The sequence below is a fragment of the Variovorax sp. FW301-JW7 genome (assembly GCF_058788795.1).
The window spans coordinates 276,733-330,508 of record NZ_JBYTBC010000006.1 but is presented as its reverse complement, the minus strand read 5'-3'; the positions used below and the strand labels follow the sequence as shown (position 1 = coordinate 330,508).

General features: G+C 67.9%; 55 protein-coding genes, 3 tRNA genes and 1 pseudogene (2 of these 59 running past the window's edge). 30 read left to right on the top strand and 29 right to left on the bottom strand.

Annotated features, from left to right (window positions below; all coding sequences use genetic code 11):
• The 8 genes in view from AC3WQM_RS18945 to AC3WQM_RS18910 are tightly spaced (at most 53 nt apart) and all read left to right on the top strand, a layout consistent with a single transcriptional unit that may run on beyond the window.
• A protein-coding gene (locus tag AC3WQM_RS18945) for a branched-chain amino acid ABC transporter permease (protein WP_492680835.1) crosses the window boundary here: on the top strand, positions 1–901 show its 3' portion. The gene continues 155 nt to the left of window position 1, outside the view; only the last 901 of its 1,056 coding nucleotides appear in the window; its start codon lies beyond the left edge, outside the window; it ends in the stop codon at positions 899–901.
• Positions 898–2,685 (top strand): branched-chain amino acid ABC transporter ATP-binding protein/permease, encoded by a 1,788-nt coding sequence (locus AC3WQM_RS18940; RefSeq protein WP_492680833.1) that lies wholly within the window; start codon positions 898–900, stop codon positions 2,683–2,685. The genes AC3WQM_RS18945 and AC3WQM_RS18940 overlap by 4 nt, the downstream gene beginning before the upstream one ends.
• Entirely contained in the window at positions 2,682–3,413 is a 732-nt protein-coding gene (locus AC3WQM_RS18935; protein ID WP_095950531.1) for an ABC transporter ATP-binding protein, read from the top strand. Before AC3WQM_RS18940 ends, AC3WQM_RS18935 begins: the two co-directional genes overlap by 4 nt.
• Positions 3,403–4,992, top strand: coding sequence for an ATP-dependent acyl-CoA ligase (locus tag AC3WQM_RS18930; protein ID WP_492680831.1), 1,590 nt, complete (start codon positions 3,403–3,405; stop codon positions 4,990–4,992). The genes AC3WQM_RS18935 and AC3WQM_RS18930 overlap by 11 nt, the downstream gene beginning before the upstream one ends.
• On the top strand, positions 4,989–5,738 hold the full coding sequence (locus tag AC3WQM_RS18925; RefSeq protein ID WP_492680829.1) for an SDR family NAD(P)-dependent oxidoreductase: 750 nt from the start codon (positions 4,989–4,991) through the stop codon (positions 5,736–5,738). Before AC3WQM_RS18930 ends, AC3WQM_RS18925 begins: the two co-directional genes overlap by 4 nt.
• Before the next feature lie 53 nt (positions 5,739–5,791).
• Entirely contained in the window at positions 5,792–6,568 is a 777-nt protein-coding gene (locus tag AC3WQM_RS18920) for an SDR family NAD(P)-dependent oxidoreductase (protein WP_492680827.1), read from the top strand.
• A complete protein-coding gene (locus AC3WQM_RS18915; protein WP_062473285.1) occupies positions 6,565–7,098 on the top strand; it encodes a MarR family winged helix-turn-helix transcriptional regulator in 534 nt (177 codons plus the stop codon). Before AC3WQM_RS18920 ends, AC3WQM_RS18915 begins: the two co-directional genes overlap by 4 nt.
• Positions 7,095–7,562 (top strand): acyl-CoA thioesterase, encoded by a 468-nt coding sequence (locus AC3WQM_RS18910; protein WP_492680825.1) that lies wholly within the window; start codon positions 7,095–7,097, stop codon positions 7,560–7,562. Before AC3WQM_RS18915 ends, AC3WQM_RS18910 begins: the two co-directional genes overlap by 4 nt.
• A 14-nt stretch (positions 7,563–7,576) precedes the next feature.
• On the opposite strand, the gene AC3WQM_RS18905 is transcribed toward AC3WQM_RS18910, so the two are convergent.
• Entirely contained in the window at positions 7,577–7,993 is a 417-nt protein-coding gene (locus AC3WQM_RS18905) for a hypothetical protein (protein WP_139702007.1), read from the bottom strand.
• Positions 7,994–7,996: 3 nt separating this feature from the next.
• Positions 7,997–8,326 (bottom strand): hypothetical protein, encoded by a 330-nt coding sequence (locus AC3WQM_RS18900; protein WP_492680823.1) that lies wholly within the window; start codon positions 8,324–8,326, stop codon positions 7,997–7,999.
• Between the two features lie 284 nt (positions 8,327–8,610).
• Here AC3WQM_RS18900 and AC3WQM_RS18895 point away from each other — a divergent pair.
• From AC3WQM_RS18895 to AC3WQM_RS18880, 4 genes are all read left to right on the top strand, one after another.
• Positions 8,611–8,687: transfer RNA gene (locus AC3WQM_RS18895), tRNA-Pro, on the top strand.
• A gap of 140 nt (positions 8,688–8,827) precedes the next feature.
• The gene (locus AC3WQM_RS18890) at positions 8,828–9,040 is read left to right on the top strand and encodes a short-chain dehydrogenase (protein ID WP_492680821.1); all 213 of its coding nucleotides are present in this window, start codon (positions 8,828–8,830) and stop codon (positions 9,038–9,040) included.
• Positions 9,041–9,075: 35 nt separating this feature from the next.
• Positions 9,076–9,149, top strand: a tRNA-His gene (locus AC3WQM_RS18885).
• 43 nt (positions 9,150–9,192) lie between these two features.
• The gene (locus AC3WQM_RS18880) at positions 9,193–9,756 is read left to right on the top strand and encodes an HNH endonuclease (protein WP_492680819.1); all 564 of its coding nucleotides are present in this window, start codon (positions 9,193–9,195) and stop codon (positions 9,754–9,756) included.
• A 128-nt stretch (positions 9,757–9,884) separates the two neighbouring features.
• Here the strand turns inward: AC3WQM_RS18880 and AC3WQM_RS18875 are convergent, their stop codons facing one another.
• The 8 genes and pseudogenes from AC3WQM_RS18875 to AC3WQM_RS18840 all read right to left on the bottom strand — a co-directional run bounded on the left by AC3WQM_RS18875 (position 9,885) and on the right by AC3WQM_RS18840 (position 17,492).
• The gene (locus AC3WQM_RS18875; protein WP_157627325.1) at positions 9,885–10,061 is read right to left on the bottom strand and encodes a hypothetical protein; all 177 of its coding nucleotides are present in this window, start codon (positions 10,059–10,061) and stop codon (positions 9,885–9,887) included.
• Between the two features lie 163 nt (positions 10,062–10,224).
• Positions 10,225–10,482, bottom strand: a pseudogene (locus tag AC3WQM_RS18870) (helix-turn-helix domain-containing protein); the annotation flags it as partial.
• 255 nt (positions 10,483–10,737) lie between these two features.
• A tRNA-Thr gene (locus AC3WQM_RS18865) sits at positions 10,738–10,813 on the bottom strand.
• 25 nt (positions 10,814–10,838) lie between these two features.
• On the bottom strand, positions 10,839–11,852 hold the full coding sequence (locus AC3WQM_RS18860; RefSeq protein ID WP_056571748.1) for a class 1 fructose-bisphosphatase: 1,014 nt from the start codon (positions 11,850–11,852) through the stop codon (positions 10,839–10,841).
• Between the two features lie 132 nt (positions 11,853–11,984).
• Positions 11,985–14,684, bottom strand: coding sequence for an aminopeptidase N (gene pepN, locus AC3WQM_RS18855; protein WP_492680817.1), 2,700 nt, complete (start codon positions 14,682–14,684; stop codon positions 11,985–11,987).
• Complete coding sequence (locus AC3WQM_RS18850) at positions 14,668–15,357, bottom strand: HAD family hydrolase (RefSeq protein WP_070062371.1); 690 nt, start codon at positions 15,355–15,357, stop codon at positions 14,668–14,670. Before AC3WQM_RS18850 ends, pepN begins: the two co-directional genes overlap by 17 nt.
• Positions 15,358–15,360: 3 nt before the next feature.
• Positions 15,361–16,465 (bottom strand): peptide chain release factor 2 gene (gene prfB / locus AC3WQM_RS18845; protein ID WP_095950518.1). Its coding sequence is split into 2 segments (ribosomal slippage): positions 15,361–16,383 and positions 16,385–16,465, totalling 1,104 coding nucleotides; the frame shifts between segments, so codons are not numbered across the junction.
• Between the two features lie 202 nt (positions 16,466–16,667).
• Positions 16,668–17,492, bottom strand: a complete 825-nt coding sequence (locus tag AC3WQM_RS18840) for a MetQ/NlpA family ABC transporter substrate-binding protein (protein ID WP_492680815.1) — start codon at positions 17,490–17,492, stop codon at positions 16,668–16,670.
• A 235-nt stretch (positions 17,493–17,727) separates the two neighbouring features.
• Here AC3WQM_RS18840 and AC3WQM_RS18835 point away from each other — a divergent pair, with 235 nt between their 5' ends.
• The 4 genes from AC3WQM_RS18835 to AC3WQM_RS18820 are packed head-to-tail and all read left to right on the top strand — an operon-like array spanning position 17,728 to position 20,494.
• Positions 17,728–18,597: a methionine ABC transporter ATP-binding protein gene (locus AC3WQM_RS18835; protein ID WP_070062373.1), complete on the top strand. Its 870-nt coding sequence runs from the start codon at positions 17,728–17,730 to the stop codon at positions 18,595–18,597.
• The gene (locus AC3WQM_RS18830) at positions 18,590–19,252 is read left to right on the top strand and encodes a methionine ABC transporter permease (protein WP_062473319.1); all 663 of its coding nucleotides are present in this window, start codon (positions 18,590–18,592) and stop codon (positions 19,250–19,252) included. Before AC3WQM_RS18835 ends, AC3WQM_RS18830 begins: the two co-directional genes overlap by 8 nt.
• Before the next feature lie 38 nt (positions 19,253–19,290).
• The gene (locus AC3WQM_RS18825) at positions 19,291–20,115 is read left to right on the top strand and encodes a MetQ/NlpA family ABC transporter substrate-binding protein (protein ID WP_492680813.1); all 825 of its coding nucleotides are present in this window, start codon (positions 19,291–19,293) and stop codon (positions 20,113–20,115) included.
• Between the two features lie 28 nt (positions 20,116–20,143).
• Positions 20,144–20,494: a hypothetical protein gene (locus AC3WQM_RS18820; RefSeq protein WP_492680811.1), complete on the top strand. Its 351-nt coding sequence runs from the start codon at positions 20,144–20,146 to the stop codon at positions 20,492–20,494.
• A gap of 42 nt (positions 20,495–20,536) precedes the next feature.
• Here the strand turns inward: AC3WQM_RS18820 and AC3WQM_RS18815 are convergent, their stop codons facing one another.
• Positions 20,537–21,838, bottom strand: coding sequence for a D-amino acid dehydrogenase (locus AC3WQM_RS18815; RefSeq protein WP_492680809.1), 1,302 nt, complete (start codon positions 21,836–21,838; stop codon positions 20,537–20,539).
• A 128-nt stretch (positions 21,839–21,966) separates the two neighbouring features.
• On the opposite strand from AC3WQM_RS18815, the gene AC3WQM_RS18810 reads away from it, so the two are divergent.
• The 3 genes from AC3WQM_RS18810 to AC3WQM_RS18800 are packed head-to-tail and all read left to right on the top strand — an operon-like array spanning position 21,967 to position 23,343.
• Positions 21,967–22,434, top strand: a complete 468-nt coding sequence (locus AC3WQM_RS18810) for an Lrp/AsnC ligand binding domain-containing protein (RefSeq protein WP_062473326.1) — start codon at positions 21,967–21,969, stop codon at positions 22,432–22,434.
• Entirely contained in the window at positions 22,431–22,910 is a 480-nt protein-coding gene (locus AC3WQM_RS18805) for a GNAT family N-acetyltransferase (RefSeq protein ID WP_492680807.1), read from the top strand. The genes AC3WQM_RS18810 and AC3WQM_RS18805 overlap by 4 nt, the downstream gene beginning before the upstream one ends.
• Before the next feature lie 31 nt (positions 22,911–22,941).
• Positions 22,942–23,343: an OsmC family protein gene (locus AC3WQM_RS18800; protein ID WP_070062377.1), complete on the top strand. Its 402-nt coding sequence runs from the start codon at positions 22,942–22,944 to the stop codon at positions 23,341–23,343.
• Between the two features lie 16 nt (positions 23,344–23,359).
• Here AC3WQM_RS18800 and AC3WQM_RS18795 read toward each other — a convergent pair whose 3' ends face one another.
• On the bottom strand, positions 23,360–23,713 hold the full coding sequence (locus tag AC3WQM_RS18795; RefSeq protein WP_192193087.1) for a winged helix-turn-helix transcriptional regulator: 354 nt from the start codon (positions 23,711–23,713) through the stop codon (positions 23,360–23,362).
• A gap of 127 nt (positions 23,714–23,840) precedes the next feature.
• On the opposite strand from AC3WQM_RS18795, the gene AC3WQM_RS18790 reads away from it, so the two are divergent.
• The gene (locus AC3WQM_RS18790; protein WP_492680805.1) at positions 23,841–24,719 is read left to right on the top strand and encodes an NAD(P)-dependent oxidoreductase; all 879 of its coding nucleotides are present in this window, start codon (positions 23,841–23,843) and stop codon (positions 24,717–24,719) included.
• Between the two features lie 3 nt (positions 24,720–24,722).
• Here the strand turns inward: AC3WQM_RS18790 and AC3WQM_RS18785 are convergent, their stop codons facing one another.
• Positions 24,723–25,871: an alpha/beta hydrolase gene (locus AC3WQM_RS18785; protein ID WP_492680803.1), complete on the bottom strand. Its 1,149-nt coding sequence runs from the start codon at positions 25,869–25,871 to the stop codon at positions 24,723–24,725.
• A 166-nt stretch (positions 25,872–26,037) separates the two neighbouring features.
• On the opposite strand from AC3WQM_RS18785, the gene AC3WQM_RS18780 reads away from it, so the two are divergent.
• From AC3WQM_RS18780 to lpxO, 3 genes are all read left to right on the top strand, one after another.
• Complete coding sequence (locus AC3WQM_RS18780) at positions 26,038–26,721, top strand: response regulator (protein ID WP_062473337.1); 684 nt, start codon at positions 26,038–26,040, stop codon at positions 26,719–26,721.
• Positions 26,718–28,148 (top strand): sensor histidine kinase, encoded by a 1,431-nt coding sequence (locus AC3WQM_RS18775; RefSeq protein ID WP_492680801.1) that lies wholly within the window; start codon positions 26,718–26,720, stop codon positions 28,146–28,148. Before AC3WQM_RS18780 ends, AC3WQM_RS18775 begins: the two co-directional genes overlap by 4 nt.
• Positions 28,149–28,242: 94 nt before the next feature.
• A complete protein-coding gene (lpxO, locus tag AC3WQM_RS18770) occupies positions 28,243–29,139 on the top strand; it encodes a lipid A hydroxylase LpxO (protein ID WP_062473341.1) in 897 nt (298 codons plus the stop codon).
• A gap of 10 nt (positions 29,140–29,149) precedes the next feature.
• Here lpxO and AC3WQM_RS18765 read toward each other — a convergent pair whose 3' ends face one another.
• Complete coding sequence (locus AC3WQM_RS18765; protein ID WP_492680799.1) at positions 29,150–29,842, bottom strand: phosphatase PAP2 family protein; 693 nt, start codon at positions 29,840–29,842, stop codon at positions 29,150–29,152.
• 121 nt (positions 29,843–29,963) lie between these two features.
• Between AC3WQM_RS18765 and AC3WQM_RS18760 the strand changes: the two genes are divergently transcribed.
• The 3 genes from AC3WQM_RS18760 to AC3WQM_RS18750 are packed head-to-tail and all read left to right on the top strand — an operon-like array spanning position 29,964 to position 32,231.
• Entirely contained in the window at positions 29,964–30,644 is a 681-nt protein-coding gene (locus AC3WQM_RS18760) for a response regulator (protein ID WP_062473345.1), read from the top strand.
• Positions 30,641–31,993, top strand: a complete 1,353-nt coding sequence (locus tag AC3WQM_RS18755) for a sensor histidine kinase (RefSeq protein WP_489058072.1) — start codon at positions 30,641–30,643, stop codon at positions 31,991–31,993. Before AC3WQM_RS18760 ends, AC3WQM_RS18755 begins: the two co-directional genes overlap by 4 nt.
• Before the next feature lie 16 nt (positions 31,994–32,009).
• Entirely contained in the window at positions 32,010–32,231 is a 222-nt protein-coding gene (locus AC3WQM_RS18750) for an oxidoreductase-like domain-containing protein (RefSeq protein ID WP_095746351.1), read from the top strand.
• On the opposite strand, the gene AC3WQM_RS18745 is transcribed toward AC3WQM_RS18750, so the two are convergent.
• The 11 genes from AC3WQM_RS18745 to AC3WQM_RS18695 form a co-directional block, all read right to left on the bottom strand.
• On the bottom strand, positions 32,195–33,706 hold the full coding sequence (locus AC3WQM_RS18745; RefSeq protein WP_492680797.1) for a hypothetical protein: 1,512 nt from the start codon (positions 33,704–33,706) through the stop codon (positions 32,195–32,197). The two genes, AC3WQM_RS18750 and AC3WQM_RS18745, sit on opposite strands and share 37 nt — an antisense overlap.
• A 10-nt stretch (positions 33,707–33,716) precedes the next feature.
• Complete coding sequence (locus tag AC3WQM_RS18740; protein WP_492680795.1) at positions 33,717–34,520, bottom strand: aminoglycoside phosphotransferase family protein; 804 nt, start codon at positions 34,518–34,520, stop codon at positions 33,717–33,719.
• Between the two features lie 14 nt (positions 34,521–34,534).
• A complete protein-coding gene (locus tag AC3WQM_RS18735) occupies positions 34,535–35,011 on the bottom strand; it encodes a nucleoside deaminase (protein ID WP_062473350.1) in 477 nt (158 codons plus the stop codon).
• A gap of 11 nt (positions 35,012–35,022) precedes the next feature.
• The gene (locus tag AC3WQM_RS18730) at positions 35,023–35,793 is read right to left on the bottom strand and encodes an ABC transporter permease (RefSeq protein WP_070062385.1); all 771 of its coding nucleotides are present in this window, start codon (positions 35,791–35,793) and stop codon (positions 35,023–35,025) included.
• Between the two features lie 10 nt (positions 35,794–35,803).
• Positions 35,804–36,664, bottom strand: a complete 861-nt coding sequence (locus tag AC3WQM_RS18725; RefSeq protein WP_492680793.1) for an ABC transporter ATP-binding protein — start codon at positions 36,662–36,664, stop codon at positions 35,804–35,806.
• Positions 36,664–37,698: an ABC transporter substrate-binding protein gene (locus AC3WQM_RS18720; protein ID WP_095950867.1), complete on the bottom strand. Its 1,035-nt coding sequence runs from the start codon at positions 37,696–37,698 to the stop codon at positions 36,664–36,666. Before AC3WQM_RS18720 ends, AC3WQM_RS18725 begins: the two co-directional genes overlap by 1 nt.
• Before the next feature lie 155 nt (positions 37,699–37,853).
• The gene (locus AC3WQM_RS18715) at positions 37,854–38,852 is read right to left on the bottom strand and encodes a TRAP transporter substrate-binding protein (protein ID WP_492680791.1); all 999 of its coding nucleotides are present in this window, start codon (positions 38,850–38,852) and stop codon (positions 37,854–37,856) included.
• A gap of 57 nt (positions 38,853–38,909) precedes the next feature.
• On the bottom strand, positions 38,910–40,175 hold the full coding sequence (locus AC3WQM_RS18710; RefSeq protein ID WP_354343887.1) for a TRAP transporter large permease: 1,266 nt from the start codon (positions 40,173–40,175) through the stop codon (positions 38,910–38,912).
• A gap of 1 nt (position 40,176) precedes the next feature.
• Entirely contained in the window at positions 40,177–40,794 is a 618-nt protein-coding gene (locus AC3WQM_RS18705) for a TRAP transporter small permease (protein ID WP_354343885.1), read from the bottom strand.
• A 38-nt stretch (positions 40,795–40,832) separates the two neighbouring features.
• Positions 40,833–41,747: a dihydrodipicolinate synthase family protein gene (locus AC3WQM_RS18700; RefSeq protein WP_062473360.1), complete on the bottom strand. Its 915-nt coding sequence runs from the start codon at positions 41,745–41,747 to the stop codon at positions 40,833–40,835.
• 285 nt (positions 41,748–42,032) lie between these two features.
• The gene (locus AC3WQM_RS18695) at positions 42,033–42,809 is read right to left on the bottom strand and encodes an IclR family transcriptional regulator (protein WP_492680789.1); all 777 of its coding nucleotides are present in this window, start codon (positions 42,807–42,809) and stop codon (positions 42,033–42,035) included.
• A 160-nt stretch (positions 42,810–42,969) separates the two neighbouring features.
• Between AC3WQM_RS18695 and AC3WQM_RS18690 the strand changes: the two genes are divergently transcribed.
• From AC3WQM_RS18690 to AC3WQM_RS18680, 3 genes are read left to right on the top strand one after another with little or no spacing between them, the layout of a single operon-like run.
• Positions 42,970–44,631, top strand: a complete 1,662-nt coding sequence (locus AC3WQM_RS18690; protein ID WP_492680787.1) for an OPT/YSL family transporter — start codon at positions 42,970–42,972, stop codon at positions 44,629–44,631.
• A 42-nt stretch (positions 44,632–44,673) separates the two neighbouring features.
• Complete coding sequence (locus tag AC3WQM_RS18685; RefSeq protein ID WP_492680785.1) at positions 44,674–45,723, top strand: S-methyl thiohydantoin desulfurase domain-containing protein; 1,050 nt, start codon at positions 44,674–44,676, stop codon at positions 45,721–45,723.
• Positions 45,724–45,736: 13 nt separating this feature from the next.
• Positions 45,737–46,528, top strand: coding sequence for an aspartate/glutamate racemase family protein (locus tag AC3WQM_RS18680; protein ID WP_492680783.1), 792 nt, complete (start codon positions 45,737–45,739; stop codon positions 46,526–46,528).
• A gap of 77 nt (positions 46,529–46,605) precedes the next feature.
• Here the strand turns inward: AC3WQM_RS18680 and AC3WQM_RS18675 are convergent, their stop codons facing one another.
• Positions 46,606–48,906 (bottom strand): NADP-dependent malic enzyme, encoded by a 2,301-nt coding sequence (locus tag AC3WQM_RS18675; protein ID WP_492680781.1) that lies wholly within the window; start codon positions 48,904–48,906, stop codon positions 46,606–46,608.
• Positions 48,907–49,126: 220 nt separating this feature from the next.
• On the opposite strand from AC3WQM_RS18675, the gene AC3WQM_RS18670 reads away from it, so the two are divergent.
• Positions 49,127–50,467 (top strand): NAD(P)/FAD-dependent oxidoreductase, encoded by a 1,341-nt coding sequence (locus AC3WQM_RS18670; protein ID WP_492680779.1) that lies wholly within the window; start codon positions 49,127–49,129, stop codon positions 50,465–50,467.
• A gap of 2 nt (positions 50,468–50,469) precedes the next feature.
• Here the strand turns inward: AC3WQM_RS18670 and AC3WQM_RS18665 are convergent, their stop codons facing one another.
• The 3 genes in view from AC3WQM_RS18665 to gcl are tightly spaced (at most 23 nt apart) and all read right to left on the bottom strand, a layout consistent with a single transcriptional unit that may run on beyond the window.
• Complete coding sequence (locus AC3WQM_RS18665) at positions 50,470–51,387, bottom strand: 2-hydroxy-3-oxopropionate reductase (RefSeq protein ID WP_492680777.1); 918 nt, start codon at positions 51,385–51,387, stop codon at positions 50,470–50,472.
• A gap of 23 nt (positions 51,388–51,410) precedes the next feature.
• On the bottom strand, positions 51,411–52,196 hold the full coding sequence (hyi, locus tag AC3WQM_RS18660; RefSeq protein ID WP_099795650.1) for a hydroxypyruvate isomerase: 786 nt from the start codon (positions 52,194–52,196) through the stop codon (positions 51,411–51,413).
• 17 nt (positions 52,197–52,213) lie between these two features.
• Positions 52,214–53,776, bottom strand: partial view of a glyoxylate carboligase gene (gene gcl / locus AC3WQM_RS18655; RefSeq protein ID WP_062473376.1) — the 3' portion only. 231 nt of this gene lie beyond the right edge of the window; only the last 1,563 of its 1,794 coding nucleotides appear in the window; the start codon falls outside the window, past its right edge; it ends in the stop codon at positions 52,214–52,216.

Sequence of the window (53,776 nt, the reverse complement as noted above, 5' to 3'; positions counted from 1 at the left end):
GGCGGCCTTCGAGACCGGCCGCGTGCCGCCGACCATCGGCATGGTCGCGGTGCTGGCCGTGCTGGCGCTGGCCACTGAGATCGGCAGCCTGCTGCGGCGCGGCGAGGCCGCGCGCATACCGAAGGCGGTGCTGACCTGGGGCGTGCTGCCCGCCATTCCGTGCGTGCTCGCCTGGCTGGCGGCGCGGCCCGGCGTGCCGGTGGCCGTGCACATCGCGGTGGCGGTGCTGCTGGTGGTGCCCATCGCGCCGCTGCTGGCGCGCGTGGTGTTCCAGCCGATCGCCGATGCCTCGGTGCTGGTGCTGCTGATCGTGTCGCTGGCGCTGCACTTCCTGCTGTCGGGCCTGGGCCTGCTGTTCTTCGGGCCTGAAGGCTCGCGCACCACGCCGCTCACGAGCGCCGTGTTCACGCTGGGCGACGGCTTCACGGTCAGCGGCCAGGTGGTGCTGATGGTGGGGGCGGCCGTGGTGCTGAGCGGGCTGTTCTTCCTGGTGTTCGAGCGCACGGTGGCCGGCAAGGCGCTGCGCGCCACGGCCGTGAACCGCGTGGGTGCGCGGCTGGTCGGCATCCGGCCGGTGCGCACGGCGCTGCTGGCCTACGGCTGCGCTTCGCTGCTGGCGGGGCTCATCGGCGTGCTGATCGCGCCGGTGACCACCATGTACTACGACTCGGGTTTCATCATCGGCCTGAAGGCCTTCGTGGCCGCGATCATCGGCGGGCTCGTGAGCTACCCGATGACGGCCATCGGCGCGCTGGCGGTCGGCGTGGTCGAGAGCTTCGCGTCGTTCTGGAGCGGCGCGCTGAAAGACGTGATCGTGTTCAGCCTGCTGATCCCGGTGCTCATGCTGCGCTCCTTCATGGCGGCCCATTCGGAAGAGGAAGAAGACGAGGTGGACCAATGAACGGCAACACCAAACGCATGGCGTGGATCGCGGCGGTGATCGTCGTGCTGGCCCTGGTGCCGGCCGTGGCGGGCAGCTTCACGGTCTCGCTGCTGAACGACATCGGCATCGGCGCGCTGGTGGCGCTGGGCCTCGTGCTGCTCACCGGCGTGGGCGGCGCCACCTCGTTCGGCCAGGCGGCCTTCGTGGGCATCGCGGCCTACGCCACGGCCTGGCTCACGACCGCGCAGGGCCTGTCGCCGTGGCTCGGGCTCCTGTTCGCGCTGCTGCTCACGGGCCTGTCGGCGCTGGCCATCGGCATGCTCACCTTGCGCCTGGGCGGGCACTTCCTGCCGCTGAGCACCATCGCCTGGGGGCTGTCGATCGCGATGCTGTTCGGCAACGTCGATGCGCTCGGGCGCCACACGGGCCTGTCGAACATCCCGGCGCTGCAGATCGGCGGCTGGTCGCTGGCCGATCCGCGCGCGATGTACTACCTGATCTGGGTGGTGGTCGGGCTGGCTTGCCTGTTCAGCCACAACCTGCTGCAGTCGCGGCCCGGCCGCGCGATTCGCGGGCTGCGCGGCGGCGCCACGCTGCTGGCCAGCGTGGGCGCGGATGCGTACCGCGTGCGGCTGTCGCTGTTCGTCACGGCGGCGCTGTTCGCGGGGCTGGCGGGCTGGCTCTATGCACACATGAACCGCTTCGTGAGCCCGTCGCCCTTCGACGTGCGCATGAGCATCGAGTACCTGCTGATGGCCGTGGCCGGCGGGCTCGGGCAGCTGGCGGGTGCACTGGTGGGCGCGGCCCTGGTGCTGGTGCTGAAGAACGGCCTGCAGGACGTGCTGCCGATGCTCACGCAGCGCGCGGGGCAACTGGAGGCCGTGGCCTTCGCGGCGCTGTTCATCCTGCTGCTGCACTTTGCGCGCGGCGGCGTGATGGGCCTGCTGCGCCGCTGGACGCGCCGGCGCGCCGCGCCGCAGGGCGCCTCGCGCTACACCGGCGCGCCGGTCGAGCCGCTGCCGCACCGGCAGCTGCCGGCGCGCGGCACGCAGGTGCTGTCGGTCAACGGCGCCGTGAAGCGCTTCGGCGGGCTGGTGGCAGTGAACGACGTGAGCTTCGACGTCAAGGCGGGCGAGATCATCGGCCTCATCGGGCCCAACGGCGCGGGCAAGTCGACCATGTTCAACCTGCTGACCTGCACGCTGCCGATGAGCGCGGGCCAGGTGCGCTTTCTCGAGCACGACATCGCCGGCATGCCGCAGCGCGCGGTGGCACGGCTCGGGCTGGCGCGCACCTTCCAGCACGTGAAGCTGCGCCCGCACATGAGCCTGCTGGACAACGTGGCGCTGGGCGCGCACTCGCGCACCCGCTCGGGCATCCTGAAAGCGGGCCTGCGGCTGGACCGCACCGAAGAAAGCCAGATCCTGCAGGAGGCGCAGCGCCAGCTCGACCGCATCGGCCTGGGCGACCGCGCGCACGAGCTTGCGGGCAGCCTGCCGCTGGGCACGCAGCGCATCCTGGAGATCGCGCGCGCGCTGGCCGCCGACCCTGTGCTGCTGGTGCTCGACGAGCCCGCGGCCGGCCTGCGCCGCAAGGAAAAGATGGCACTCGGTGACCTGCTGCGCAAGCTGCGCGAGGAGGGCGTGACCATCCTGATCGTCGAACACGACATGGACTTCGTGATGAAACTGGTGGACCGTCTGGTGGTGATGAACTTCGGCTCCAAGCTCGTGGAGGGCGTGCCTTCGGCGGTGCGCGCGGACGAGCGTGTGCAGGCGGCTTACCTGGGGAGCGTTGTATGACCGCGATGCTGGAGATTGGCGATCTGCATGTGTCGTACGGGCAGGTCGAAGCCGTGCGCGGCGTGTCGCTCGACGTGCAGCGGGGCCAGATCATCTCGGTGATCGGCCCCAACGGCGCGGGCAAGACCACGCTGCTGGCCGCGGCCATGGGCCTGCTGCCGTGCAAGGGCACGCTGCGCTTCGAAGGCGAAGACCTGCAAGGGCTCGACGTGGAGTCGCGCGTGGAGCGCGGACTGTGCCTCGTGCCCGAGCGGCGCGAGCTGTTCGGCGAGCTCACCGTGCTCGACAACCTGCAGCTGGGCGCCTACGCCAAGCGGCTGCGCGGCGACGCGATGAAGCGGCAGCTGCAGTCGGTGTACGACCGCTTCCCGCGCCTGGCCGAGCGCCGCGCGCAACGCGCCGACACGCTCTCGGGCGGCGAGCGGCAGATGCTGGCGGTGGGCCGCGCGCTCATGTCGGCACCGCGCCTGCTGATGCTCGACGAGCCCAGCCTGGGCCTGGCGCCGCTGATCGTGCGCGACATCCTCACCATCGTGCGCAAGCTGCGCGACGACGGCGTGTCGATCCTGCTGGTGGAGCAGAACGCGCGCGCCGCGCTCGAAAGCTCGGACGAAGGCTATGTGCTGGAGACGGGAGAGATCGCGCTCTCGGGTGCTTCCGGTGACCTCGCGAGCGACCCGCGCGTGCAGGCCACCTACCTCGGCGGAGGCACGCACGATGACGAGTGACCCGCGCGCGGTGCCGCCGGCGCAGCGCACGCTGCCCGCCATGCTGCAGCGGCAGGCGGCGCTGTTCGGCAGCCGACCGCTGCTGCGCATCGCGGGCCGGCAATGGACGCATGCCGATGCGGCCGATGCGGCGGCCACGCGCGCCGGTGCGCTCGCGCAGCACGGCGTGGCGCGCGGCGACCGCATCGCCGTCATGTGCGGCAACCGCATCGAGTTTCTCGACACCTTCCTCGGCGCGGGCTGGCTCGGTGCGTCGGTGGTGCCGGTCAACACCGCGTCGATGGGGCCGCAGATCGAATACTTCCTCGCGAACAGCGAGGCGAAGCTGCTGGTGATCGAGGCGGGTTTTCTCGAGCGGCTGGCGACGGCCGACCTATCTCGCACGGCGCTGCGCGAGGTGTGGGTGGTCGGCGAGGCCGAAGCGCCGTGGACACCGCCCGCCGGCGTGCGCGTGTCGGCCTACCCGCCGGGCGCGCAGGCCCTGCCGCCCGCTGCGGTGCAGCCGGGCGACCCGCTCGCCATCCTCTACACCTCGGGCACCACGGGCCCGGCCAAGGGCGTGATCTGCCCGCAGGCGCAGTACTTCTGGTGGGGCGTGAACAGCGCCGAGGTGCTCGGCGTGGGCCGCGACGACGTGCTGTGCACCACGCTGCCGCTCTTTCACATCAACGCGCTCAACACCTTCGCGCAGGCCGCGCTCACCGGGGCCGAGGTGGTGTTCGAGTCGCGCTTCTCCGCCTCGGGCTTCTGGCCCGCGATGCGCGCCAACGGCGCGACCGTGGTCTACCTGCTCGGCGCGATGGTGCCCATCCTGCTGGCCCAGCCCGAAGGCGAGGGCGAGCGCAACCACCGCGTGCGCACCGGCCTCGGGCCCGGCGTGCCCGCGGCCGCGGGGCAGGCCTTCAAGGCGCGCACGGGCGTGGCGCTGCTCGAAGGCTACGGCTCGACCGAGACCAACTTCGCCATTGCCACCGCGCCAGATTCGCCGCGCGGTGGCGTCATGGGCTGGCTGCGCCCCGGCTTCCAGGCCTGCGTGGCCGACGAGGACGACGTGCCGCTGCCGCCCGGCGAAGCCGGCGAGCTGCTGCTGCGTGCGGACGAACCGTACGCCTTTGCCAGCGGCTACTTCCACATGCCCGAGAAGACCGTAGAGGCCTGGCGCAACCTGTGGTTCCACACGGGCGATCGCGTGGTGCGCGATGCCGATGGTGCATTCCGTTTTGTCGACCGCATCAAGGACGCGATCCGCCGGCGCGGCGAGAACATCTCGTCCTTCGAGGTCGAGCAGGTGCTGCTGAGCCACCCCGGCGTGGCTTCGTGCGCGGTGTACCCCGTGCGCTCCGAGCTGGCCGAAGACGAGGTGATGGCCGCGCTGGTGGCGCGCGAGGGCATCGTCATCGACCCGGCCGAGCTGGCGCGCTTCTGCGAAGGCCGCCTGCCGTACTTCGCGGTGCCGCGCTACATCGACCTCTTGCCCGACTTGCCGCGCACCGAGAACGGCAAGGTGCAGAAGTTCAAGCTGCGCGAGCGCGGCGTGGGGCCGCAGACCTGGGACGGTCGGCCCGCCAAAGCCGGATGACGCACGCCACCGCGCTTCCACTGGCAGGGCGCGTGGCCTTCGTGACCGGCGCGGGGCAGGGGCTGGGTGCGGCCATTGCGCGAGCCCTGGCGCAGGCCGGTGCGCGCGTGGCGGTGGCGGATATCGACGAAGCCAATGCACAGGTCGTTGCCGCCGAAGTGAACGGCCTCGCATTGCCGCTCGACGTGCGCGATGAACAGGCCTTCAACGTCCGCTTCGCGCAGGCCGTGGCGCACTTCGGCGCGGTCGACATCCTGGTCAACAACGCGGCGCGCACGCCGACCACCTCGCTGTGGGACATCACGCCCGCCGAGTGGGACGACGTGCTTGCCATCAACCTGCGCGGCAGCTTCTTCGGCTGCCGCATCGCGGGAAGGCACATGCGCGAGCGTGGTGCGGGCCGCATCGTCAACCTGGCCTCGCTGGCGGGGCAGCAGGTCAGCAGCGCCACCGGCGTGCACTACGCGGCCAGCAAGGCCGGCCTGCTGGCGCTGACGCGTGCCTTTGCGCAGGAGCTGGCGCCGCACGGCGTGACCGTGAACGCGCTGGCCCCCGCCGCCATCGACAGCCCCGCGCTCGCCGCGCTGCCACCCGAGCGGCAACAGGCGCTGAAGGCCGGCATCCCACTCGGCCGCTTCGGCCTGGCCGACGAGGTGGCCGCCGCCGTCGTCTACCTGGCCTCGCCGGCCGCGGCCTTCATGACCGGGGCGACGCTGGACCTCAACGGCGGCCGTTTCATGCGGTAGCACCCTGCTGGTGCGCAAATGGCTAAAATGATTCAGAACTAAACCATTCAGGTATGCACACAAATTCGCTCACTGGCCGTCATGCCCTCGTCACCGGCGCCGCTCGCGGCATCGGCGCAGAGATCGCCCGCACCCTTGCCGCCCAAGGCGCTGTGCTGACCTTGCTGGGCCGCGATGCGCAGGCCCTGCAGCGCGTGGCCGAGACCCTGGCCGGCAGCGGCCACGGCGTGGTGGCGGCCGACGTGGCCGACCCGGAGGCTGTTCAGTCGGCCTTTGTGCAGGCGCGGGCCGAGCGCGGGGCGGTGACCGTGCTGGTCAACAACGCGGGCGCCGCCGAGAGCGCGCCGTTCCTGAAGACCTCGGTCGAGCTGTGGCAGCGCATGCTGTCGGTCAACCTCACCGGCAGCTTCCTGTGCGCGCAGGCCGCGCTGCCCGACATGCTCGACGCCGGCTGGGGCCGCATCGTCAACATCGCCAGCACGGCGGGGCAGAAGGGCTACGCCTACGTGTCGGCCTACACCGCGGCCAAGCACGGCGTGATCGGCCTCACGCGCGCGCTGGCGCTCGAAGTGGCGCGCAAGGGCATCACCGTGAACGCCGTGTGCCCGGGCTACACAGACACCGACATCCTGCGCAACAGCGTGGCCAACGTGGTCGGCAAGACCGGCCGCAGCGAAGCCGATGCGCTGGCCGAGTTCTCCAGCGTGAACCCGCAAAAGCGCATCGTGCAGCCGGCCGAAGTGGCCGACGCCGTGCGCTGGCTGTGCGGCGAGGGCGCCGCGTCGGTCACGGGCCAGTCGATCTCCGTTTCCGGAGGAGAAGTCACATGAGTCGCAACGATGCCTCCCACGCCGTGCTGAGCGACGCCGAAGAACTCGGCCACGAAGCCCGCGCCGGCCATGAAGACCACGCCATGCTCAAGCTGTGGCTGCGCATGCTCGCGAGCACCACGCAGATCGAGGCCGAGATCCGGCGCCGGCTGCGCGAGCGCTTCGGCATCTCGCTGGCGCGCTTCGACTACATGGCGCAGCTGTACCGCTACGAAGACGGCCTGAAGATGCGCGTGCTCTCGCGCTACCTGATGGTGACCGGCGGCAACGTCACCGGCCTGACCGACGAGCTCGAGCGCGAAGGCATGGTAGCGCGCGCGCCCAGCCCCGACGACCGCCGCGCCTGGATCGTGAGCCTCACGCCCGAAGGCCGCAACGCCTTCGAAGCCATGGCCACCGAGCACGAACAGTGGATCCTCGAGATGTTCTCGGGCCTGGACATGAAGACCGTCAAGCAGATGCACAACCAGCTCGGGCTGCTGCGCGTGCACGTGATGCGCGGCGACGGCGCGGTCGAGGACCGCGCATGAGCGGCGAGGGCGGTGGTGTGGAGTTCCAGCGCCCGCGCCTGATCCGTTTTTCCGACTGCGACCCGGCGGGCATCGTCTTCTATCCGCAGTACTTCGTGATGCTCAACGGCCTGGTCGAAGACTGGGTGAGCGAGGGGCTCGGCGTGGGCTACCACGCACTGATCGGCGAGCGCCGCGTCGGCCTGCCGACCGTGAAGCTCGACGCCGACTTCCGCGCCGTGAGCCGCATGGGCGACCGCGTGATGCTCGGCCTCTCGGTGGCGCAGCTGGGCTCGCGTTCGATCACGTTGTCGCTGCGCTGCTTCGATCCCACCTCGGGCGAGCTGCGCATGCAGGTGCGTCAGGTGCTGGTGACGACCTCGCTCGACACGCACCGCGCCATCGCCGTGCCGGACGACATGCGCGCGGCCATCCTGCGCGATGCGCCGGCGCTGGCTGCTGCCGAGCCCGCTGGCAAGGCCTGAAGGCCTGAGCAAGGCTAGGGCGCCGGCGCAGGGCCGTCGGCAGGCTCGAGCGCCTTCTTCTCCTGCGCGTGCTTCTTCAGCCAGCCGCTGAGTTCCCGCTTTCCTTTTGCATTGGCCTGTCGCCACGCCTCACGCGCGGCGGCCACGAAGCGTTCTTCCGCCGCGTCGGGCGGTGCTTCTGAAGGCGCAGTGTTGTCTTCGTCGAGCCAGCCCGCAGCCACGTCGCAATGCCGCTCGATCTGCCGTGCGAGCTTGTCGCCGATGGGCCGCGCACTCTTGATCTGGCTCCACATGCTCGGAGAGATCTCGAGCTTGCGTGCAAAGGCCTGGTCGAGCCCCTTGGCGGGCAGGCCCGCCGCGACGGCGTCCTCAAGAAAGCGGCGATGCAGCACAAGCGCATTGCGGCGGCGCGCGACGGTGGTATGGGGCACTGTTCAAAAACAACAACAAGACAAGAAAAGATTGTCCCGGTTGTTGACGTCGCCGTAAACACTCTTTACAGTTGCCTCCAATTCACGGCACCAGCCGTCCCTTTTTTCCAACCCCTTACAGCCGACAGCGGCAATTTTTGACCAGGAACCATCGTGAACACCGCACTGACCCTCACCAGCATTCGACCCGCCTCGGGCCGACCGCTCGTGCGCGTCGGGTTCTGCCATGGTTTCGACATGCCGTCGCCCCTGTCGTTGTCTTCGCACCTGAACACCGCGTACGCCGCCAAAGCCGCAGCCCGTCTGCGCGTGGGTGGTCAGTTCGAGGCTCATCAGGTGCCCCCGGGTGGAGGTCGCGCGTAGGCGCGCATCTCTCAAGCTCTCTCGCAAAGAGGCCCGGACACCGCAAGGTTCCGGGCCTTTTTGTTTTTGCCGCTTTCCATTTCGGGTGTGCCTTCACCCCACCGCCAGAAATTGCCGCGTCGACGGTCTGGCGGGATGTGCATGAGTTGATCACTCCTGTGCAGCGACGTTCGACGGGGCCGCGCCCAGCGCGCGGCCCGTCGCGTGAGGACACAACCGAAATGGAAGCGCGGCAGGCTTTCTTAGTTTTTCTTCCGTGTGTGGCGCAGCCTGGTAGCGCATCTGGTTTGGGACCAGAGGGTCGCAGGTTCAACTCCTGCCACACGGACCACACCCGAGCGGGACCGGGCCATGCCAACGCGTGGCCCGCCCGCGGAAACCGGCCGCAAAGATTGGGCGGCGCCGGAACCCGTCACCGGACATTTTTCAAGTCACTACTTTCTTTTTTCGTTACCCACCAAGGAGGCCCTCATGCGCAAGCGCAACTCACCGATCCGGATGATCGCCGTGCACCCGGCACCGCTGCCGCGCAGGCACATGGTGTGGTCGCTGGCCCAGCGCTTCGGCGTGGGGCTCGGGACACGCTACGTGGCCGATCGCGCGTCGGCATTGCCGGGCGGCAGCGAGGCGTCGCTCGACAGCCTCGACCTCGACCAGCGCGTGCGCGCGTCGGGCGAGTGGTAGCCGCTCAGCACTGCTCGTCTTCTGTTTCTTCAATGGTGCGTGTAGCTCAATGGCAGAGCCGCGGGTTGTGGTCCCGCTGACAACGGTTCGATTCCGTTCGTGCACCCCATCCGTTCACCACAAGCCATCGCCGCGAAGGGAGGCGATTCGTCATGCATTCACACGTCCTGCAACTCGATATTCAGGGCACGCCGCAAGCCTGGATCTCGCTGGAGCAGGCGGTGTTGCACTACGTCACCGGCAACGTGGCCTGGGAAGACGGCGCGCTGCCGCTGGCCACGCTGCGCGGTGGCTTCAACGTGGCGCGCGGTGTGCAGTCGCGCATCGACGTCGCGCCCATCATCGCGCTGCGCGGCGCGTCGAAGATCAACCTCTTCGACGTCGTGCCCGGCGTGACCAAGGCCAAGCTGCTGCGCCGCGACCGCCACACCTGCGCCTACTGCGCGCAGGTGTTCGCCGACCGCGACCTGCAGTGCGAACACGTCATGCCCGAGTCGCGCGGCGGCCCGTGGAGCTGGACCAACCTCGTGAGCGCCTGCGCCGTCTGCAACAACCGCAAGGCCGCGCGCACGCCCGAAGAAGCCGGCATGCCGCTGGTCTACCTGCCGTACGTGCCGAGCCGCTTCGAGAACTTCCTGCTCGAAGGCCGCAACATCCGTGCAGACGTGCACGAGTGGCTGGCCAAGCGGCTGCCGCGCGGCTCGCGGCTGCAGTAGCGCCACGTGCACAAAGAGAAAAGCCCGCTGCCCGTTGGATCAACGGACAGCGGGCTTTGCCTTGTGCGGCTCGTGGTGCGCGAGCGATGCGTGTGTGAGTGAATGAAGGCGCGAGTGGCTTGTTGTGTTCAGCGCCCCGCGCCGAAGAAGCTGTAGGCCACTGCTGTGGCTGCTGCCAGGCCGCCGAGCAAGATAAAGAGCACCTTCGTCGTACGGCGAGGGCCGCGCCGTGAACGGACCCAATGCTCCGGCCCGATCAGATCGATCGGAACCGTGGGTTTGCCTATGTCGGATGCCTTTTCCATGCCAAGAAATATAGCGCAGGCGCCAAGGCAAGAAGTTACAACGGCTTTTTGGCCCCATCGCACCGTGGCTGTTGGATTCCGCCAATCTCTGACCCTAGATTTCCGTCGAATACTGACCCACCCGCTTTGTGAGCCTGAAGGCTTCACGGTGTGGATAAGTTGTGTGGATCTGCCGCAGATTGCGCCGCTGTTTGCGCGATTTGGTTGCCTCGATCGCGAGCCAGGTCGCGAGCTTCTCGGCATAGGGATCGAGCTTGCTTGAACTCGCCCGCTTGGCGTAGCGCGGCTCTTCATCGCCGGCTCGCAGGTACTTCTTTACGGTGTTGCGAGACAGGCCTGTACGCCTTGCAATCTCGCGAATGGACATCTGCTCACGCAGGGCCCAGCGTCTGATGACACTCAATGTCGCCACGTCTATCACTCCTAGGATCCCCTGCTTTAAAAATGAGCAGGGTAGGGTTTTACGTGGGTCAGTCTTAGACGGAAATTACTGCGTTAGCTGGGTCAATTTTCGGCGGCAATCAACAACAACGCAACAAACGAGCCTTGAATCTGGCCGCTGCCGTCGTCTTTCGATAGCTCTCTGGTATGTTGAGCAGCGCCTGTACGTCGCGCAGATCCGTTCTTAGCCACAAAAGAAAAAGCCCGCTTATCTTGCGATAGCGGGCTTTTGATTTGGTGCCGGAGAGATGAATCGAACACCCGACCTTCTCATTACGAATGAGCTGCTCTACCGACTGAGCTACACCGGCGAAGCCTCAGATTATAGCCAAGAAATCAAGGCTTCTCGGCGTGGTACTGCGTCAAACGCTCCACTTCGTGACGCGAACCCAACATCACGCTCACGCGCTCGTGCAGTTTGGTGGGCTTCAGGTCCAGGATGCGCTGCTTGCCGTTGGTGGCGGCGCCGCCGGCCTGCTCGACGAGCCAGCTCATGGGGTTGGCCTCGTACATCAGGCGCAGCTTGCCGGCCTTTTCGGGCTCGCGCTTGTCCCACGGGTACATGAACACGCCGCCGCGCATCAGGATGCGGTGCACGTCGGCCACCATGCTGGCAATCCAGCGCATGTTGAAGTCCTTGCCGCGCGGGCCTTCCTTGCCGGCCAGGCATTCGTCGATGTAGCGCTTCACGGGCTCGTCCCAGTGGCGCATGTTGCTCATGTTGATGGCAAATTCCTTGGTGTCGGCCGGAATCTGGATGTCTTCCTGCGTGAGCACGAAGCTGCCTTGCTCGCGGTCGAGCGTGAACATGGCCACGCCGTTGCCCACGGTGAGCACCAGGGTGGTCTGCGGGCCGTAGATGCAGTAGCCGGCAGCCACCTGCTGGGTGCCGGGCTGCAGAAAGTCGGCTTCCTGCACGCCGGGGGTGTCGTCGGGCTTCTTCAGCACGCTGAAGATGGTGCCGATGCTCACGTTGACGTCGATGTTGCTGCTGCCGTCGAGCGGGTCGAACATCAGGAGGTATTCGCCTTGCGGGTAGCGGTTGGGCACCACGTGGATGGTTTCCATTTCTTCGCTGGCCATGGCCGCGAGGTGGCCGCCCCATTCGTTGGCTTCAATGAGCACTTCGTTGGCGATGATGTCCAGCTTCTTCTGGATTTCGCCCTGCACGTTCTCGCTCTCGGCGGTGCCGAGCACGCCACCCAGCGCGCCCTTGTTGACGGCCTGGCTGATGCTCTTGCAGGCGCGGGCGACCACTTCGAGCAACAGGCGCAGCTGGCCGGGAATGAGGCCGTCGGCGCGTTGCTGCTCGACGAGGTAGCGGGTGAAGGAGATTTTTTGCTGTGCCATGGGATCTGTCCTATCCAAATGAGAGGGTCTGTTCGTGGAACACCGCGGAACCGGCTTTGCCGGGCCGCTGGTGTTGCCCCCGGTGAGGGGGTTGGAGAAGCGACACGAAGTGCGCGAAGCCTGGGGGAGAGCTCAATTACCGGCGAGGGCGCGGGTGACGACTTCGTGGGTGTCCTTGCTCAGGTCGGGCTTGGCGGCCACGCGGGCAATCGCTTCGCGTGCGGCGCTGCGGTAGGGCTCGGCCAGCTTGCTCCAGCGGTCGAGCGCGCGCGCCAGGCGTGCGGCCACCTGGGGGTTGATGGCGTCGAGCTCGATCACGCGCTCGCTCCAGAACACGTAGCCGGCCGCGTCGGCGCGGTGGAAGGCGCCGGGGTTGCCGCTGCAGTAGCTGAAGATCACGCTGCGCGCGCGGTTGGGGTTCTTCAGCGAGAAGTCGGGGTGCTTCATGAGCTGCTTGACCAACGGCAGGATGTCGCCGCCGCGGTCGCTGGCGCCGGCTTGCAACGAGAACCACTTGTCGATGACCAGCGCCTCGTCCTTGAACATGGCGTGGAAGCGCGCGAGCGCCTGCGCCGCCAGGGTGTGGCCCGACGCCACGAGGGCGTTGAGCGCGTTGAAGCGGTCGGTCATGTTGCCCGCGTCTTTAAAACGCTGCAGGGTCTTGCCGGGCCACACGGTGTCGCCCGAGGCGCGCGCCGCCAGGCACAGGAAGTTGAGCGCCATGCCGGCCAGCGCGCGGCGGCCCGACGAGGTCGGATCGGGCGTGTAGGCGCCGGTGTCCTTGTTGTCTTCGTAGGCCTGTTCCCAGTCGGCGAAGAGGGCGGTGGCGAGCTGGGCGCGCATGGCTTCGCGCACGAGGTGCACGCGCTGCGGATCGACCACGTCGAGCTGTTCGGCGATGTAGGTTTCCGACGGCAGCGTGAGCACCAGTTCCTTGAAGGCGGCGTCGAGCTGCGGGTGGCGCAGCACGCCGCGCATGGCGTCGAGGTAGGCGTCGTTGAGCACCGGCGTGGTGTCGGTGGCGTGCGCAGCAATGGCTTGCAGCGCGGCGCGCAGGCCCAGGCGCTGGCCGGCTTCCCAGCGGTTGAACGGGTCAGGGTCGTTGGCCAGCAGGGTGAGCAGCTGGGCGTCGGTGTACGCAAAGTCGAGGATCACCGGTGCGCTGAAGCCGCGCAAGATGGACGGCACGGGCTCGGCGTCCAGGCCCACGAAGGTGATCTGCTCGCCGGCGCGCGACAGCACGATGGTGCGGGTGCCGCGTGCGACGTCGCTTTCGCCCTCGAGCTGCATCGGCAGTTCGCGGCCGGTGGCGGCGTCGAGCAGGCCGATGTTCAGCGGAATGACGAAGGGTTCTTTGGTCTGCTGGCCCGGCGTGGGCGGGCAGCTTTGCACCACGCTCAGGGTGTAGCTGCGGTTCTGCGCGTCGTACACGCCGTGCGCGGCCAGGCGGGGCGTGCCGGCCTGGCTGTACCAGCGCTTGAACTGGGGCAGCAGGCGGGCCAGTTCGGAATCGGGGTTGGCGTCCGCAATGGCCTGGGCGAAGTCGTCGCAGGTCACGGCCTGGCCGTCGTGGCGCTCGAAGTACAGGGTGATGCCCTTTTCGAAGCCCTTGCGGCCGACCAGGGTCTGCATCATGCGAACGACCTCGGCACCCTTTTCGTAGATGGTGACGGTGTAGAAGTTGCTGATCTCGATGTAGCTGTCGGGCCGCACTGGGTGGGCCATGGGGCCGGCGTCTTCGGGGAATTGGGCGGTGCGCAGCACGCGCACGTCTTCGATGCGCTTGACGGCGCGGGCCGAGGCGTCGGCGCACAGGTCCTGGCTGAACTCCTGGTCACGGAAGACGGTGAGGCCTTCTTTCAGCGACAGCTGGAACCAGTCGCGGCAGGTCACGCGGTCGCCGCTCCAGTTGTGGAAGTACTCGTGGCCGACCACGCTTTCGATGTTGCTGTAGTCGGCGTCGGTGGCGGTGGCCTGGTTGGCCAGAACGTACTTCGTGTTGAAGATGTTCAGGCCCTTGTTCTCCATGGCGCCCATGTTGAAGTCGCTGGTGGCGACGATCATGAAGCGGTCGAGGTCGAGCGGCAGGCCGAAGCGGGCTTCGTCCCAGAGCACGGAGTTGACCAGCGAGTTCATGGCGTGCTCGGTCTTGTCGAGGTCGCCGGCGCGCACGTACACCTGCAGCAGGTGTTCCTTGCCGCTGCGCGCGGTGATGCGCTGCTCGCGCGCCACGAGCTTGCCCGCCACCAGGGCGAACAGGTAGCTGGGCTTCTTGAAGGGGTCGACCCACTTGGCGAAGTGGCGGCCCTCGGGCAGCTCGCCCTGTTCGACGAGGTTGCCGTTCGACAGCAGCACCGGGTAGGCGGCCTTGCTGGCGCGCAGCGTGACGGTGTACATCGCCATCACATCGGGACGGTCGAGGAAGTAGGTGATGCGGCGAAAGCCCTCGGCCTCGCACTGCGTGAAGAAGGTGTCTTCGCTCACGAACAGGCCCATCAGCTTGGTGTTCTTGATGGGGCAGCAGGTGGTGAAGAGTTCGAGCTCGAAGGTGTCGGGCAGACCGTCGATGACGAGCTGGTCGCCTTCCATGCGGAACGAGGCGCCCTGGCCATTCACGAGCACGCGCGCCAGGTTGAGCTCGTCGCCGTCCAGGCGCAGCGGCTGGGCCGGCACCTCAGGGTTGCGGCGCAGCTGCATGCGATTGAGCACGCGGGTCTTGGCGGGGTCGAGGTCGAAGGTCAGGTCGACGGTGTCGATCCAGAACGCCGGCGCGGCATAGTCTTCGCGTCGGATGGCAATGGGTTGCCCTTGGGCGTCACGCTGAAGCAGCATCGAGGGTCTCCAGAAAATTCGAATGGGCCAGTTCGTTGTAGTCGCGAACGGCGGCGATCACGTGGGGGCCGGCCAGCTCGGCGGCCGTATGGGTGCTGCACACGGCCACGGCGCGCATGCCGCCGCGGCGGGCGGCTTCGATGCCGAAGGGCGCGTCTTCGAAGACGATGCAGCGCTCGGGCGCCACGCCGATGCGGCGCGCGGCTTCCAGGAAGATCGCGGGCGTGGGCTTGCCCGAAAAGCCTTCGTCGCCGCCGACGATGGCCAGCGGCAGCGGGTCCATCTTCAGGCGCGACATGGCGAACGCGATGTTGTGCCTGTCGCCGGCCGTGCCCACCGCCACCTTCAGGCCGCGTGCCACCGCAGCCTTGGCGAAGGCGGTGAAGCCCGCCACCTCGGTGAAGTTGTCGTGAAAGAGCTCGCGGTAGATCTCTTCCTTCTCGTGCACCATCGCCTGGCACTCGGCATCGGAGAGCTCGCGCTCGAACAGCTCGCGCATGCTCTCGGTGCCGGTGCGGCCCGTGGTGCGCGCGAGGATCTCGCTCACGTCGAGCTGCACGCCGTGGCGCTGCGCGAAGGTCACCCACGAGCGCGCATGCCAGGGCATGGAGTCGATCATGGTGCCGTCCATGTCGAAGATCAGGGCTTCGACCCTGCCGGTGTTCAGGCTCATCGGTCAGACGCCTTGCTTGAGCGAGGCTTCGATGAACACGTCGAGGTCGCCGTCGAGCACCTTCTGCGTGGCCGAGACTTCGACGTTGGTGCGCAGGTCCTTGATGCGGCTGTTGTCCAGCACGTAGCTGCGGATCTGGTGGCCCCAGCCCACGTCGGTCTTGCTGTCCTCGAGCTTTTGCTGTTCTTCCTGGCGCTTGCGCATCTCGTGGTCGTACAGGCGCGAGCGCAGGCGCTTCCACGCCACGTCGCGGTTGCTGTGCTGGCTGCGGCCGTCCTGGCACTGCACCACGATGCCGGTCGGGATGTGCGTCAGGCGCACGGCCGAGTCGGTCTTGTTGATGTGCTGGCCGCCGGCGCCCGAGGCGCGGAAGGTGTCGGTGCGCACGTCCGAAGGGTTGATCTCGATCTCGATCGAGTCGTCGATCTCGGGGTACACGAAGATCGATGCGAAGCTGGTGTGGCGCCCGCCCGACGAGTCGAACGGCGACTTGCGCACCAGGCGGTGCACGCCGGTCTCGGTGCGCAGCAGGCCGAAGGCGTAGTCGCCCTCGACCTTGATGGTCGCGCCCTTGATGCCGGCGGTGTCGCCGGGCGTTTCGTCTTCGATCTGCGTCTTGAAGCCCTTGCGCTCGGCGTACTTCAGGTACTGGCGCAGCAGCATGCTGGCCCAGTCGCAGGCCTCGGTGCCACCGGCGCCGGCCTGGATGTCGACGAAGGCGTTCAGCGGGTCGGCCGGGTTGTTGAACATCCGGCGGAATTCGAGCTGCTTGATGTCGGCTTCGAGCGTGGCGGCGTCATCGGCAATGGCCTGCAGGCCATCGAGGTCGCCGTCTTCCTTCGACATTTCGAAGAGCTCGGTGTTGTCCGAGAGCCCGTTGGTGAGACGGTCGAGCGTGACGACCACGTCGTCGAGCGACTTCTTTTCCTTGCCCAGTTCCTGGGCCTTCTTGGGGTCGTTCCAGACGTTCGGGTCTTCGAGCGATGCGTTGACTGTCCTCAGTCGTTCAGCTTTGGCATCGTAGTCAAAGATACCTCCGTAAATCGACCGTACGGACGCTCAGGTCCGCGAGCATTGCGCCGATTTGGTTGATCTGTTCTGCGTCCATGGGGTGTCCTGACTGTGTGAGGTTGGTGTTCGGGGGAACCCGTCATTTTCTCACGCTCGGACCACCCGCCCCGCAGAGCCCCTGGATTGCTCCTTCCCCCTCTGGGGGAAGGCCGGGATGGGGGCGGGCAGGGCGCTCCTTGCGAGCGCCGCTTGCCCCCACCCCGGCCCTCCCCCGGGAGGGGAGGGAGAAAGTCCCGGGATCAGAACGCGGGGATGAGCGACCCCTTGAACTGCGTCTCGATGAAGCTGCGCACCTCCGGCGACTGGTAGGCCGCCACGAGGCGCTTGGCCCAGGGCTTGTCCTTGTCGGCGCGGCGCACGGCGATCAGGTTGGCGTAGGGGCTCTGGGCCGATTCCTTGATGACGGCGTCCTTGCCGAACGACAGGCCGGCCTTCTCGGCGTAGTCGTTGTTGATGGCGGAAATGGCCAGGTCGTCGAGCGAGCGCGGCAACTGGGCGGCGTCCAGCGACACCAGCTTGAGCTTCTTGGGATTGGTCACCACGTCCAGCGGCGTGGCGTTGTTGTTCTTCACGGCCTCGGGCTTGAGGGTGATGAGCTTGGCCTGTTGCAGCAGCAGCAGGGCGCGGTTGCCGTTCGAGGGGTCGTTCTGGATGCCGACCGAGGCGCCGTCGGCCAGCTGGTCGATCGACTTGATCTTGCGCGAGTAGAAGCCCAGCGGCGCGGTGATGGTCAGGCCCACGGGCACGAGGTCGAAGCCGCGCGCCTTGATCTGGTTGTCCAGGAAGGGCTGGTGCTGGAAGGCGTTGGCGTCCAGGTCGCCGGCGGCCAGCGCCGCGTTGGGCAGCTGGTAGTCGTTGAACACCACGACCTGGATGGTCAGGCCGTCCTTGGCGGCGACCTTCTTGACCACCTCGAACACCTGCTCGGCGCTGCCGACGGAAATGCCGACCTTGACGGTGCTCTTGTTGTCCTGCGCCAAGGCAGTGCTGCCGGCGAAAAGGGCGGTGACGAGGGTGGCGAGGGTGGCGAGCGTGAGGCCGCGGCGGCGGAAAGTGGAATGCATGGTGGCGCGAAATCGAAGAAATGAAGGCGCCGAATGTGGCATTGCCGCCGCGGATCGGGAACGAACCAATCCTCATATCGATATGGCGTCCACTCGCTTCATGTGGTCTTTCTTATCTGATTTTTCATATAAGCACGAGCCGATTTGTTCGTTCCCTTTCGGCTTGTTTCTTTTCATACTCGGCACCTTTTTGCGAACTTGCGCGGTCGCGCCTGTGCGGCCCGCGCCTTCTTTCATGACCTTCCCTTCGCCTGATGCGGCACGCGGCAACGCGGCGCCGGTCATCCGTCTTCAATCGGTGCAGAAGTCGTTTGCCTTGCCCAGCGGCGAGGTGTTCGACGCCGTGCAATCGCTCTCGCTCGAGATCCAGCAGGGCGACGTGTTCGGCCTCATCGGCAAGAGCGGCGCCGGCAAGTCGACGCTGTTGCGCCTCATCAACCTGCTGGAGCGGCCTGATGCGGGCCGGGTGTTCGTCGGCGGGCGCGACCTCACGACGCTCTCGCGCCGCGAGCTGCGCGACACGCGCCAGAACATCGGCATGATCTTCCAGCAGTTCAACCTGCTGCAGAACGCCACGGTGTTCGACAACGTGGCCTTCCCGCTGAAGATCCACGGCCGCCACTCCAAGGCCGAGATCAACGAGCGGGTGCGCGAGTGCCTCGACCTCGTCGGCCTGGCTGAAAAGATCGACACCTACCCGGCCCAGCTCTCGGGCGGCCAGAAGCAGCGCGTGGCCATTGCGCGTGCGTTGGCGCCGCGCCCGCAGGTGCTGCTGTGCGACGAGCCCACCTCGGCGCTCGACACCGAAACCACCCGCGCGTTGCTCGAGACGCTGCGCGACATCAACCAGAAGATCGGCGTGACCATCGTGATCGTCACGCACGAGCTCTCGGTGGTCGAGGTGCTGTGCCGCAACGTGGCCATCCTCGAAAAGGGCCGCCTCATCGAGCAGTTCGCCGTCGATGCGCCGAGCGAGGAACGCAAGACCGCGCTGGGCCGCGAGATCGACGAACTGGTGCGCCGCCGCGAACGCGAGGCGCGCGAACCCGTGGCGCCGCGCGTGGCGACCGCACAGCGCAACGCGCAGGAGCTGGCCTATGTTTGAGAACATCACCCCCATCCTTCCCGAACTGTGGACGGCCACGGGCCAGACCTTCCTGATGCTGGCCATCGGCCTGTCGGCGGCGGTGCTCATCGGCGGGCCGCTGGGCATCCTGCTGTTCCTGCTGGGGCCGGGCCAGTCGCTCGAGAACAAGCCGGCGTTCCACATCCTCAACTGGATCGTGAATACGGTGCGTTCCTTCCCGTTCATCATCTTGCTGGTGGCGCTGGTGCCGTTCACGCGGATCATCGCGGGCACCTCCATCGGCCCGCTGGCGGCCGCGGTGCCGCTGTCGTTCGCGGCCATTCCGTACTTCGCGCGGCTGGTCGACCAGTGCCTGCGCGAGGTGCCGCGCGGCGTGATCGAGGCGGCCCATGCCATGGGCGCCTCGGAGCTGCAGATCGTCTGGCGTGTGCTGATCGTCGAGGCGCGCTCGGGCCTGGTGCTCGCGCTCACCGTGCTGGCCGTGAGCTTCCTGTCGTACTCGGCCATTGCCGGCGTGGTGGGCGGCGGCGGCATCGGCGACCTGGCGATCCGCTACGGCTACTACCGCTTCCAGACCGACGTGATGGTGCTCACCGTGGCGCTGCTCGTGGTGCTGGTGCAGATCCTGCAGTTCGTGGGCAACACCACGGCGCGCCGGCTCGACAAGCGTTGATTTTTTTCTTCCTTTCCTCTCATCTTTCAGTTCATTCCATGAAAACCGCACTGCTGCGCCGTTCCGTCCTCGCCGTTTCCCTCGTCGCGCTGTCGCTCGGCGGCCTCTCGCTGTCGGCGCAGGCGCAGGACGCCAAGAAGAACCTCGTGATCGGCGGCACCGCCGGCTCCAACGCCGACCAGCTCAAGGCCGGCATCATTCCGATCCTCGAGAAGAAGGGCTACAAGGTGAAGCTGGTCGAGTTCAACGACTACGTGCAGCCCAACCTCGCGCTGGCCCAGGGCTCGCTCGACGCCAATTTCTTCCAGCATCGGGTCTACCTGCAGAAGTTCTCGGCCGACCAGAAGCTCGACCTCGCCGAGCTGGTGCAGGGCCCGATCGCGCCCATGGGCGTGTACTCGACCAAGCGCAAGACGCTGGCCGACGTGAAGGACGGCGACCGCGTGACGCTGCCGAACGACCCGAGCAACCTGGCGCGCGCGCTGGTGCTGCTGGAGCAGAACAAGCTGGTCACGATCAAGGCCGGCATCGATCCGCTGCGCGCGTCCGAGAAGGACGTGGCCGAGAACCCGAAGAAGCTCAAGTTCATTCCGCTCGAGGCCGCGCAGCTGCCGCGTTCGCTGGGCGACACCGAGTACGCCATCGTCAATGGCAACTTCGCGATCTCGTCGGGCCTGAAGCTCACCGAGGCCGTGGTGCTCGAGAAGACGCCCGACTACTACCTGAATGTGGTCGCCGTGAAGAGCGCCGACAAGAACGCCGCCTGGGCCAAGGACATCGCCGAGGCCTACCGCTCGAAGGAATTCAAGACGGTGGTCGACAGCAAGTTCCAGGGCTACGCCAAGCCCAGCTTCCTGCAGTAATCCACCACGCTTCAGCGAAGGACGCCCCATGCCCGTGCTCGCCGTATTCGATGGCCAGGCCAATTGGCGCGACACGCACGTGTGCGACGGCTGGATCAGCGACCAGCTCGCGCGCCACGGCGTGCGCTGGGGGCGCGGCGAGGCCGAAGGTCAGCGCGTGCTCGACAGCGCGGGGCTGTTCTATCTGCCGACGGCGGAGGGGTATCTGGGGTTGTTGGTCGAAGGCGGGGAATGGGTCGCCATGCCCGCCGATGCGCCGCATTTTTTCGATGCGGGCGAGGCGGCTTCGCCCGACGGGCTGCCTGCCGCGTTGCCGCGCTTCGAGGCCTTTGTCGAAGAGGTGCTCGCGATGACGGGCAACGACGCGAGCGACGAGTAGGTCAGCGCGGGCCTGCGCGGCCCGTCGCCTCCCAGGCGTCGCTCAGGCCGGCGCCGTCGTCGGGTTCGGGCGCGCCGAACGCGACGGCCCTTGCGTGTAGCGGTCCATCGCCAACCCGTCCGTGCGGATCTCCGGCCGCTGGCCTGTCACCAGGTCCGAGATCAGCTTGCCCGAGCCGCAGGCCATGGTCCAGCCCAGCGTGCCGTGGCCCGTGTTCAGGAACAGGTTGGGGTAGCGCGTGGCGCCGACGATCGGCGTGCTGTCGGGCGTCATCGGGCGCAGGCCGGTCCAGAAGCTGGCGTTCGGCAGGTCGCCGCCCGGGAACAGGTCGCTCACCACCTTCTCGAGCGTGGCGCGGCGCGCCGGGTTCAGGCGCAGGTCGAAGCCGCCGAGCTCGGCCATGCCGCCCACGCGGATGCGGTTGTCGAAGCGCGTGACGGCCACCTTGTAGGTTTCGTCGAGCACGGTCGATTGCGGCGCGAGCGATTCGTCGAGCAGCGGCACCGTGAGCGAGTAGCCCTTGACCGGGTACACCGGAATGTCCAGGCCCAGCGAGGCGATGGCGGCGCGCGAGTAGCTGCCGAAGGCCATCACATAGCGGTCGGCCGTGAGGATCTTGCCGGCACGCGTGCGCACACCGGTGATGCGGCCGCCGTCGGTCTCCAGGCCGTCGATGGTCTGGCCGAAGCGGAAGTCCACGCCCAGGCCGCGTGCGATCTCGGCGAGGCCGCGCGTGAACAGGTGGCAGTCGCCGGTTTCGTCGTTGGGCAGGCGCAGGCCGCCCGTGAGGCGGTCGCGCGCGCCGGCCAGGCCGGGTTCGACGCGCGCCAGGGCGTCGCGGTCGAGCAGTTCATAGGGCACGCCGCATTCTTCGAGCACGGCGATGTCGCGCTGCACCGCGTCGAGCTGCGCCTGCGTGCGAAAGAGTTGCAGCGTGCCGCCGGTGCGGTGCTCGTACTGCAGGCCGGTGTCGGCGCGCAGTTGCTGCAGGCAGCCGCGGCTGTATTCGGCCACGCGCATCATGCGTTCCTTGTTGACCGCATAGCGCTCGGGCGAGCAGTTGCGCAGCATGGCGGCCATCCAGCGCAGTTGGAACAGCGTGCCGTCGGGACGGATCGACAGCGGCGCATGCTTCTGGAACATCCACTTGATCGCCTTCAGCGGAATGCCGGGCGCGGCCCACGGCGTCGAGTAGCCGGGCGACACCTGGCCGGCGTTGCCGAAGCTCGTTTCCTCGGCCGGGCCGGCCTGCCGGTCGAGCAAGGTGACTTCGGCGCCGGAGCGCGCGAGGTAGTACGCCGTGGTGGTGCCGATCACGCCGCCGCCGAGAACGATGACTTTCATGGTGTATCCGCTGATCTGAATGGAATGATGTGAATCTAAAGTGCACAATGCAGTGGATTCCATTGTTTTTAGATCTTTGGCCGTGAAAATCGCTGCCGAAAACCGTCCAAGGCCCCGCGCGGAGTGAAATGCCCGAACTCGACCGAATCGACCGCAAGATCCTCGACCTGCTGCAGCGCCAGGGCCGCATTTCCATGACCGAACTGGCCGAGCGCATCGGCCTGTCGGCCTCGCCCTGCGCCGAGCGCGTCAAGCGCATGGAGCGCGACGGCGTCATCACCGGCTACCACGCGCACGTGTCGCCCGAGGCGCTGGGCAAGACGCTGCTGGTGTTCGTGGAGATCAAGCTCTCGGCCAAGTCGGGCGACGTGTTCGACAAGGTGAAGCAGGAGCTGCTGCACATGCCCGAGGTGCTCGAATGCCACCTGGTGTCGGGCAGCTTCGACTACCTCGTGAAGGCCCGCCTGAGCGGCATGAGCGAGTACCGGCACCTGCTGGGCGACATCCTCAAGAAGCTGCCGGTGGCGGCCGAGTCGCACAGCTACGTGGTGATGGAAGAGATCAAGGAAACGCTGATGCTGGCGGTGGACCGGTGAGCGCCGACGCCATCGTCATCCGGCCTTGGCGCCTGGCCGACTTCGACGCGGTGAAGGCCATCCTCGACGACACCTTCGCGAGCACGTGGCTGCCGCAGCTCACGCCCGAGGCCGCCAAGGCCTATGCCGACAGCGGCGAGCCCGTGGGCTACATCGACGAGAGCGGCCCGGCCTTCTTCGTGGCGGAACTCGAGGGCGAGGTGGTCGGCATGGTGCACTGGGAGCACGACTTCGTGCAGGCCCTGCACGTGCCCGCCGCGCACCAGCGCAAGGGCATCGCCCGCGCGCTCATGGCCTTTGCCGAAGCCGGCATGCGCGCCGACAGCGTGACGCAGGCGCGGCTCGAGACCGACACCTTCAACACGCAGAGCCAGGGCCTGTATCGCGCGCTCGGCTACCGCGAGGCCGGCCGCTACCCCGACCTCGAATGGCACAGCGGATTCACGACCATCCTGTATGTGAAAGACTTGGCTTGAGCTTTTTTCTCACCTCTTCAAGGACATCGGCATGACCCTCTCGATCCGCCGCGACGGCACCACCGGCACGCGCCACATCCTCAAGATCCGCAACCACGAGATCCCCGTCGATGCCTCGCCCGCGGGCGGCGGCAGCGACGGCGGTGCCGAGCCGCACGACCTGTACGACGCGTCGCTGGCGGCCTGCAAGGCGCTCACGGTGCTGCTCTACGCGCGCCGCAAGGGCATTCCGGTGGAAGACATCGAGGTCGTGGTCGACCGCGACGACAGCGAGGAACGCAAGGGCATCTACCGCCTGAAGTCGGGCCTGCGCCTGACGGGCGACCTGACCGAGGCGCAGCGCGACGAGCTGCTGCGCGTGGCGGGCAAGTGCCCGGTGCACAAGCTCATGACGGAAGTGAAGACCGAGATCGAGACGGGTTGGGCAGACTGAGGCTGCGGCCTCTTTTCTACTTCGCCGCTTCGGCCAGCTTGCGCGCCGCCTCCACGCGCTTGGCGTAGCGGTCGCCCCAATCGGCCAGCGGCCCGAGCGCCGCATTGAGCGTGGCGCCGAGTTTCGTCTCGGAATACTCCACGCGCGGCGGCACTTCGTGGAAGACCTCGCGGTGCACGAGGCCGTCGGTTTCCATCTCGCGCAGCTGCTGGATCAGCATCTTCTCGCTGACCTCGGGCAGCAGCCGCTTCAGCTCGCCGAAGCGGTAGGGCTGCAGGTGCAGCTCCCACAGGATGACGGCTTTCCACTTGCCGCCGATGACCTCGAACGCGGGGCCGATGCCGCAGTTGTAGGGCTTCTTCGCTGCCATCTCTTGCTCCTTGCGATTCCAATGCTTCCCATTTGGTAAGTACCTTACTTTATCGTAGGTACTTGACCATGTGGAAGTGTAATTTCTACCATGCAGGCGTCATCAACCACCACTGCATCGGATTGCCATGAGCAACATCAACAAGGAAGTTTCGGTTCTAGGCCTGGGCGCCATGGGCGTCGTCATCGCGCGGCTCTTTCTCGACCAGGGTTACAAGGTCACGCTGTGGAACCGCACGGCCGACAAGGCCGACGCGCTGGTCGCCCGCGGCGCCGTGCTGGCGCGCAGCGCGGCCGAGGCCTTGCGCGCGAGCCGCATGGCCGTGATGTGCGTGTACGACTACCGCGCCGCCGACGCGATCTTCGCGATGGACGGTGTGGCCGCCGCCATGGACGGCCGTTTGCTCGCGCAGCTCACCACCGGCAGCCCGAAGGACGCGCGCGAGGCCGAGGCCTGGGCGCACCGCCACGGCGCCGCCTACCTCGAAGGCGCGATCCAGGCCGCGCCGGACCAGATGGGCCGGCCCGACACGCCGCTGCTGGTGTCGGGTGCGCAGGCCGTGTTCGCCGAGGCCGAGCCCTTGCTGAAGGTGCTGGCCGGCGGCATCGTCTACCTCGGCGAGAAGGCCAGCGCGGCCGCGGCCATGGACCTGGCCACGCTGTCCAGCATCTACGGCACGATGCTCGGCTTCCTGCACGGTGCGCGCATCGCCGAGCACGAAGGCTTCGACGTGGCCGAGTACGGCCGCATCGTGGCCGGCATCATGCCGACCTTCGCGGGCTTTCTTCAGCACGAGGGCGCGGTCATCCAGTCGGGCGACTTCGCGATCACGCAGAGCCCGATGCGCATTTCGGTCGAGGCCACGCAGCGCATCCTGCAGACCGCGCAGGAGGCGGGCATCAACACCGAGTTCCCGGCCTTCGCGGCGGGCCTGTTCCAGCGCGCCGATGCGGCGGGGCTCGGCGGCGAGGAACTGGCGGCGCTAATCAAGCTGCTGCGCAAATAAGGATCAGGCCCAGCGCATCGACTGGATCGCGCGCACCACCTCGGCTTCGCGTTCCATGAAGAAGTCGGTGTGGTTGCAGTGGTCCAGCGTGAGCCGGTGCGAGGTCTGCAGCGCGGCGGCCAGGCGGTCGGCGTCGGCGCGGCGCACGCGGCGGAAGATGCGCAGGAAGTCGGCGGCGTCCTGGCCGGTCTGCGCATCGAGCGGGCGTTCGAGCCAGGGGAACAGGTCGCGCTGGTCGAACGGCAGCGCGCTCACCACCAGCGCCGGCGCGCGCACTGGCCGGTAGTCGGGCGAGAAGCGGTGGGCCGCGGTGTCCATCGCGGTCTCCACGGCGTCGGGCGTGTTGGGCCGCACGCTGCCGTCGGCCTGCACATCGAGCGCGTCGCGCAGGTTGGCTTCGAGCGCCGGCCACCAGTTCTTCGACTTGCGCCGCAGGTAGGCAATGCCCGCCTTCATCGAGCGGCCGTCCTCGGGCGTGGGCGCGGGCTCGTCGAGCCGGCGGTTCAGCGGCGGGTCTTCGCCGCCGGTGTCGGCGTCCTTCGTGTAGTCGAAGGTGGTATCGAGGTACACCAGGCCGCGCACCCGCTCGGGAAAGCGGCCCGCGAAGCGCGTGAGTTCGTTGCCGGCGATCGAGTGGCCGCCGAGCACCACGCGCGTGAGGCCGAGCGCATCGCACAGCGCGGCCAGGTCGTCGACCAGCGTGTCGACCTCGTAGTGCTGCGTGGCGCTCTTCACCGGCAGCGGCTTGTCCGACAGGCCGTAGCCGCGCCGGCTGACCGCGACCACGCGCGAGGCGGCACCGGCCGCGACGAGTGCGGGCGCCAGGCTGTCGAAGCAGCGCGCATTGCCGCCGAGGCCGGCGAGCAGCACGATCACCGGACCCGACGCGTCGGTGCCACCGGGGCGCTGCCAATCGCGCACCTGCAGCGAGACCTCGGGCGTGCTCGACACCTTCACGCGGCGGTCGGTGGCCGCCACGGGCCGGTCGTTGCCGATGGGCGCGGGCGCGCTGCCGACGTTGTCGCCGCCACCGCCGCAGGCCGCCAGCCCGGCCGCGCTGCCGAAGAGCACGGCGCGCAGCAGGTCGCGGCGCTGGAAGTGAAGCGGGTTCGCCCAGTGGGGGCGAACCGTGGAAGGTGAGGGGCGAGGCACGTCGATGCTCCAGGCATGAAGAAGAAAGTAAGAGCCTTGCAGTGTGGGCACGCCGCCTGAAGAAGCCCTGCAGCCTTCATGAAGGCTTCCTGAAGCGCGGCGACGGGGTGTGGCAGATACTTCGGCCACTTCCCGGAACCGGGCTTGTTCGCTTGGAATCCTTCCCATGAATCTTTTGCTTGTTGAGGACGATCTTGATCTTGGCAACGGCGTGCGCATTGCGCTCGCCAACCAGGGCCTGGACGTGGTGTGGGTCCGCCGGCTCGACGACGCCTTGCGCACCCTCGACAACGGCGCCTTCGACATGGTGCTGCTCGACCTCGGCCTGCCCGACGGCGACGGGCTCGACCTGCTGCTGCGCCTGCGCCGCACCCGCCAGATATTGCCGGTGCTGGTGCTGAGTGCGCGCGATGCACTCAACGACCGCCTGCGCAGCCTGGACGACGGCGCCGACGACTACCTCGTGAAGCCTTTTGCACTCGCCGAGCTGCTGTCGCGCGTGCGGGCCCTGGCGCGCCGCAGCTACGGCTTCAACGACGAGACCATCCGCATGCGCGGGCTGGCGCTGCATGAACCCACGCGCGGCGTGATCGTCGACGGCGAGCCGGTCGAGCTGTCGCGCTGCGAGTTCGACCTGCTCGCGCTCTTGCTCAAGCGCACCGGCCGCGTGGTCACGCGCCGCGTGATGGAAGAGCAGGTGCTGCCCGGCGGCCAGGCCAACGGCAGCAACTCGCTCGAAGTACACATCTCCAACCTGCGCAAGAAGATCGGGCAGGGCTACATCCGCACGGTGCGCGGCATCGGCTACGTGATCGACACGCAATCGCTGGTGCGGAGCCCATCGAAATGATGCGCCAGCTGGCGCGCGGCTGGAAGAACTGGAACCAGCCGTCCCTGATGCGCCGCCTGCTGGTGGCGCAGATGGCCGTGGTTGCGCTGCTGTGGACTTCGGCCGTGGGGCTGCTGTTGTACGACTCGTACAAGGACCCGGGGTTGCTCAGGTTCAGCAGCATCTTCAAGGCGGCGATTTCCATTGCGCAGAAGCTGGAGGGTCAACCCGAACAGCAACGGGAAGCGCTCGAAGCCTTCGACGCCGCGCTCATCGAGGCGCTCAGCGACGGCGACGAAGGGACCGAAGCCATTGCGATCATGCAGGTCTGGCAGCACGGCAAGCTGATCTACAACTCGCGCGCCGGCGTGCCCGTGCTGCTGAACTCGGTGCCCGACCGCAACGAGACGCTGGTCGCGGGCGGGCGCGAGTGGCGCGCGCGCACGATGGCCTCGCCCATCGCCGACACCCGCGTGGTGCTGGCCGAACCCAGCGTGTGGCGGCTGGCCGTCACCATCCTGTCGCGCGGCTACTACCTGCTGCCGCTGGTGATCAGCCTGCCGTTCCTGGTCTTTCCCGCCTGGCTGTCGGTGCGGCTGGCGCTGCGCCCGTGGCGCCAGGTGAGCCGCGAAACCGCCGAGCGCGGTCCCGACGACCTGACGCCGCTGTCGTACACGCCGCCGCACAAGGAGCTCAAGCCGCTGGTGCAGAGCATCAACAGCCTGTTGCTGCGGGTGCGCGACAGCACCACGCGCGAGCGCAGCCTGATCGCCGATGCGGCGCACGAGCTGCGCACGCCGCTGGCGGCCATGCGCGTGAACGTCGAGGCACTGAAAGAGCAGAGCGCCGACGAGGGCCAGCGCGAACTCATGGCCAACCTGCTGCGCAGCAACGACCGCGCGGCCCGGCTGGTGGGGCAGCTGCTGCAGCTCATGCGCAGCGACGCGGTGGCCACCAACGCGCTGCCCGTGATGCTGTCGCTCGACGGGCTGGTGCAGGACCGGCTGGCCATGATCGAGGGCCTGGCGCGTGCGCGCGGCGTGGAGCTCGAACTGGTGTGCGACGACGCCGTGCCGGTGCTCGGCGAGCGCGAAAGCCTGGTCTCGATGATCGACAACCTGATCGACAACGCGATCAAGTACAGCCCCTGCGGCGCCACCGTGACGGTGCATGTGGCGCGCGAGGGCGCGCGGGCGCTGCTGACCGTGGCCGACACGGGCCCGGGCATTCCGCCCGCGCTGCGCGAGCGCGTGTTCGACCGCTTCTTCCGCAACCCCGACCAGACGCAGAGCGGCAGCGGGCTGGGCCTGGCGATCGTCAAGTCGGTGGTCGACCGGCACGGCGGCGACGCGGTGCTGGGCGAGGCCCCCGGCGGCGGCCTGCTGGCCACGGTGCGGCTGCCGCTGGCGCAGGCCGATGTGCCGCAGCCCCTGCTCGTCGGCGCCTGAGCCCGGGGGGAAAGGCCCCCGGTCAGGCCCATTTCAGGGCGAGGAATTACACTAGCCGGCTCCCCCGGCGCTCGTCTACAGGACACTTTCACCAATGAAGTGGGTCATTCTTGCCATCTTCGTGCTCAGTGCACTCTACGTTCACTTCCGCGGCCAGGTCCGGCACAAGTTCTTCAGACAACTCTCTGATCACTCGACCTTCCTGGCGCCGCTGAACGTCTTCATGTACCTTTTCTCGAAGGTGCCCGGTACGCCGTACCTGTCGCCTGCGCAGTTCCCCGAGATGCGCATCCTCGAGGAAAACTGGGAAGTGATCCGCGAAGAGGCGCTGGCCATGCGCAACGGCGGCAGCATCAAGGCCTCGAGCCAGTTCAACGACGTGGGCTTCAACTCCTTCTTCAAGAGCGGCTGGAAGCGCTTCTACCTGAAGTGGTATGACGAGGCGCACCCCTCGGCCGCCGTGCTGTGCCCGCGCACCACCGAGCTGCTCAAGGGCATCGGCACCATCAAGGCCGCGATGTTCGCCGAGCTGCCCCCGGGCAGCCGACTCGTGCGCCACCGCGACCCGTTCGCCGGTTCGCTGCGTTACCACCTGGGCCTGTGGACGCCGGGCGTCGAGGGCTGCTATATCGACGTGGACGGCCAGCGCTACCACTGGCGCGACGGCGAGGCCGTGGTGTTCGACGAGACCTACATCCACTACGCCGAGAACACCACCGACCACGACCGCGTGATCCTGTTCTGCGACATCGAGCGTCCGCTGAAGTACCGCTGGGCCAGCGCCGTGAACCGCTGGTTCGCGAAGAACCTGCTGGCCGCCGCCGCCTCGCCCAACGACGCGGGCGACAAGACGGGCGGGCTGAACCGCGCCTTCAAGTACATCTACCAGATCCGCGTGGTCGGCAAGCGCCTGAAGGCCTGGGACAAGCGCGCGTACTACCTGGTCAAGTGGACGATCTTCGGCGGCCTCGCCCTGTGGATTTTTTGGTAACCGACGGCGCTCACGCCTCGGCCAGCACCAAGCGTGCGCGCGGCGCGCGCCGCCAGCACACCAGGCCCGCCAGCAGCACACCGCCGAGCACGTCGAGCAGCACATGCTGGCGCGTCGCCAGCGTCGAATAGACGATTCCCGCGGCCCACAGCACGTTCACCCATTGCGTCCACGCGGGCGCCTGCACGCTGCGCAGCTGGCGGCCGAGCCACACGGCCGCGAACACGGCGAAAGCCACATGCAGCGACGGGAAGGCATTGCCGCCCGCATCGGCGCTCTTGAGGAACTGCAGCGCCGGGTACTGTGACCAGTCGATCGCAAAGCTCGGCACCACCGTCGGAAAGCACCAGAACACCGCCAGGCCGATGGCCGCCATGAGCGCGGCGCCACGCGCGCAGGCCCACAGCTCGGCCTTGTTTTTCGTGAAGGCCGGCGCGAGCGAGATGTAGAACCACAGCGAGCTGTACAGCAGCATCGCGTCGTCGCTCACGTCCACCCAGTGGTCGATGGCCGTGAGCGGCATCACCGTCGGCACCGAGGGCGGGTGGTGCATCACCCAGAAGTACAGGACGAAGAAGCCCGAGATGCCGAGCGTGGTGCCGATCATCTTCACGACCCACAGCGTGGCGAAGCGCTGCCCCAGCGCCAGGTGCCAGGGCGTGACGGGGAGGGCGGCGGGGTTCGGGCGGGAGGGCGTCGTCACCGGTGCGCTTTCAGGAGAGGGAAGCGCCACAGCGTAGGCGCATGCATTGCGTGAACATTGCGCTGCCTCATGCGAGGGCTCTCTAGAATCACCCGCCTGTCCGGTCCCTCCCCATCCCCCCATGAGAATCCTGCTTGTCGAAGACGAAGCCGACCTGGCGCAGGCGCTCGCGTCGGCGCTGCGCCAGAACCAGGCGGTGGTCGATGTGGCGAGCTCGCTGCGCGCGGCCGAGGAGGCCGCGCTCGGCGCGCCCTACGACGTGGTCGTGCTCGACCGCGGCCTGCCCGACGGCGACGGCCTCTCGCTCGTCGCGTTCCTCGCGCAGAACCACATCGCCTGCGCCGTGCTCGTGCTCACCGCCATGACCGACGTGGCCGAGCGCGTGCTGAGCCTGGACGGCGGCGCCGACGACTACCTGGCCAAGCCCTTCTCGATGGACGAACTGCTGGCCCGCGTGCGCGCGCTGGCACGCCGCCCCGCGGTGCGCGCCAACTTCATCATGACGCTCGGGCAGCTGCGCTTCGACCACCACACGCGCCAGGCCCATGTGGGCGAGGCCTGCCTCACGCTGCCGCGGCGCGAGCTGCTGGTGCTCGAGACGCTGCTCGAGCACCGTGGCCGCACCGTGCTGCGCGAGGCCCTGCAAGACCGCGTGTACGGCCACAAGGACGACATCCAGTCGAACGCGCTCGACACGCACGTCTCGCGCCTGCGCTCCAAGCTCGACAAGGCCGGCGCGCAGGTCGAGATCCATGCGATCCGTGGGGTGGGCTACCTGATGTGCGCGCCGCAGTCCGCATGAGCCTGAGTCTGCTTTCGCTGCGCTGGCGGCTGATCTGGAGCCTCATCCTCTTGCAGGTGGTGGTCGGTCTGCTGGTGATGGGCGGCTTCCTCGGGCTGGCGTGGGCGTTGGGCCGCGTGGTCGACGAGACCGGCCACGAGACGGTGGCGGCCATCCAGCGCGCCCTGATGCGCGGCGCCGACGGCCAGCTGGTGGTCGAGCCCACGAGCGCGCTGCGGCGGCTGCAGAAGGCCGACCCGCAGTTCTGGTTCATCGTGCGCGACCCGAACGGCGTGCAGCTGCGCCACGGCGAGGTGCCGCCCACCTACCTGCGGCTGCTCGATGCGCTCGACGACACCGAGCGCGTGGCCATCGACCCTGAGAGCGACGGCACCCGCCCCAAGGCCCGTTTCGAGCGCATCGAATCGCGCGCCGGCCCGGTGGCCGTGATGGCGCAGACCGGCGGCCCGCTCACGGTGGAGAACACGCTCAAGGGCACCGGCATCGCCTTCCTGTTCCTGGTGGCGCCGATGGCACTCGTCACCTGCCTGGGCGTGATCCTGGCGACGCCGTTCGTCGTGAAGCGCGGCCTGAAGGGCGTGGTGGCCACGGCGGAACATGCCGAGGGCATCGACGTGCACGAGCGCACCACGCGCCTGCCGCTGGCCAACGTGGCCAGCGAGATCCGTCCGCTGGTCAACGCGGTCAACCGCGCCTTCGACCGGCTCAACGAAGGCTACGACCGGCAGGAGCGCTTCCTGGCCGATGCCGCGCACGAGCTGCGCACGCCGATCACCACGCTGCAGATCCACCTCGAAGGCCTGCCCAACGACCCGCTGAAGATGAAGCTCATGCAGGCCTCGGCGCGGCTGGCCACGCTGGCCGAGCAGCTGCTCGACCTGCAGCGCCTGGACCACGGCCTGTCGCTGGACCAGCAGGTGGAGCTGAAGTCGCTGTGCGAGCGCGTGGCGGCCGACATCGCGCCGCTCGCGATCCGCAGCCGCTGCACGCTGTCGGTCGATGCGCCGCAGCCGCTCACGGTGCGCGGCGATGCGCCCTCGCTGGAACGCGCGCTCACCAACCTGATCCAGAACGCCATCGAGCACGGCGGGCCGGGCTGCGACATCCAGGTGCGGCTGTGCGAGCCCTCGTGCATCGAGGTGCGCGACTCGGGCCCCGGCATCCCCGAGGCCGACCGCGAGCGCGTGGTGGCGCCGTTCCATCGGCTCGTGCCGCGCGGGCGCGGCGCCGGGCTGGGCCTGCACCTCGTGGCCGAGGTGGCGCGGCTGCACCGCGGCCAGCTGAGCATCGGCTCGAGCGAATCGGGCGGCGCGAAGATGCGGCTCGAACTGATGAACCTCGAGGCCTGAAGAAGACCCGCCCGCCATGAACGCCATCGACCGGCTGCCCGAACCCACGAACCTTGCCGGCGCGCAGGCGCTGATCGCACGCGTGCAGGCGATGCTCGATGCCGAAGGTGTGGCGATGCGCGCGCCACCGCCCGAGCCCACCACCTGCTGTGGACGTGGCTGCAATGGATGCGTGTGGGAAGGGTGGCTGGCGGCGGTGGCTTATTGGCGGGATGAGGCGTCGCTGCGGCTGGGTTGAGGGGGCATCTCGTCGGTCGCGGAAACCGACGGAGCAGAGTCGGGCCTCATGTCGCTGTAGGGCGCCGGAATCTCCAGCGCCTTCGCGCCCGACAGCCTTTGGGCAAAGAGGTAGGTGGCCACAAGGTAGCGGGCCACGGCGCTGCGCAGATCGGTCGACTCGTACAGCGACTCGGTCCACCAGCGTTCGGTGAACATCACCTTGTAGGCGGGACCTTCCTTCAGCAGGTAGAGGGTGCTGTCGCCGCCGACCCGCTCGGTCTTGATCTTGCCTTCGTGCCAGCCAGCGGCCATCGCGTGGTCTACCAGCGCCTCGACGTCGACCGTGAACACTGCCTGGATGTCCTCCGACGTGAAGTCTTCGAAGAATGCCGTGCTGCTTTCTCTGCCGTAGGCCGTGCAGACCAGCTCCAGCTCTTCGCCGCGCAGCAGGGCATTGAGCTGTGTCAGGCGATCCGGCGGTTGCACCATCCGAAGGGGTGTGTTCAAGGGCGGCGTGGCGAGGCTGGTGACATAGAACGGCTCGGTCCCTGGCTCCTGGCTGGCGGACAACGCCAGGGACCAGCGCTCCTGTGCCTCGCGCAGCGTGTTGCGTGATGTCGTCACGGTGCCGGCATAGTGCACATGGCGTTCGCCCGTTCCGGTGCGCGTCGATGAAACGCAGTCGGCGGGGGCGGCGTCCCACGGCCAATCGTTCACCGACCAACTGCCATCTTCCTTGTCGTTCACCGTCTGGACGATCAGGCGAGCAAAGACTTGGGGCGGCGGCTCCGCGGGTTGATCGCCAACCGACGCTGGCACCGTGGCATCCACGCGAAACGCCAGGGGTTCGCCGACGCGAAAGCGCTCGTCGCGACGGACATCGATCGCGTTCAGGGCCTGGCGCGGTGGCACCGCAGTTCGGAAAAAGCCGTAGGCGGCCGACAGTGTCAGCACGGTGAAGACCGGAAACACCGGCAGCCCCACCAGCAGCCACAGCAGGTTCCAACCTCCATTCAACGACCAGCGCAGCGCGTTGAAACCGAAGGCGGCAAAGAAGGCCAGCACCGCCAGCGCGACCAGCGATCCCAGCCAGTCGGTGATGCTGGTTCGTGAAGGGGCATTTGAAGGCGGCGGCGCCGGAGACGTCCACGCCGTGTCATGCCGCTGCACGATGCGCGGCAGGCCGATCACGCGCGGGTCGGGCAGCGGCGTCCAGAAGCTGTCGTCCTGCGCAGCCAGCGCGATCGTGCGAACGCCATCGCTGTGTTCAAGCTGCAGCGCTGCCTGCGCGACGCCGTCGTGCACCGCGTCTTCAAAGCTCAGAGGACGCGCATCGGGCACGCGGTGGTAGCGGCGCTTCTCGACGTCGACGATCAGCGCATCCGTACCCGCCGATGCCGCATGAAAGCGCTCGTCAGAAGACGCAAGGCCTTCCGACATCGGCAGCGCCAGAACCCGCGCAAGGACATCGAGGTAGGAGTGGGGGCGAGGCATGCGTCCGAATCTAGCCGGCGATCCCGAGCGCCGCGGCCGCCAGCTTCGCCACCTCCAGCGTGCTCCCTGGCGCTTCGCCGTCTTCCAGCATCCACACCGACGACAGCCCGGCCCACGCCAGCACCCACTGCAGCAGTCGGCGCCGCTCGATGCCCGTGGCCTCCGCGATGACCTCGATGCGACGCGCGAAGCGCCCCGGCACCAACGCGCTCTCGCCGTCCGGGTTGCACAGGATGTTCGCGTGGTCGAAGCCGCGCTCGCCGTGCAGGCCCTTGGGGTCGATGGCGAGCCAGCCGGCTGGGCCGAAGTCGAGCACGTTGCCGTGGTGGATGTCGCCGTGCAGCACGACCCCATCGCGCGGCGCGGCCAGCAGTTCGCGTGCGGTGCGCGCGCTGTGGTCGAAGACGCCGCCGTGCGTGGCCGCGCCGGCCCACAGCGATTCGAACCAGCGCGTGAGCGGCACCAGCGTCGGGGGCGGTGGCGTGTCGCGCGGGGCGTGCAAGCGCGCGGCGGCGGCGCACAGGATGCGCGTGGCCTCGTCGTCGTGGCCATCTTGAACCATCTGTGCCAGCGAGCCCGTGCCTTGCGCGCGCACCATCAGCAGGGCTTCGCGGTCATGGGCCAGCACGGGCGCGGCGCCGTCGCCGTTCCACCAGGCCATCAACAGGCTGCCCGCCTGCTCCTCGGCCTCGTGCGACACCTTGAGCATGGCCGCCACGCCATGCTGGCGCACGGGCAGCAGCGTGCCGCTCAGCGAGGTGAAGGCCTCGCCGTCGGGCGTGAGATGCCAGCGAGCCAGGTAAGGCGCGAACACGCCGTGCGGACCCACTAGCGCGATTCCCAGAACCCCCGGTGCGTGGCGATCATCTCGTCGGCCACCTCGGGCACGGGGCCGATCACCTCGACGGGCTTCTGTCCGCGCGCGAAGACCTCGCGGCAGGGCAGGCTCAGCGTGGGGTTCTCGGGGTGGTCGCCGGTGAGGGCGAGCAGCGCGGATTCTTCCGCGCCGTACACGATGCGCCCGATGTTGGCCCAGTAGCTCGTGCCCGCGCACATGGCGCAGGGCTCGAAGGTGGTCACCAGCGTGCACTGCCACAGGTACTCGGGCGGCCAGTTCTGTGCCGCATGGCGCGCGAGCGTGGCTTCCGCGTGGTGCACCGTGTCGATGTTGCCCTGCTCGGCGAGGACGGTCTCGCCGTCGGGTGCGACGAGCACGGCGCCGAAGGGGTGGCGGCCCATGGCCATGGCGCGTCGCGCCACGGCGTCGGCGCGACGCAGCGCGCGGGTGATCTGTTCGGGGGTCATGCCCCCATTATTTATGCGTTCTGCGAGCCGCGGTGCGCCCAGCCTGTCGTGTGCTTCTCGATCAGGCTGAACAGCTCATACATGATCATCGCCATCGCGCCCACCACCATCAGGCCCGCGAAGGCCAGGCCCATCTGCATGGCCGAGCCGGCCGAGATCAGCAGGTAGCCGATGCCCTCGTTGGCCGCGGTCATCTCCGACACCGTGGTGCCGACGAAGGCCAGCGTGATCGCCACCTTCAGCGAGCCGAAGAAGTAGGGCATGGAGCGCGGCAGGCCGATCTTGACGAGCACGTCCCAGCGCTTGGCGCCCAGCACGCGCAGCACGTCTTCCAGCTCGGGCTCGAGCGTGGCCAGGCCGGTCGCGATGTTCACCATGATCGGGAAGAAGCTGATCAGGAATGCCGTGAGGATCGCCGGCCCGATGCCGATGCCGAACCACACGACCAGGATCGGCACGAAGGCCGCCTTGGGCAATGCGTTGAAGGCCGTCATCAGCGGGTAGATCGCCGCATAGGCCAGGCGCGAGCTGCCGATCACGAAGCCCAGCAGCACACCCACCACGATCGCCAGGCCGAAGCCGGCCATCGTGACCCAGAAGGTGCGCCATGCGTGGCCCGCGATGATTTCCTTGAACTCCCAGAACTGCTCCCAGATGCGCAGCGGGCTGGGGAAGATGAAGTCCGACACGCCGAAGCCCGCGCAGATCACCTGCCACAGCAGGAGCACCGCCACGAGCAGCAGCCACGGCGACCAGCGCTCGAGTTGTTTGCTGTTTTTCATCGCCGCCTCCTCAGTGCGCTGCCGCCGCGGCAGCGGAGGGGGTGGTGGCGTTGCCGCGGATGGCGCCGATGTGGCCGCGCAGCTCGAGCACGATGTCGGTGAACTCCTTGGTGTAGGTCAGCTCCAGCTCGCGCGGGCGCGGCAGGTCGATCTCGCGCTTGACCACGAAGCGTCCGGGGCTCTTGCTCATCACGTACACCGTGTCGGCCAGGAACACCGACTCGCGCAGGTCGTGCGTGACCAGGATCACGTTGAACTGCTGCTCGGTCCACAGGTCGCGCAGGATGCACCACAGCTCCTCGCGCGTGAACGCGTCGAGCGCGCCGAAGGGCTCGTCCAGCAGCAGCATCTTGGGCTCGTGGATGAGCGCGCGGCAGATGCTCGCGCGCTGCTGCATGCCGCCCGAGAGCTGCCACGGAAACTTGTCCTCGTAGCCGCCCAGGCCCACCTTCTGCAGCAGGCGGCGGGCGCGCTCTTCGTATTCCTTGCGCTTGGCCTTGAAGTTCGAGCGGTAGGGCTCGACGATTTCCAGCGGCAGCAGCACGTTGTCGACCGTGGTGCGCCACGGCAGCAGCGAGGGCGCCTGGAAGGCCATGCCCGAGATCTTCAGCGGCCCGGTCACGGGCTGGCCGTCGATGCGGATCTTGCCCATCGAGGGCATCTTCAGCCCCGTGGTGAGCTTCATGAAGGTCGACTTGCCGCAGCCCGAGGGGCCGACGATGGCGATGAACTCGCCGCGCGTCACCTTCAGGTCGATGGCCTCGACCGCGAAGTGGTTGGCGCGCAGCAGTTCTTCGTTGTAGGCGAGCCAGACGTCCTGGAAATCGACGAAGGGGGCGGCTGCGTCGGGTGTCGTTGCGCCGGCCGCCATCACTTGCGCAGGATTCCGCTGAGCTCGGCCGCGGGCGGGAGCATGGCCGCGGTCCACACGGCGTCGGGGCTCACGCGCGTCTTGGTGTTGAAGGCATCGGAGACCTGCGAGGCCATGAGCGACATGCGGCCCGCGTTGACGGCGCCGAAGCCGTCGGTGCGCGCGTCGGCGCTGTTGATGACGGTGTCGATGGCCAGCTGCAGGCGGCGCGTCTCGAGCTTGCTGTCGATGATGCCGTCGCGCGCCTTCACCGATTCGATGCCCATGGCGGGGTTGGCAATGACTTCCTTGGCGCCCTTGGCGAAGGCCGAGAGGAACTTCTTCACCGCCGCCGGGTTGTCCTTGAGCAGCTTGGGCGAGGCGATGATCACGTTGCCGTACAGCTTCACGCCGTAGTCGGGGTAGGGCAGGATCACCACGTCGGCCGCCTTGGCGCCGCGCGCCTCCAGGTTGAGCAGCGAGGTGAAGGTGAAGCCCGTGATGGCGTCGATGTCGCCGCGCACCAGCATGGTCTCGCGCAGCGTCGGGTCCATGGCGGTCCAGTTCACGGCGCCGATGTTGTTGGCCTTGGCGAAGATCGGGAACGCGCGGCGGCCGGCGTCGAACACCGGCGCGCCGAGCTTCTTGCCGGCGAGGTCGGCCGGCTTGGTGATGCCGCTCTTCTTGAGCGCCATGACCGAGGCCGGCGTGTTGTTGTAGACCATCATCACGGCCACGGGCTTGTTCGGGCTGTCGGGGTTGTTGGCGTGGAACTCCATCAACGCCGCGAGGTCGGCAAAGCCCATGTCGTAGGCGCCCGAGGCCACGCGCGTCACGGTGCCGCCCGAGCCGTTGCCGGCGTCGATGGTCACGTCCAGGCCGGCGGCCTTGAAGTAGCCCTTGGCCGCGGGGTGCAGGAACAGCGCGGCCGGTCCTTCGAAACGCCAGTCGAGCTGGAACTTGATCGGCGTCGGGCTCTGGGCCATGGCCGAAGACAGGCCGAAGCTGAGGGCCGAGGCGGCGAGGAAGGACTGGATCAGTTGACGCTTGTTCATGCGGGTTCCGTGAAGGTGAATGCTTCGGCATTCAAGCAAAAACGGTGCCCGCACGCGATTGGTGCGAACCCTTCCGGTGAATCACCGAGGTGCGCGCCGCGCCCAGGGCGTGTGCGGCGCGCACCGCGCCTGGGAATTGCGGCCTCGGGCCGCCGTCAGAGCGCGGCGCCGATCTTGCGCAGCTCGGCGATCTGCGGCGCCTTGGGTAGCCAGACCTTGTCGAATTCGGCGATGACCGGCGCGGGGTTGTAGTTGCTGGCGTTCTTGATCGCGATGCCGCTGGCCTTGAACTTGTCGATGAGGCCCAGCTCGGTGGTCACGATGTCCTTGATCTGCGCGTCGAGCTGCTGCTTCACGAGGTCGGTGATGAGCGCCTTGTCTTTCGCATCGAGCGTCTGCCAGATGCGGCCCGACACCAGCGGCGCGAAGGGCATGAACAGCGCGTTCATCGGCAGCAGCGTTTTCGAGACGCGGTCGAAGCGCTGGTTCCATGAGAACTCGATGTCGGCTTCGAGCCCGTCGACCTGGCCGTTGGACATGGCGTCGAACACGCCCGGTGTGGGAATGGGCGTGGGCGCAGCGCCCAGCAATTGGTAGAAGTCGCGGTACACCGGCGTGGGGTTGATGCGCAGCTTCATGCCCTTCAGGTCGGTGGGCGAGGCGATGTCCTTGGTCGCGAACACCACGCGCATGCCGGTGATGCCCCAGCCCAGACCGATGGTGCCGGTCTCGCGCGGCAGCACGTCGAGCAGCTTGAGCGCCGCGGGCGTGCGCACGAGCGAGGCGACGTTGGTGGTCGAGCGCACGAGGTAGGGTGCGTTGATGGCCGCCACACTCGCCACGCGCGAACCGAGTTCGGCGGCTTGAATCCAGCCCATGTCGAGCGCGCCCGACTGCAGCTGCTGCATCATGGCCGACTCGTTGCCGAGCTGGCCCGAGTGGAACACCGTGGCGCTCAGGCGGCCGTCGGTGGCCTTCTTGAGTGCTTCGCCAAAGCTCACCGCGGCGCGGTTCCACGAGTGGCCCGCGGGCGTGATGAGGCCCAGGCGAAATTCCTTGGCGGCGGCGGCACGCGACAGGGTGCCGAAGAGGGCGGTCGACGCGGCGGCGGTGCCGGCGGCGGCCTGGACGAACTGGCGGCGGGAGAGGGCCATGCGAAGCTCCTGTGGGGTGAGGTGAAGGGAAGCGAGAGAGAGAGATCGGTTCAGCGCTTACTTGATGAGCGCCAGCGAAAGACTCGGGAACAGCGACAGCAGCACCAGCGCCACGCAGCAGATCAGGAAGAAGGGCAGCGTGACGATGAACATCTTTCCGGGCTTGGCACCCGTCACCGCCGAGGCCACGAAGAAGCTCAGCCCCACCGGCGGCGTCATCAGCCCGAGCACGAGGTTGATGACCACCACCACGCCGAAGTGGCGTGGGTCGATGCCGTAGATCTCGGTCGCGATGGGCAGCAGGATCGGCACGGTCATGATGAGACCGGGAATGCCGTCGATCACGGTGCCGATCACCAGCAGGATCACGTTCACCAGCAGCAGGAAGGCGATCGGGTCCTTCGCCACGGTCTGTATCCACGCGGCCGTGGCCTGCGGCACCTTGCCGTAGATGAGCAGCCACGAGAACACCGCGGCCGCGGCCACCAGGAACAGCACCACCGCCGAGTAGATCGCCGACTTGAGCAGGATCTGCGGAATCATCGCGAAGCGGAATTCCTTGGTCACGTAGCGCCCCACCAGCACCGCGGCCACCGCGCCCACCGCCGCCGATTCGGTGGGGTTGGCCAGGCCGCCGAGGATCGAGCCGACGATCACGATGGGAATGAGCAGCGTCGGGCAGGCCGTGAGGATCGTGTGCAGCCGCTGGCGGGCGGTGCGCTTCTCGGTGCGCGGGTAGTTGTAGATCACGCCCATGCCGGCGATGACGATGAAGAACAGCACCGTGAGGATCACGCCGGGGATGATCCCCGCGATGAGCATGTCGCCCACCGCCACCTGCGCGAGCACGCTGTACACCACGAACATCACCGAGGGCGGAATGATCGGGCCGAGCATGCCGCCGTACACCGTGATGCCGGCCGCGAAGGTCTTGTCGTAGCCCTGCTTCTCCATCTCGGGCACCATGATCTGGCTCATGATCGCCACCTGCGCGGTGGCCGAGCCGATGATCGACGACACCAGCATGTTCGCCAGGATGTTCACGTAGGCGAGACCCCCCTTCACCGAACCGATGAAGGCCAGCGCGAGGTCGACGAGCCGCTTCGTGATGCCGCCGCCGTTCATGATCTCGCCGATGAGGATGAACAGCGGAATCGCGATGAGGCTGTAGCTGTCGACGCCGCCGAACATCTGCACCGGGAACGACTGGAACAGCACCGTGTCGCCCGAGTTGAGGATGTAGACGATGCCCGACAGGCACAGGCAGGCACCGATCGGCACGCCGACCAGCATGATCAGCAGGAAGAAGGCAGAGGTCAGCATTTCAGTTCACGGCGTCCGCGTTGGCGACATGGAACTCGTCGTGCGTGCGCTTGGGCTGCAGGCCGAGGTCTTCGAGGAGGTTGGCCAGCGCATGCACGCTGAGGGTGAGCGCGAAGATCGGCAGGATCAGCTGCACCACCCACGTCGGCCAGTCGAGCGTCTGCGTGCGCTCGGTGTAGAGAAAGTTGAAGCTCTCGGCCGCGAACTCCTTCGCGTCGAAGCCGTGGCGCACGATGCCGGCCGGGTCCATCCACAGCCAGCACATCGCGAGCAGGGCCAGCCCGAGCAGCAGCACGCCGCCCGAGGCGCTGGCCTTGGCGATGCGCGCGGCCCGGGTGCCGAGCTTGTCGGTGAGCAGGGTCACCGCAAAGTCCAGCCGCAGCCGCGTCATCGCCGACGCACCGAAGAAGGTGAGCCAGACCACGCAGTACACCGAGGCCTCGTCCACCCAGTAGAGCGGAAAGCCGCCATAGCGCGTGACCACGTTCAGCAGCACCAGCACGATGAGCAAGCCCATGAGGCTGCTGAGCAGGTGGCGCTCGCAGCGCAGGACGAAGTCCGACGCGTCGAGCACGCGGCGGGACAGGCCGCCGCTTTCTTTCAAGGCGTTGTCTTGCATGGTGTTCTGGGCCTTGCAGTGCGTCGTGCGCGCGGCGATTACATGACCGACTGGTACTGCGCGGGCCGCGTGGCCAGCGCCTTGGCGACGACCTTCTCGATGAAGGCGCGCTCTTCGCCGATGAGCGGCAGGCGCGGGCGGCGCATGTGCTCGGTGCCCACGCCGACCAGCAGGTCGATGAGCTTGAGGTTCTGCACCAGCTTGGTCGACACGTCCAGGTGCAGCATCGGCGTCATCCACTGGTACAGCTTGAGCGCTTCAGCGAACTTGCCGGCCTTCATCAGGTCGTACAGCGCCACCGTCTCGCGCGGGAACGCACAGCCGACACCGGCCAGCAGGCCGTCGCAGCCCAGCGCCAGGCCTTCGTAGGCCAGGTCGTCCACGCCCAGGAACAGCTGGTAGCGGTCGCCCACCGTGTTGCGCAGGTCGGTGATGCGACGGATGTCGTCGGTGCTTTCCTTGATGGCGGCGATCCACTCGCAGTCGGCCAGCTCGACCATGTGCTGGGGCTTGAGGTCCACGCGGTAGGCCACCGGGTTGTTGTAGACCATGATGGGTTTCTGGGCCGCGTTGGCGATGGTGCGCACGTTGAGCATGGCTTCGCGCGCGTCGGCCACGTAGATCACCGAGGGCATGACCATGTAGCCGGCCACGCCCAGCTTGTTGGCCCCGTCCACGTAGCGCAGGGCTTCGCGGGTGCTGGTCTCCGACACGTTGGCCAGCACGGGGATGCGGCCGTCGGCGGCTTCCAGGGCGATCTTCGCGACCTGCAGTTTTTCTTCCAGCGTGAGCGTGCTGGCTTCGCCCAGCGAGCCGCAGGTGACGAGGCCGTGGATGCCGTTGCGGATCTGGAAGTCGATGTGGCGGGCGGTGCCCTCGGCGTCGATGCTTTCGTCGGCGTGGAACTTGGTGGTGATGGCGGGGAAGATGCCTTGCCAGCGGGGATTGCTCATGGGTGTGTACCTCGAAAAAAAGAAGAAAAGGGCGCTGCGGACAGCGGTCGAAACCAGGGCTTGAAGGCTTGGTTTTTAAATATATTAGTAAGATATGAGAAATATCTGCTCAGGGTATTAGCAGATTGCATGCCAGCCGAAATGGTGGTTGGAGGCTTCTGGAAAGGGCGTTCGGGCGTCTGGAAGCACCGCCTTGGCGCACCCCGTGCCTCACGATGCAGCGGACGAAAAAAAGCCCCGCAGCGGCGAACGCGGCGGGGCGTGCGGCTGGCGCCGGCGCGGTGCTCAGCTCGGCGTCGTCGCCCCGAAGCCCAGCCAGTACGGATCGCCCACGCGCTTGCCCACGCTGCTGGCGGCGTCGCGCACGGTGGCGCCGAAGCGCTCCACCAGCGCTGCCGACAGCTGCTCCGCGGGCAGCGCGATGCCGAAGGCGTAGGTCTGGCGCGTGGCGGGGTCGAGCACCGCCGACGAGATGCCCGCCACGTTGGTCACGTATTCGCCGCGCGACAGGGCCCAGCCGGTGTCGCGGATCACGGCCAGGCGCGCCAGCAGGTCCTTGCGCGTCTTCGGTGCGTGGCCGCGGCCCTGGTCGAGCTTGGTGCCGATCAGGGCGCCCACTTCGTCGTCGTCCAGGCGGGCCAGCAGCGCGCGGCCCATGGCGCTGGAGTAGGCGGGCGCGCGGCTGCCCGGCGGCGTGTAGATCTGCAGCGCGCCGGCGCCGGTGCGCATCTGGATCACCAGCGTGTCGGTGCCGTCGAGCACGTTGATGTAGCCCGTGCAGCCCGTCTCGCGCACCAGCGCGTCGAGCGCTTCCTCGACCAGCGAGGCCGTGTTGCGCGAGGCGCGGAAGTGGTACGAGGCTTCCATGATCACGCCGCCCGGGCGGTAGGCGCGCGTGGCCGCGTCGCGGTCCAGGAAGCCGTAGCCGGCCATCATGCTCAGCGTGCGCGAAGCGGAGCTCTTGGGCAGGCCCAGCTCGGTCACGACGTCCGTCACCGTGATGTCGCGGCGCAGCCGCGCGATCAGCTTCAGGACGTCCATGGCGTTGGCAAGGGTGCTCATCGTGTTCGATAGGTTGGGGTGGGAATCATAGGTTCGGCGCCAGTGCGTCTTTTCGGCCGACCCGGGTGAACGCCCGCTTGACAGCCGAAAGTACGGTTTTATCATTCAGTTCAAGTTTATTGGACATGGTTCCAAAATATGGAACTAACAAGGAATGACCATGCACCATGAAGTGACCGCCGTCGCGCCGCTGGAAGACAAGGGCGCCGGGCACACCGCATTGCCGCCGGCCGCGCTGCATCCCAAGGCGCTCGCGCCCGCCAACCTGATCCTCACGGTGGTGCTGAGCGTGTTCGGCGCCATCGTCGGCATCCAGATGCTGGCGAGCCTGGGCATCACGCCGAGCACCTCGCTGATCGGCGCGCTCGCGGCCATGACCTTGGCGCGCGTGCCGCTGGCCATGTTCCGGGGCTTTCGCTCGGTGCATGCGCAGAACCTGGCGCAGACGAGCATCTCGTCGGCCACCTTCGGCGCGGCCAACAGCCTCTTCTTGCCGATCGGCATTCCCTTCCTGTTCGGCCTGCCGCAGATGGTGGTGCCGATGCTCATCGGCGTGAGCCTGGCGATGCTGCTCGACGCCTGGCTGCTGTACCGCATGTTCGACACGCCCGCCTTCCCGGCGAAGAACCCGTGGCCGCTGGGCATCGCCGCGGCCGAGGCGATCAAGGCGGGCGACGGCGGCGGCAAGCAGGCCTGGCTGCTGCTGGGCGGGCTGGCCACCGGCGTGGCGGGCGCGGTGTTCAAGCTGCCGATGTCGGCCTTCGGCGTGGCGCTGATCGGCGGGCTGGGCGCCATGACCGCCTTCGGCATCGGGCTGCTGGTGCGCGGCTACTCGGCGCCGCTGTTCGGCTTCGACATCGGCACGCGCTACGTGCCGCACGGGATGATGATCGGCGCCGGCCTCGTCGCGCTGGTGCAGGTGGCGCGCGTGGTGCTGAAGAAGCACGGGCGCGCGGCCGACACTGACAGCACCGCCGCGACGACAGAGGCGCTGGCCGAGGCGCGCGGCGCCAGCGTGCTCGGCCGCTCGCTCAAGCTGGGCGGCGCGGGCTACCTCGCGATCATGGTGCTGCTGTGCGCGGGCACCGGCATCTACACCGGCATGTCGCCGGGCATGCTGGCCTTGTTCATCGTGTACGGCACCTTCGCGGCCTTCGTGCACGAACTCATCGTGGGCATCGCGGCCATGCACTCGGGCTGGTTCCCGGCCTTCGCGGTGGCGCTGATCTCGCTGCTGCTGGGCATCCTGATCGGCTTTCCGCCCGAGGCGCTGGTGGTGCTGGCCGGCTTCTCGGCCGCCACCGGCCCGGCCTTTGCCGACATGGGCTACGACCTCAAGGCCGGCCACCTGCTGCGCGGCGAGGCCTCGGGCTCGGCCTTCGAACTCGAAGGCCGGCGCGAACAGATGATCGCCGGCATGGTCGGCTTCGGCGTGGCGATCGTGGTGGTCGCCTGCGCCTACCCGCTGTTCTTCGCCAACCACCAGACCGCGCCGATCAACGCCGCCTACGTGGCCGCGATCAAGGCCGGCATCTCGGGCGAGACCGCGCGCAACCTCGCGCTGTGGGCCGTGCCCGGCGCGCTGCTGCAGCTGGCGGGCGGGCCGCGCCAGCAACTCGGCGTGCTGTTCGCCACCGGCCTGCTCATCGCCAGCCCGATGGCCGGCTGGATGGTCGCGGCCGGCATTGCCTGCCGGCTCGCGGTGCATGCCGTGCTCGGCGCCGCCGCGCGCGAACGGCTCGAGGTGTTCGCCGGCGGCGTGATCGCGGGCGATGCGCTCTACAGCTTCTTCTCGGGCGCGGTGAAGAGCCTGCGCAAGTAGTTCTCCTTCTTTCCTTTCATCACACACACAGGAATCGAATCCATGAAACGCAATCTGACCAGTGACGACGTCCGCGCGGCCATCTGGGGCGGCGCCATCCTCGGCGGCGGGGGCGGCGGGCTCATCGCGGCCGGCGAGCGCGCCGCAGGGCTGGCGCTGCAGGTCGGCACGCCGCAGCTGTGGAGCGTCGACGAGTTCGACGAAGCCGCGCTCACCGCCACCATGGCCCTGGTCGGTGCGCCGGCCGCGCCCGATCCGCATGTGCAGCCGGCGCACCTGCTGCGCACGCTGGAGCTGCTGCGGCGCGAGCTGCCGGCGGGCCAGAAGCTGGTCGCGCTGCATGCCAACGAGAACGGCGCCGAGACCACGGTCAACGGCTGGTTCCACGCCGCCATGACCGGCCTGCCCGTGATCGACCTCGCGTGCAACGGCCGCGCCCACCCCTCGAGCGTGATGGGCGCACTGGGCCTGCACACCGAGCCCGACTACCTCTCGGTGCAGGCCTACGCGGGCGGCGAGCCGCACCGCTACGTGGAAGGCGTGGTGTCGGGCCGGCTCGAGCAGACCTCGGCCGTGGTGCGCCGCGCCTCGGTGGAGGCGGGCGGCCTCGTGGCGGTGGCGCGCAACCCCGTGACCGTGGGCTACGCACGCCAGCACGGTGCGCCGGGCGCCATCAGCCACGCCATCGCGCTGGGCCAGACCTTCCTGGACGGCGGCGTCGATGCCGTGGCCCGTTCGCTCGACGGCCGCCTCGTCGCCGAAGGCACGGTGCGCAGCTACCGCTGCGAGCAGCAGGAAGGGCTGGATGTCGGCGTGGTCGAGCTCGACGACGCGGCCGGCACCACGCTGCGCTTCATCAACGAGTACATGCTGCTGGCGCAGGGCGGCGAGCGCATCGCACGCTTTCCCGACCTGATCATGACCTTCTCGGACGACGGCCAGCCCGTGGTGTCGGCCCACGTGCGCCAGGGCGCGCGGCTGCGCGTGCTGGTGGCGCCGCGCGCGCGGCTGCTGCTGTCGCGCACCATGTTCATGCCCGAGCTGTACCGCCCGCTCGAGAAGTCGCTGGGCGAAGCCTTCGCGCCGGCCTGAACGGAGACACGACATGGCACTGCGCATCCGCTGGATCCGGGCCGTCGGCAACGACACCTACAACGCGCGCTTCGCGCAAGAGTTCGCGCAGGTGAAGAACCCCGGCACCGAGGTCGAGGTGGTGTCGCTGCGCAACGCCTCGGTGCAGCACCACGTCGAGTACCAGAGCTACGAGGCGCTGCTGGGCGCCGACATCGTGCGCGCCGTGCGCGACACCGCGCAGCAGGGCTTCGACGCCGTGGTGGTCGGCTGCTTCTACGACCCGGTGCTGATCGAGGCGCGCGAGATCTCGGGCCAGACCGTGGTGGTCGCGCCCTGCCAAGCCTCGTTCGAAATCGCGTCGAATCTGGCACAGAAGGTGTCGGTGATCGTGGGGCGGCGCAAGTGGGTGCCGCGCATCGAGGCGCGCGTGCGCGAGTACGGCCACGCGCACCTGATCGCCTCGTTCCGCGCGCTGGAGCTCGGCGTGGAAGATTTCCAGCGCGACCGCGACGAGACCGTGCGCCGCATGATCGCGCAGGGCCGCCGCGCCATCGACGAGGACGGCGCCGAGGCGCTCATCCTCGGCTGCACGCTCGAGTTCGGCTTCTACCGCCAGCTGCAGGACGCGCTGGGCGTGCCCGTCATCGATTCGGCGCTGGCGGCCTTCAAGCGTGCCGAGGCGCTGGCCGACATGAAACAGCGTTTCGATTGGAAGCCCAGCCGCGTCGGCGGCTGCGAGCCACCGCCCGAAGACAGGGAACTGCTGGCTTGGAACGTGTTCGATCCGGCCGACGTGCCGGTGGTGTCGCCTGTCCACGCCTGAACACGGCCATCCATGAAAAACGCCCCGCCGCGGAGACCGCGACGGGGCGTTGTTGTTTCAAGGAAGAAACGTCAGGCTCAGTCCTGCGCCTTCACCTTCGCCACGGCCAGTGCCGTCATGTTGATGATGCGGCGCACCGTCGCCGAAGGCGTCAGCACGTGGGCCGAGCTCGCGGCGCCCAGCAGGATCGGGCCCACCGTGATGCCGTTCGCGCCCGTCATCTTCAGCACGTTGTAGAGGATGTGGGCCGAGTCGAGGTTCGGGCACACCAGCAGGTTGGCCTCGCCGGAGAGCGTGGTCTCGGGCAGCGCGGTGCGGCGGATCTCGTCGGACAGCGCGGCGTCGCCGTGCATTTCGCCGTCGCACTCGATGTCGGGTGCCATCTGCGAGAACAGGTCGCGCGCCAGGCGCATCTTGCGCGCCGAACCGCGGCTGGAGGTGCCGTAGTTCGAGTGCGAGAGGAAGGCCACCTTCGGCGGCAGGCCGAAGCGGCGCACTTCTTCGGCGGCCATCACGGCGATGCTGGCCAGCAGTTCGGCGCTCGGGTCTTCGTTCACGTTGGTGTCGGTGATGAACACCGTGCGCTTCTCGAGCGTGAGCGCGTTCAGCGTGGCGAAGCCGGGCGCGCCGCGCTTCAGGCCGATCAGGTTGCGGATGTGCTCCAGGTGCACGTCGAAGCGCCCGACCAGGCCGCAGATCATCGCGTCAGCGTCGCCCAGGTGCAGCATCAGCGCGGCGATGGTGGTGTTGGAGCGGCGCACCATGGTCTTGGCGGCTTCGGGCGTGACGCCGCGGCGGCCCATGAGCTTGTGGAAGCTCTCCCAGTAGGTGCGAAAGCGCGGATCGTCCTCGGGGTTCACGATCTCGAAGTCGACACCCGAACGGATGTGCAGGCCGGCCTTCTGGATGCGGGCCTCGATCACGGCGGGGCGGCCTACCAGGATGGGCTGGGCCAGGCCTTCGTCGACCGCCCACTGCGCGGCACGCAGCACGCGTTCGTCCTCGCCCTCGGCGTAGGCCACGCGCTTGGTGGTGGAGATCTTGGCGGCGCTGAACACCGGGCGCATGAACATGCCCGTCTGGTAGACGAAGCGCGTCAGGTGCTGGCGGTAGGCCTCCATGTCTTCGATCGGGCGCGAGGCCACGCCCGAGGCGGCGGCTGCCTTGGCCACGGCCGGCGCGATGCGCAGGATCAGGCGCGAGTCGAAGGGCTTCGGAATGATGTAGTCGGGGCCGAAGGCCAGCTCCTGGCCGGCGTAGGCGGTGGCCACTTCTTCGCTGATGTCGGCCTTGGTGAGGTCGGCGATCTCGCGCACGCAGGCCAGCTTCATTTCTTCCGTGATCTTGCTCGCGCCGCAGTCGAGCGCGCCGCGGAAGATGTACGGGAAGCACAGCACGTTGTTGACCTGGTTCGGGTAGTCCGAACGGCCCGTGGCAATGATGCAGTCGGGGCGCACGGCCTTGGCCAGCTCGGGGCGGATTTCAGGCTCGGGGTTGGCCAGCGCCAGGATGATCGGCTGCGTGCCCATGGTCTTGACCATCTCGGCGCTCATGACGCCGGGGGCCGAGCAGCCCAGGAACACGTCGGCGTCCTTCACCACGTCGGCCAGGGTGCGCGCACCGGTGTCCTTCTGGGCGTAGCGGGCCTTCGATTCGTCGAAGCCGCCCGCGCGGCCCATGTAGATCAGGCCCTTGGAGTCGCAGGCGTAGATGTTGGCGGGCTTGGCGCCCAGGCCGACCATCACGTCCAGGCAGGCGATGGCGGCAGCGCCGGCGCCCGAGACGGCGATCTTCACGTCTTCGATCTTCTTGCCGACCAGTTCCAGGCCGTTGAGCAATGCTGCGGCCGAGATGATGGCCGTGCCGTGCTGGTCGTCGTGGAACACCGGGATGTTCATGCGCTCGCGCAGCTTCTTCTCGATGTAGAAGCACTCGGGCGCCTTGATGTCCTCGAGGTTGATGCCGCCCAGCGTGGGCTCCAGCGCCGCGATGATGTCGACCAGCTTGTCGGGGTCGTTCTCGGCCAGCTCGATGTCGAACACGTCGATGCCGGCGAATTTCTTGAACAGGCAGCCTTTGCCTTCCATCACGGGCTTGGAGGCCAGCGGGCCGATGTTGCCCAGGCCCAGCACGGCGGTGCCGTTGGTGATGACGCCCACGAGGTTGCCGCGGGCGGTGTATTCGGCCGCGAGCGCGGGATCTTCCGCAATGTCGAGGCAGGGGTAGGCCACGCCCGGCGAGTAAGCCAGCGACAGGTCGCGCTGGTTCAGCAGGGGCTTGGTGGGGGTGATCGAGATCTTGCCCTTGACGGGCGAGCGGTGGTATTCGCGCGCTGCTTCTCGAAGTGCTTCTTCAGCGGGGGACAGGGATGCAGCCATTTGAAAAGTCTCCTAGGTTCTGGCGGGCAATGAGGCTACCGCAAAAGCGCGGCCTCTTCTCTCGGGGGGAACGACGAGACCCTCTATCTTCCGCCTGATCGAGAGGGTCTGCCGACTCGCTAAACTTCAACACCCCTGTTTCCGGGGGGCAAATCCGTGCCGCACGGGCGGTGCGGCGAACCAACGTCCACAAGCACAGAACAACACGGAGGGACATCGAATGACACCCGGACCTTTCACCGGCACCGAGCCGGACGTCGTGGTCATCGGCGGAGGCCCTTCGGGCTCCACGGTGGCCGCCTTGCTCGCAGACAAGGGCCACGACGTGGTGCTGCTCGAGAAGGCGCAGCATCCGCGCTTTCACATCGGCGAATCCTTGCTGCCGATGAACATGCCGCTGTTCGACCGGCTCGGCGTGCGCACCGAGGTCGAGGCCATCGGCCTGCGCAAGCACGGCGCCGAATTCGTCTCGCCCTGGCACGACCACACCAGCCATTTCGACTTCGGCCAGGCGATGGACAAGAGCTTTCCCTATGCCGTGCATGTGCGCCGTTCGGAATTCGACGAGCTGCTGTTCCGCCACGCCGGCAAGCGCGGCGCGCGCACCTTCGAGGGCCGGCGCGTCACCGGCGTCGACATGGACGCCGGCAAGGGCACGCCCGACAACCGCCCGCTGGTGAAGGTCAAGGCCGACGACGGCACCGAGACCGAATGGCGCCCGCGCTTCGTGATCGACGCCAGCGGGCGCGACACGCTGCTGTCGAACCAGTTCGACGCCAAGCAGCGCAACCGCAAGCATGCGAGCGCGGCGCTGTACGGCCACTTCGCCAACGCCGAGCGCCGGCCGGGCCGCTTCGAGGGCAACATCTCGCTCTTCTGGTTCGACCACGGCTGGTTCTGGTACATCCCGCTGAAGGACGGCACCGTGAGCGTCGGCGCCGTGGCCTCGCCGGCCTACTTCAAGCGGCGCCAGGGCGCGTCGCTCGAAGACTTCCTGATGCAGACCATCGCGCTGGCGCCCAAGCTGGCTGCGCGGCTGAAGAACGCCACGCTCATGGAAGGCGCCACCACCACCGGCAACTACGCCTACGACTCCAAGTTCTGCCGCGGCGACCGCTTCATGATGGTGGGTGACGCCTATGCTTTCGTCGACCCGATGTTCTCCTCGGGCGTGTACCTGGCGATGAACAGCGGCTTCGAGGCCGCGACCTGCGCTGACCACTGGCTCAAGGGCGAGGCGAAGGAGGCCGAGAAGGCCTTCCGCCATTACGAGAAGGTGATGAAGCACGGGCCGAAGATGTTCTCGTGGTTCATCTACCGCATCACCTCGCCCGCCATCCGCCGCCTGTTCATGGCGCCGCGCAACATCTGGCGCATGCAGGAGGCGCTGCTGTCCATCCTGGCCGGCGACCTGTTCCGCAACACGCCCATCGGGCCGCGCTTCTGGGGGTTCAAGGTGACGTACTACGCGTCGTGCATCGGCATCCTGCCGCAGGCCGTGAAGACCTGGGCATGGCGCCGGCGCAATCTGAAAGAGTCTCTGGAAGCGGCAAAGACCTAGTTTCAGTCGGGAGTCACGGTGTGCTGGGCGAGGGCTTCGAGGGCCTTCACCAGCGCCGAGTGGTCCAGCTGGCCGTAGCCCATCGCCGCGCAGGCGTTCATCAGCTGCGCTGCGTTCGCGGTCTGCGGCAGCGCCACGCCCAGCGAACGGGCGCTCTGCATCGCCAGGTTCAGGTCCTTCTGGTGCAGCGCGATGCGGAAGCCCGGCGCGAAGGTGCGCTTGATCATGCGTTCGCCGTGCACTTCGAGGATGCGCGAGCTGGCAAAGCCGCCCATCAGCGCCTGGCGCACCTTGGCCGGGTCGGCGCCGGCCTTCGAGGCGAACACCAGCGCTTCGCTCACCGCGGCGATGTTCAGCGCCACGATGATCTGGTTGGCCACCTTGCAGACCTGGCCGTCGCCCGCGCCGCCCACCAGCGTCACGTTCTTGCCCATCTTGTCCAGCAGCGGCTTCACGCGGCCGAAGGTGCCTTCGTCGCTGCCGCACATGATCGTCAGGCTCGCGGCCTTGGCGCCCACTTCGCCGCCCGAGACCGGCGCGTCGATGTAGCCGGCGCCCAGTGCCACGATGCGGCGTGCAAATTCCTTGGTGGCGATCGGGTCGATGGAGCTGCAGTCCACCACGATCTTGCCCTGCGAACCCTTCAGGCCGTCGGCCACGCCTTCCGCACCCGGTGCGCCGAACAGCACTTTTTCCACGTCAGGGGTGTCGGGCACCATGATGAAGATGATGTCGGCCTTGCGCGCCACTTCGGCGGCCGAGCCGCAGATGGTGGCCTTCGAGACGAAGGGCTCCGGCGTGTTGCCGTGCGTGTTCACGAAGAGCGTGTGGCCTGCGTCGAGCAGGTGGCCCGCCATGGGCGCGCCCATGATGCCCAGGCCGATGAATCCGATTTTTTGTGCAGTTGCTGCGGTGGTCATGTCTCTGTTTCCTTCGTGAACGTTCATTGCTTCTTCGTGAGGGCTTCGCGCCAGCCCAGGCCTTCCACCGTGGTGGCGCGGGGCTTGTATTCGCAGCCGATCCAGCCGTCGTAGCCCAGCGCATCGATGTGCTGGAACAGCCACGGGTAGTTGATCTCGCCCGTGCCCGGCTCGCCGCGGCCCGGGTTGTCGGCCAGCTGGATGTGGCCGATGCGCGCCAGCTGCTTGGTGAGCGTGTTGCCCAGCTCGCCTTCCATGCGCTGTGCGTGGTAGATGTCGTACTGCACGCGCAGGTTGTCCGAGCCCACCTCGTCGATCAGCGCCAGCGCCTGGTCGGTGCGCGTGAGAAAGAAGCCGGGAATGTCGAAGGTGTTGATCGGCTCGATCAGCAGGCGCAGGCCCGCGGCTTCGAGTTCGCGCGCTGCCAGGCGCAGGTTCTCGACCACGGTCTTGTGGGCGGCGTCGGTGCTCACGCCCGCCGGCACCTTGCCGACCAGGCAGTTGAGCTGCGGGCAGCCCAGCGCCGTGGCGTAGTCGATGGCCAGCGCGATGCCTTCGCGGAACTCGCCGGTGCGGTCCGGGTGGCAGGCGATGCCGCGCTCGCCCTTGTCCCAGTCGCCGGCCGGCAGGTTGTGCAGCACCTGCTGCAGGCCGTTGGTGCGCAGGGCGGCCGTGAGTTCCTTCTTGTCGAAGGGGTAGGGGAAGAGGTACTCCACCGCCTCGAAGCCGGCCTTGGCGGCCGCCTCGAAGCGCTGCATGAACGGCAGCTCGGTGAAGAGCATCGTGAGATTGGCTGCGAACTTGGGCATGTCTCTTGTCTCCTCGGTCAGTCCAGCATCGCCACCGCGAGGGCGGTCGGTGCGTCGGCCGTGCTTTCGGCCAGCGGTTCGAATTCGTTGATGGCGTCGATCTCGGTGCCCATCGCGATGTTGGTCACGCGCTCCAGCATCACCTCGATGACCACCGGCACCTGGAACTCGGCCATGAGCGCCTCGGCGCGGGCGATGGCGGGCGCCATCTCTTCCTGCTTGTGCACGCGGATCGCCTTGCAGCCCAGGCCCTCGACCACCTTGAGGTGATCGACGCCGTAGCTGCCTTCGATGCCGGCGTCGGCCGGTGCGTTGATGTTGTCGAAGGCCAGCTGCACGCAGTAGTCCATCTCGAAGCCGCGCTGCGACTGGCGGATCAGGCCGAGGTAGGAGTTGTTGACCACGATGTGCAGGTAGGGCAGCTTGAACTGCGCGCCCACGGCCAGCTCTTCGATCATGAACTGGAAGTCGTAGTCGCCCGAGAGCGCGACGATCTTGCGCGTCGGGTCGGCGGCGCGCACGCCCAGCGCGGCGGGGATGGTCCAGCCCAGCGGGCCGGCCTGGCCGCAGTTGATCCAGTGGCGCGGGTTGTACACGTGCAGGAACTGCGCAGCCGCGATCTGCGACAGGCCGATGGTGCTCACGTAGCAGGTGTCGCGCTCCAGGTGGTTGTTCATGCACTGGTACACGCGCTGCGGCTTCATCGGCACGGTGTCGAAGTTGGTCTTGCGCAGCAAGGTCTTCTTGCGCTCGCGGCATTCGCCGGCCCAGGCGCCACGGTCGGTGAGCTTGCCGGCGGCCTTCATTTCCTCGGCCACTTCGACGAAGAGCTCGAGCGCGGCCTTGGCGTCGGAGACGATGCCGAAGTCGGGCGTGAACACGCGGCCGATCTGCGTGGGCTCGATGTCCACATGCACGAAGGTGCGGCCCTTGGTGTAGACGTCGACCGAGCCGGTGTGGCGGTTGGCCCAGCGGTTGCCGATGCCCAGCACGAAGTCCGAAGCGAGCACGGTGGCGTTGCCGTAGCGGTGGCTGGTCTGCAGGCCGCACATGCCGGCCATCAGCGGATGGTCGTCGGGAATGGCGCCCCAGCCCATGAGCGTGGGGATCACCGGCACGCCGGTGGCTTCGGCAAAGCGCACGAGCAGGTCGGAGGCGTCGGCGTTGATGATGCCGCCGCCGGCCACGATCAGCGGGCGCTCGGCCGCCTGCATCATGCCGATGGCCTTCTCGATCTGGGCGCGCGTGGCGGCCGGCTTGTAGGGCTTGAGGGGCTCGTAGGCGTCGATGTCGAACTCGATCTGCGCCATCTGCACGTCGAAGGGCAGGTCGATGAGCACGGGGCCCGGGCGGCCCGAGCGCATGAGGTGGAAGGCCTGCTGGAACACCTGCGGCACCTGGCCGGGTTCGCGCACGGTGACCGACCACTTGGTGACGGGCTTGGAGATCGACTCGATGTCGACCGCCTGGAAGTCTTCCTTGTACAGGCGGGCGCGCGGCGCCTGGCCGGTGATGCAGAGAATGGGAATGGAATCGGCCCAGGCCGAGTACAGGCCCGTGATCATGTCGGTGCCCGCCGG

What these genes read in the sequence shown, in the direction of transcription:
- AC3WQM_RS18940 (WP_492680833.1), top strand. Translation starts at nt 898, where the DNA reads ATGAACGGCAACACCAAACGCATGGCGTGGATCGCGGCGGTGATCGTC.
- AC3WQM_RS18935 (WP_095950531.1), top strand. Translation starts at nt 2,682, where the DNA reads ATGACCGCGATGCTGGAGATTGGCGATCTGCATGTGTCGTACGGGCAG.
- AC3WQM_RS18930 (WP_492680831.1), top strand. Translation starts at nt 3,403, where the DNA reads ATGACGAGTGACCCGCGCGCGGTGCCGCCGGCGCAGCGCACGCTGCCC.
- AC3WQM_RS18925 (WP_492680829.1), top strand. Translation starts at nt 4,989, where the DNA reads ATGACGCACGCCACCGCGCTTCCACTGGCAGGGCGCGTGGCCTTCGTG.
- AC3WQM_RS18920 (WP_492680827.1), top strand. Translation starts at nt 5,792, where the DNA reads ATGCACACAAATTCGCTCACTGGCCGTCATGCCCTCGTCACCGGCGCC.
- AC3WQM_RS18915 (WP_062473285.1), top strand. Translation starts at nt 6,565, where the DNA reads ATGAGTCGCAACGATGCCTCCCACGCCGTGCTGAGCGACGCCGAAGAA.
- AC3WQM_RS18910 (WP_492680825.1), top strand. Translation starts at nt 7,095, where the DNA reads ATGAGCGGCGAGGGCGGTGGTGTGGAGTTCCAGCGCCCGCGCCTGATC.
- AC3WQM_RS18900 (WP_492680823.1), bottom strand. Translation starts at nt 8,326, where the DNA reads ATGAGCCTCGAACTGACCACCCACGCGCAGACGGGCTGCGGCTTTGGC.
- AC3WQM_RS18890 (WP_492680821.1), top strand. Translation starts at nt 8,828, where the DNA reads ATGCGCAAGCGCAACTCACCGATCCGGATGATCGCCGTGCACCCGGCA.
- AC3WQM_RS18880 (WP_492680819.1), top strand. Translation starts at nt 9,193, where the DNA reads ATGCATTCACACGTCCTGCAACTCGATATTCAGGGCACGCCGCAAGCC.
- AC3WQM_RS18875 (WP_157627325.1), bottom strand. Translation starts at nt 10,061, where the DNA reads ATGGAAAAGGCATCCGACATAGGCAAACCCACGGTTCCGATCGATCTG.
- AC3WQM_RS18860 (WP_056571748.1), bottom strand. Translation starts at nt 11,852, where the DNA reads ATGGCACAGCAAAAAATCTCCTTCACCCGCTACCTCGTCGAGCAGCAA.
- pepN (WP_492680817.1), bottom strand. Translation starts at nt 14,684, where the DNA reads ATGCTGCTTCAGCGTGACGCCCAAGGGCAACCCATTGCCATCCGACGC.
- AC3WQM_RS18850 (WP_070062371.1), bottom strand. Translation starts at nt 15,357, where the DNA reads ATGAGCCTGAACACCGGCAGGGTCGAAGCCCTGATCTTCGACATGGAC.
- AC3WQM_RS18840 (WP_492680815.1), bottom strand. Translation starts at nt 17,492, where the DNA reads ATGCATTCCACTTTCCGCCGCCGCGGCCTCACGCTCGCCACCCTCGCC.
- AC3WQM_RS18835 (WP_070062373.1), top strand. Translation starts at nt 17,728, where the DNA reads ATGACCTTCCCTTCGCCTGATGCGGCACGCGGCAACGCGGCGCCGGTC.
- AC3WQM_RS18830 (WP_062473319.1), top strand. Translation starts at nt 18,590, where the DNA reads ATGTTTGAGAACATCACCCCCATCCTTCCCGAACTGTGGACGGCCACG.
- AC3WQM_RS18825 (WP_492680813.1), top strand. Translation starts at nt 19,291, where the DNA reads ATGAAAACCGCACTGCTGCGCCGTTCCGTCCTCGCCGTTTCCCTCGTC.
- AC3WQM_RS18820 (WP_492680811.1), top strand. Translation starts at nt 20,144, where the DNA reads ATGCCCGTGCTCGCCGTATTCGATGGCCAGGCCAATTGGCGCGACACG.
- AC3WQM_RS18815 (WP_492680809.1), bottom strand. Translation starts at nt 21,838, where the DNA reads ATGAAAGTCATCGTTCTCGGCGGCGGCGTGATCGGCACCACCACGGCG.
- AC3WQM_RS18810 (WP_062473326.1), top strand. Translation starts at nt 21,967, where the DNA reads ATGCCCGAACTCGACCGAATCGACCGCAAGATCCTCGACCTGCTGCAG.
- AC3WQM_RS18800 (WP_070062377.1), top strand. Translation starts at nt 22,942, where the DNA reads ATGACCCTCTCGATCCGCCGCGACGGCACCACCGGCACGCGCCACATC.
- AC3WQM_RS18795 (WP_192193087.1), bottom strand. Translation starts at nt 23,713, where the DNA reads ATGGCAGCGAAGAAGCCCTACAACTGCGGCATCGGCCCCGCGTTCGAG.
- AC3WQM_RS18790 (WP_492680805.1), top strand. Translation starts at nt 23,841, where the DNA reads ATGAGCAACATCAACAAGGAAGTTTCGGTTCTAGGCCTGGGCGCCATG.
- AC3WQM_RS18780 (WP_062473337.1), top strand. Translation starts at nt 26,038, where the DNA reads ATGAATCTTTTGCTTGTTGAGGACGATCTTGATCTTGGCAACGGCGTG.
- AC3WQM_RS18775 (WP_492680801.1), top strand. Translation starts at nt 26,718, where the DNA reads ATGATGCGCCAGCTGGCGCGCGGCTGGAAGAACTGGAACCAGCCGTCC.
- lpxO (WP_062473341.1), top strand. Translation starts at nt 28,243, where the DNA reads ATGAAGTGGGTCATTCTTGCCATCTTCGTGCTCAGTGCACTCTACGTT.
- AC3WQM_RS18760 (WP_062473345.1), top strand. Translation starts at nt 29,964, where the DNA reads ATGAGAATCCTGCTTGTCGAAGACGAAGCCGACCTGGCGCAGGCGCTC.
- AC3WQM_RS18755 (WP_489058072.1), top strand. Translation starts at nt 30,641, where the DNA reads ATGAGCCTGAGTCTGCTTTCGCTGCGCTGGCGGCTGATCTGGAGCCTC.
- AC3WQM_RS18750 (WP_095746351.1), top strand. Translation starts at nt 32,010, where the DNA reads ATGAACGCCATCGACCGGCTGCCCGAACCCACGAACCTTGCCGGCGCG.
- AC3WQM_RS18745 (WP_492680797.1), bottom strand. Translation starts at nt 33,706, where the DNA reads ATGCCTCGCCCCCACTCCTACCTCGATGTCCTTGCGCGGGTTCTGGCG.
- AC3WQM_RS18735 (WP_062473350.1), bottom strand. Translation starts at nt 35,011, where the DNA reads ATGACCCCCGAACAGATCACCCGCGCGCTGCGTCGCGCCGACGCCGTG.
- AC3WQM_RS18730 (WP_070062385.1), bottom strand. Translation starts at nt 35,793, where the DNA reads ATGAAAAACAGCAAACAACTCGAGCGCTGGTCGCCGTGGCTGCTGCTC.
- AC3WQM_RS18725 (WP_492680793.1), bottom strand. Translation starts at nt 36,664, where the DNA reads ATGGCGGCCGGCGCAACGACACCCGACGCAGCCGCCCCCTTCGTCGAT.
- AC3WQM_RS18720 (WP_095950867.1), bottom strand. Translation starts at nt 37,698, where the DNA reads ATGAACAAGCGTCAACTGATCCAGTCCTTCCTCGCCGCCTCGGCCCTC.
- AC3WQM_RS18715 (WP_492680791.1), bottom strand. Translation starts at nt 38,852, where the DNA reads ATGGCCCTCTCCCGCCGCCAGTTCGTCCAGGCCGCCGCCGGCACCGCC.
- AC3WQM_RS18710 (WP_354343887.1), bottom strand. Translation starts at nt 40,175, where the DNA reads ATGCTGACCTCTGCCTTCTTCCTGCTGATCATGCTGGTCGGCGTGCCG.
- AC3WQM_RS18705 (WP_354343885.1), bottom strand. Translation starts at nt 40,794, where the DNA reads ATGCAAGACAACGCCTTGAAAGAAAGCGGCGGCCTGTCCCGCCGCGTG.
- AC3WQM_RS18700 (WP_062473360.1), bottom strand. Translation starts at nt 41,747, where the DNA reads ATGAGCAATCCCCGCTGGCAAGGCATCTTCCCCGCCATCACCACCAAG.
- AC3WQM_RS18695 (WP_492680789.1), bottom strand. Translation starts at nt 42,809, where the DNA reads ATGAGCACCCTTGCCAACGCCATGGACGTCCTGAAGCTGATCGCGCGG.
- AC3WQM_RS18690 (WP_492680787.1), top strand. Translation starts at nt 42,970, where the DNA reads ATGCACCATGAAGTGACCGCCGTCGCGCCGCTGGAAGACAAGGGCGCC.
- AC3WQM_RS18685 (WP_492680785.1), top strand. Translation starts at nt 44,674, where the DNA reads ATGAAACGCAATCTGACCAGTGACGACGTCCGCGCGGCCATCTGGGGC.
- AC3WQM_RS18680 (WP_492680783.1), top strand. Translation starts at nt 45,737, where the DNA reads ATGGCACTGCGCATCCGCTGGATCCGGGCCGTCGGCAACGACACCTAC.
- AC3WQM_RS18675 (WP_492680781.1), bottom strand. Translation starts at nt 48,906, where the DNA reads ATGGCTGCATCCCTGTCCCCCGCTGAAGAAGCACTTCGAGAAGCAGCG.
- AC3WQM_RS18670 (WP_492680779.1), top strand. Translation starts at nt 49,127, where the DNA reads ATGACACCCGGACCTTTCACCGGCACCGAGCCGGACGTCGTGGTCATC.
- AC3WQM_RS18665 (WP_492680777.1), bottom strand. Translation starts at nt 51,387, where the DNA reads ATGACCACCGCAGCAACTGCACAAAAAATCGGATTCATCGGCCTGGGC.
- hyi (WP_099795650.1), bottom strand. Translation starts at nt 52,196, where the DNA reads ATGCCCAAGTTCGCAGCCAATCTCACGATGCTCTTCACCGAGCTGCCG.